This is a genomic window from Leisingera sp. NJS201 (assembly GCF_004535885.1).
GTDB lineage: Bacteria > Pseudomonadota > Alphaproteobacteria > Rhodobacterales > Rhodobacteraceae > Leisingera.
The window spans coordinates 1-57,375 of the sequence record NZ_CP038236.1 but is presented as its reverse complement, the minus strand read 5'-3'; the positions used below and the strand labels follow the sequence as shown (position 1 = coordinate 57,375).

At 62.7% G+C, this 57,375-nt stretch carries 49 protein-coding genes and 5 pseudogenes (1 of these 54 only partly in view); 37 read left to right on the top strand and 17 right to left on the bottom strand.

Annotated elements, in window-relative coordinates; genetic code table 11:
- Positions 1-1,208 carry the 3' portion of a PLP-dependent aminotransferase family protein gene (locus ETW23_RS22375; RefSeq protein WP_134831486.1) on the top strand. 172 nt of this gene lie to the left of the window's left edge, so the window shows 1,208 of its 1,380 coding nt (coding positions 173-1,380); its start codon lies beyond the left edge, outside the window; the stop codon is at positions 1,206-1,208.
- Positions 1,209-1,271: 63 nt separating this feature from the next.
- On the opposite strand, the gene ETW23_RS22370 is transcribed toward ETW23_RS22375, so the two are convergent.
- Positions 1,272-1,730, bottom strand: coding sequence for an Lrp/AsnC family transcriptional regulator (locus tag ETW23_RS22370; protein WP_129373138.1), 459 nt, complete (start codon positions 1,728-1,730; stop codon positions 1,272-1,274).
- Between the two features lie 114 nt (positions 1,731-1,844).
- On the opposite strand from ETW23_RS22370, the gene ETW23_RS22365 reads away from it, so the two are divergent.
- On the top strand, positions 1,845-3,047 hold the full coding sequence (locus ETW23_RS22365; RefSeq protein WP_129373137.1) for a methionine gamma-lyase: 1,203 nt from the start codon (positions 1,845-1,847) through the stop codon (positions 3,045-3,047).
- 10 nt (positions 3,048-3,057) lie between these two features.
- A complete protein-coding gene (locus ETW23_RS22360) occupies positions 3,058-5,445 on the top strand; it encodes a transketolase (RefSeq protein ID WP_129373136.1) in 2,388 nt (795 codons plus the stop codon).
- 39 nt (positions 5,446-5,484) lie between these two features.
- On the opposite strand, the gene ETW23_RS22355 is transcribed toward ETW23_RS22360, so the two are convergent.
- Genes ETW23_RS22355 through ETW23_RS22340 form a run of 4 tightly spaced genes read right to left on the bottom strand, consistent with a single transcriptional unit; the run spans position 5,485 to position 9,073 of the window.
- Positions 5,485-6,243 (bottom strand): ABC transporter ATP-binding protein, encoded by a 759-nt coding sequence (locus ETW23_RS22355; RefSeq protein ID WP_134831485.1) that lies wholly within the window; start codon positions 6,241-6,243, stop codon positions 5,485-5,487.
- Positions 6,240-7,184, bottom strand: a complete 945-nt coding sequence (locus ETW23_RS22350; RefSeq protein ID WP_134831484.1) for an iron chelate uptake ABC transporter family permease subunit — start codon at positions 7,182-7,184, stop codon at positions 6,240-6,242. The genes ETW23_RS22355 and ETW23_RS22350 overlap by 4 nt, the downstream gene beginning before the upstream one ends.
- Positions 7,177-8,109 carry an ABC transporter permease gene (locus ETW23_RS22345; RefSeq protein WP_134831493.1) on the bottom strand — a complete coding sequence of 311 codons (933 nt, stop codon included), beginning with the start codon at positions 8,107-8,109 and terminating at the stop codon, positions 7,177-7,179. Before ETW23_RS22345 ends, ETW23_RS22350 begins: the two co-directional genes overlap by 8 nt.
- Before the next feature lie 52 nt (positions 8,110-8,161).
- Positions 8,162-9,073 carry a siderophore ABC transporter substrate-binding protein gene (locus ETW23_RS22340; RefSeq protein ID WP_134831483.1) on the bottom strand — a complete coding sequence of 304 codons (912 nt, stop codon included), beginning with the start codon at positions 9,071-9,073 and terminating at the stop codon, positions 8,162-8,164.
- A 272-nt stretch (positions 9,074-9,345) separates the two neighbouring features.
- Between ETW23_RS22340 and ETW23_RS22335 the strand changes: the two genes are divergently transcribed.
- The 4 genes and pseudogenes from ETW23_RS22335 to ETW23_RS26405 all read left to right on the top strand — a co-directional run bounded on the left by ETW23_RS22335 (position 9,346) and on the right by ETW23_RS26405 (position 13,266).
- Positions 9,346-11,331, top strand: coding sequence for a TonB-dependent siderophore receptor (locus ETW23_RS22335; RefSeq protein ID WP_134831482.1), 1,986 nt, complete (start codon positions 9,346-9,348; stop codon positions 11,329-11,331).
- A gap of 489 nt (positions 11,332-11,820) precedes the next feature.
- Positions 11,821-12,087, top strand: a pseudogene (locus ETW23_RS26415) (IucA/IucC family protein); the annotation flags it as partial.
- A gap of 109 nt (positions 12,088-12,196) precedes the next feature.
- Complete coding sequence (locus ETW23_RS26410) at positions 12,197-12,646, top strand: IucA/IucC family protein (RefSeq protein ID WP_254695250.1); 450 nt, start codon at positions 12,197-12,199, stop codon at positions 12,644-12,646.
- Positions 12,595-13,266, top strand: coding sequence for an IucA/IucC family protein (locus ETW23_RS26405; RefSeq protein ID WP_247676904.1), 672 nt, complete (start codon positions 12,595-12,597; stop codon positions 13,264-13,266). The genes ETW23_RS26410 and ETW23_RS26405 overlap by 52 nt, the downstream gene beginning before the upstream one ends.
- Here the strand turns inward: ETW23_RS26405 and ETW23_RS26400 are convergent.
- Entirely contained in the window at positions 13,257-13,547 is a 291-nt protein-coding gene (locus tag ETW23_RS26400) for a hypothetical protein (RefSeq protein WP_247676905.1), read from the bottom strand. The genes ETW23_RS26405 and ETW23_RS26400 overlap by 10 nt on opposite strands.
- Here ETW23_RS26400 and ETW23_RS26395 point away from each other — a divergent pair.
- The 11 genes from ETW23_RS26395 (at position 13,515) to ETW23_RS22280 (ending at position 21,383) form a co-directional block, all read left to right on the top strand.
- On the top strand, positions 13,515-14,021 hold the full coding sequence (locus ETW23_RS26395) for a ferric iron reductase (protein ID WP_247676906.1): 507 nt from the start codon (positions 13,515-13,517) through the stop codon (positions 14,019-14,021). The two genes, ETW23_RS26400 and ETW23_RS26395, sit on opposite strands and share 33 nt — an antisense overlap.
- A 72-nt stretch (positions 14,022-14,093) precedes the next feature.
- A complete protein-coding gene (locus ETW23_RS22320; RefSeq protein ID WP_247676907.1) occupies positions 14,094-15,191 on the top strand; it encodes an AMP-binding protein in 1,098 nt (365 codons plus the stop codon).
- Positions 15,088-15,672: a DUF6005 family protein gene (locus ETW23_RS25465; RefSeq protein ID WP_254695241.1), complete on the top strand. Its 585-nt coding sequence runs from the start codon at positions 15,088-15,090 to the stop codon at positions 15,670-15,672. Before ETW23_RS22320 ends, ETW23_RS25465 begins: the two co-directional genes overlap by 104 nt.
- On the top strand, positions 15,578-15,814 hold the full coding sequence (locus ETW23_RS26390) for a DUF6005 family protein (RefSeq protein ID WP_254695240.1): 237 nt from the start codon (positions 15,578-15,580) through the stop codon (positions 15,812-15,814). The genes ETW23_RS25465 and ETW23_RS26390 overlap by 95 nt, the downstream gene beginning before the upstream one ends.
- 98 nt (positions 15,815-15,912) lie before the next feature.
- Positions 15,913-16,557, top strand: a complete 645-nt coding sequence (locus ETW23_RS26625; protein ID WP_368075908.1) for a DUF6005 family protein — start codon at positions 15,913-15,915, stop codon at positions 16,555-16,557.
- Between the two features lie 256 nt (positions 16,558-16,813).
- Positions 16,814-17,395, top strand: a complete 582-nt coding sequence (locus tag ETW23_RS22305; RefSeq protein ID WP_167738195.1) for a TetR/AcrR family transcriptional regulator — start codon at positions 16,814-16,816, stop codon at positions 17,393-17,395.
- Between the two features lie 132 nt (positions 17,396-17,527).
- Positions 17,528-18,421, top strand: coding sequence for an NAD(P)-dependent oxidoreductase (locus tag ETW23_RS22300; protein WP_134831480.1), 894 nt, complete (start codon positions 17,528-17,530; stop codon positions 18,419-18,421).
- Between the two features lie 63 nt (positions 18,422-18,484).
- On the top strand, positions 18,485-19,234 hold the full coding sequence (locus ETW23_RS22295; protein ID WP_134831479.1) for an arylmalonate decarboxylase: 750 nt from the start codon (positions 18,485-18,487) through the stop codon (positions 19,232-19,234).
- A gap of 130 nt (positions 19,235-19,364) precedes the next feature.
- Positions 19,365-20,447: an AMP-binding protein gene (locus tag ETW23_RS22290; protein WP_134831478.1), complete on the top strand. Its 1,083-nt coding sequence runs from the start codon at positions 19,365-19,367 to the stop codon at positions 20,445-20,447.
- Between the two features lie 103 nt (positions 20,448-20,550).
- Positions 20,551-21,012, top strand: a complete 462-nt coding sequence (locus ETW23_RS22285; protein ID WP_134831477.1) for a hypothetical protein — start codon at positions 20,551-20,553, stop codon at positions 21,010-21,012.
- Positions 21,009-21,383, top strand: a complete 375-nt coding sequence (locus tag ETW23_RS22280; RefSeq protein ID WP_134831476.1) for a GtrA family protein — start codon at positions 21,009-21,011, stop codon at positions 21,381-21,383. Before ETW23_RS22285 ends, ETW23_RS22280 begins: the two co-directional genes overlap by 4 nt.
- A gap of 185 nt (positions 21,384-21,568) precedes the next feature.
- Here the strand turns inward: ETW23_RS22280 and ETW23_RS22275 are convergent, their stop codons facing one another.
- Complete coding sequence (locus ETW23_RS22275) at positions 21,569-22,138, bottom strand: hypothetical protein (protein ID WP_167738194.1); 570 nt, start codon at positions 22,136-22,138, stop codon at positions 21,569-21,571.
- Between the two features lie 41 nt (positions 22,139-22,179).
- Between ETW23_RS22275 and ETW23_RS22270 the strand changes: the two are divergent.
- The 3 genes and pseudogenes from ETW23_RS22270 (at position 22,180) to ETW23_RS22260 (ending at position 24,214) form a co-directional block, all read left to right on the top strand.
- Positions 22,180-22,490, top strand: a pseudogene (locus ETW23_RS22270) (DUF2218 domain-containing protein).
- A 129-nt stretch (positions 22,491-22,619) separates the two neighbouring features.
- The gene (locus ETW23_RS22265; RefSeq protein ID WP_129373495.1) at positions 22,620-22,901 is read left to right on the top strand and encodes a helix-turn-helix domain-containing protein; all 282 of its coding nucleotides are present in this window, start codon (positions 22,620-22,622) and stop codon (positions 22,899-22,901) included.
- Entirely contained in the window at positions 22,898-24,214 is a 1,317-nt protein-coding gene (locus ETW23_RS22260) for a type II toxin-antitoxin system HipA family toxin (RefSeq protein ID WP_129373494.1), read from the top strand. The genes ETW23_RS22265 and ETW23_RS22260 overlap by 4 nt, the downstream gene beginning before the upstream one ends.
- Positions 24,215-24,250: 36 nt before the next feature.
- On the opposite strand, the gene ETW23_RS22255 is transcribed toward ETW23_RS22260, so the two are convergent.
- The gene (locus ETW23_RS22255; RefSeq protein WP_134831474.1) at positions 24,251-25,276 is read right to left on the bottom strand and encodes an AraC family transcriptional regulator; all 1,026 of its coding nucleotides are present in this window, start codon (positions 25,274-25,276) and stop codon (positions 24,251-24,253) included.
- Between the two features lie 160 nt (positions 25,277-25,436).
- On the opposite strand from ETW23_RS22255, the gene ETW23_RS22250 reads away from it, so the two are divergent.
- The 10 genes from ETW23_RS22250 to ETW23_RS22215 are packed head-to-tail and all read left to right on the top strand — an operon-like array spanning position 25,437 to position 34,989.
- A complete protein-coding gene (locus tag ETW23_RS22250) occupies positions 25,437-26,615 on the top strand; it encodes an NAD(P)/FAD-dependent oxidoreductase (protein ID WP_254695249.1) in 1,179 nt (392 codons plus the stop codon).
- Entirely contained in the window at positions 26,594-26,782 is a 189-nt protein-coding gene (locus tag ETW23_RS26375; protein WP_254695248.1) for a hypothetical protein, read from the top strand. Before ETW23_RS22250 ends, ETW23_RS26375 begins: the two co-directional genes overlap by 22 nt.
- Positions 26,773-28,296: a quinohemoprotein amine dehydrogenase subunit alpha gene (gene peaA / locus ETW23_RS22245; RefSeq protein WP_134831473.1), complete on the top strand. Its 1,524-nt coding sequence runs from the start codon at positions 26,773-26,775 to the stop codon at positions 28,294-28,296. The genes ETW23_RS26375 and peaA overlap by 10 nt, the downstream gene beginning before the upstream one ends.
- 18 nt (positions 28,297-28,314) lie before the next feature.
- Positions 28,315-29,739, top strand: a complete 1,425-nt coding sequence (peaB, locus tag ETW23_RS22240; protein WP_134831472.1) for a quinohemoprotein amine dehydrogenase maturation protein — start codon at positions 28,315-28,317, stop codon at positions 29,737-29,739.
- Positions 29,736-30,059 carry a quinohemoprotein amine dehydrogenase subunit gamma gene (gene qhpC, locus ETW23_RS22235; protein ID WP_134831471.1) on the top strand — a complete coding sequence of 108 codons (324 nt, stop codon included), beginning with the start codon at positions 29,736-29,738 and terminating at the stop codon, positions 30,057-30,059. The genes peaB and qhpC overlap by 4 nt, the downstream gene beginning before the upstream one ends.
- 13 nt (positions 30,060-30,072) lie before the next feature.
- Positions 30,073-31,152, top strand: a complete 1,080-nt coding sequence (gene peaD, locus ETW23_RS22230) for a quinohemoprotein amine dehydrogenase subunit beta (protein WP_134831470.1) — start codon at positions 30,073-30,075, stop codon at positions 31,150-31,152.
- The gene (locus ETW23_RS26370; RefSeq protein WP_254695247.1) at positions 31,149-32,249 is read left to right on the top strand and encodes an ABC transporter ATP-binding protein; all 1,101 of its coding nucleotides are present in this window, start codon (positions 31,149-31,151) and stop codon (positions 32,247-32,249) included. Before peaD ends, ETW23_RS26370 begins: the two co-directional genes overlap by 4 nt.
- A 5-nt stretch (positions 32,250-32,254) precedes the next feature.
- Positions 32,255-32,890 (top strand): ATP-binding cassette domain-containing protein, encoded by a 636-nt coding sequence (locus ETW23_RS26365; RefSeq protein WP_254695246.1) that lies wholly within the window; start codon positions 32,255-32,257, stop codon positions 32,888-32,890.
- Positions 32,887-33,570, top strand: coding sequence for a hypothetical protein (locus ETW23_RS22220; protein ID WP_134831469.1), 684 nt, complete (start codon positions 32,887-32,889; stop codon positions 33,568-33,570). Before ETW23_RS26365 ends, ETW23_RS22220 begins: the two co-directional genes overlap by 4 nt.
- A gap of 15 nt (positions 33,571-33,585) precedes the next feature.
- On the top strand, positions 33,586-34,989 hold the full coding sequence (locus tag ETW23_RS22215; RefSeq protein ID WP_134831468.1) for an aldehyde dehydrogenase family protein: 1,404 nt from the start codon (positions 33,586-33,588) through the stop codon (positions 34,987-34,989).
- A gap of 139 nt (positions 34,990-35,128) precedes the next feature.
- Here the strand turns inward: ETW23_RS22215 and ETW23_RS22210 are convergent, their stop codons facing one another.
- Together ETW23_RS22210 and ETW23_RS22205 are read right to left on the bottom strand one after the other, a co-directional pair.
- Complete coding sequence (locus ETW23_RS22210) at positions 35,129-35,794, bottom strand: CpXC domain-containing protein (RefSeq protein ID WP_254695245.1); 666 nt, start codon at positions 35,792-35,794, stop codon at positions 35,129-35,131.
- A gap of 73 nt (positions 35,795-35,867) precedes the next feature.
- Positions 35,868-41,414 (bottom strand): hypothetical protein, encoded by a 5,547-nt coding sequence (locus ETW23_RS22205; RefSeq protein WP_134831467.1) that lies wholly within the window; start codon positions 41,412-41,414, stop codon positions 35,868-35,870.
- A 309-nt stretch (positions 41,415-41,723) separates the two neighbouring features.
- Here ETW23_RS22205 and ETW23_RS22200 point away from each other — a divergent pair, with 309 nt between their 5' ends.
- Complete coding sequence (locus tag ETW23_RS22200; protein ID WP_167738193.1) at positions 41,724-42,074, top strand: META domain-containing protein; 351 nt, start codon at positions 41,724-41,726, stop codon at positions 42,072-42,074.
- A 132-nt stretch (positions 42,075-42,206) separates the two neighbouring features.
- Here the strand turns inward: ETW23_RS22200 and ETW23_RS22195 are convergent, their stop codons facing one another.
- Positions 42,207-43,301 (bottom strand): ParB/RepB/Spo0J family partition protein, encoded by a 1,095-nt coding sequence (locus ETW23_RS22195; RefSeq protein ID WP_134831465.1) that lies wholly within the window; start codon positions 43,299-43,301, stop codon positions 42,207-42,209.
- The gene (locus tag ETW23_RS22190; RefSeq protein ID WP_134831464.1) at positions 43,279-44,700 is read right to left on the bottom strand and encodes an AAA family ATPase; all 1,422 of its coding nucleotides are present in this window, start codon (positions 44,698-44,700) and stop codon (positions 43,279-43,281) included. Before ETW23_RS22190 ends, ETW23_RS22195 begins: the two co-directional genes overlap by 23 nt.
- A 590-nt stretch (positions 44,701-45,290) precedes the next feature.
- Between ETW23_RS22190 and ETW23_RS22185 the strand changes: the two genes are divergently transcribed.
- Positions 45,291-46,574, top strand: a complete 1,284-nt coding sequence (locus ETW23_RS22185; protein WP_134831463.1) for a replication initiation protein — start codon at positions 45,291-45,293, stop codon at positions 46,572-46,574.
- Between the two features lie 80 nt (positions 46,575-46,654).
- Here the strand turns inward: ETW23_RS22185 and ETW23_RS22180 are convergent, their stop codons facing one another.
- Complete coding sequence (locus ETW23_RS22180; RefSeq protein ID WP_134831462.1) at positions 46,655-49,696, bottom strand: efflux RND transporter permease subunit; 3,042 nt, start codon at positions 49,694-49,696, stop codon at positions 46,655-46,657.
- A gap of 10 nt (positions 49,697-49,706) precedes the next feature.
- Positions 49,707-50,747, bottom strand: coding sequence for an efflux RND transporter periplasmic adaptor subunit (locus ETW23_RS22175; protein WP_134831461.1), 1,041 nt, complete (start codon positions 50,745-50,747; stop codon positions 49,707-49,709).
- A 484-nt stretch (positions 50,748-51,231) separates the two neighbouring features.
- Here ETW23_RS22175 and ETW23_RS22170 point away from each other — a divergent pair.
- From ETW23_RS22170 to ETW23_RS22155, 4 genes and pseudogenes are all read left to right on the top strand, one after another.
- Positions 51,232-51,551, top strand: a pseudogene (locus tag ETW23_RS22170) (Tn3 family transposase); the annotation flags it as partial.
- 184 nt (positions 51,552-51,735) lie between these two features.
- Positions 51,736-52,376: pseudogene (locus ETW23_RS22165) on the top strand (IS5 family transposase); the annotation flags it as partial.
- 66 nt (positions 52,377-52,442) lie between these two features.
- Positions 52,443-53,529, top strand: a pseudogene (locus ETW23_RS22160) (IS5 family transposase).
- Positions 53,530-53,570: 41 nt separating this feature from the next.
- Positions 53,571-53,927 carry a hypothetical protein gene (locus ETW23_RS22155; protein ID WP_134831460.1) on the top strand — a complete coding sequence of 119 codons (357 nt, stop codon included), beginning with the start codon at positions 53,571-53,573 and terminating at the stop codon, positions 53,925-53,927.
- A gap of 144 nt (positions 53,928-54,071) precedes the next feature.
- On the opposite strand, the gene ETW23_RS22150 is transcribed toward ETW23_RS22155, so the two are convergent.
- Genes ETW23_RS22150 through ETW23_RS26355 form a run of 3 tightly spaced genes read right to left on the bottom strand, consistent with a single transcriptional unit; the run spans position 54,072 to position 56,929 of the window.
- Positions 54,072-54,353, bottom strand: a complete 282-nt coding sequence (locus tag ETW23_RS22150) for a hypothetical protein (protein WP_134831459.1) — start codon at positions 54,351-54,353, stop codon at positions 54,072-54,074.
- An 18-nt stretch (positions 54,354-54,371) separates the two neighbouring features.
- A complete protein-coding gene (locus tag ETW23_RS26360; RefSeq protein ID WP_254695244.1) occupies positions 54,372-55,955 on the bottom strand; it encodes an acyltransferase family protein in 1,584 nt (527 codons plus the stop codon).
- A gap of 20 nt (positions 55,956-55,975) precedes the next feature.
- The gene (locus tag ETW23_RS26355) at positions 55,976-56,929 is read right to left on the bottom strand and encodes an AMP-binding protein (protein WP_254695243.1); all 954 of its coding nucleotides are present in this window, start codon (positions 56,927-56,929) and stop codon (positions 55,976-55,978) included.
- Positions 56,930-57,375 lie beyond the last annotated feature (446 nt).

Genomic DNA, 57,375 nt, shown 5'->3' with positions numbered 1-57,375 from the left:
ATAGCTTGCGCAAGCAGAACCTGATTGACGCACAGGTTGGCCGGGGCAGCTATGTCAGCGGTCCCGAGCCAAACGCGGCTCCGCCAAGAACCGCTCTTGAAGAAGGGTTTGACTTCTCCACCTCCCGCCCCATCCGCAACCAAGAGCACAGCAGGCGGTTTCAGCTGTCATTGCAGAGGCTTACGGCAGAACTGAACCCCTCGGCCCTGCAGGATTGCGGTTTCAGCTCCGGGCATGATGGCCGCCGCGCGGCAGGGGCAAAGTGGCTGGCAGCCTGCGGTCTTGCTGCCGCTCCGGAACAGATTCTGGTGACAAACGGCGGCAGCCACGGAATGTCTGTTGCGCTGTCCGCACTGGCCCGTCCTGGCGACACCGTTTTGTCAGACAGCATCACCCATAATCTGCTCGTTTCCGGTTGTTCCTATTTGGGGTTGAAACTTTCGGGACTGAAAACGGACTCATCTGGCATTTTGCCGGATGCATTGGAGGAAGCCTGCCGGACGTCCGGCGCTAAAGTCCTGTGTTTGCTGCCATCATTGGCAAACCCGGTGCCGGTTATGATGCCCGAAGACCGGCGCAGGGAGCTGTCCCGGATTGCCGATGACCATGGTCTCTACATCATTGAAGATGATCCGCTTGGCCCTGTAGCAGAGGATCGCCCGCCGCCGGTGGCAGCGCTGGTGCCGGAACGTTCCGTCTATATGTCTGCCCTCAGCACATGCCTGATAACCGGGCTGCAGGCCGGATACATGGCTGCGCCAAGCCATTTGCTCCCTTCCCTGACGGGCCGCCTGCTGAATTTCGGGGGGGCGGGCACGCCCTTAATGCAGGAACTGGCCGGCTGCTGGGTATCGGACGGCACAGCGCTGGAGATTGCAGACTGGCAAAGGAAAGCATTGAAAAGCCGCTACCGCACGGTTTGCGGGGTATTAAATGGAATACCCTGGACAGGGCACCCTGCAGCACTGCATCTGTGGTTGCCGCTGCCTGACGGGTGGAGCTCCGTCGATTTTTCGCAATATGCGCGCCAGATGCACATAGCCGTTACGCCTGACGCGCCTTTTCTGCCCCCGGATACACGCTCACCGGGCGCAGTGCGGATTTCGCTGGGCGCGGTTCAGGATGAGACCCGTTTCAGCAAAGGCCTGGGGCTGATAGCAGCCCTTTTGAAGCTGAACCCGCACAGCTTGCCGCAGCTTGCGTTTTAGCGGTTGCCCCTAGGGCCAGGGCCCGTTGCTTTGCGCTTGGCGGCGGGAGTAAAAGGCCCGGGTTCATTCAGACAGGGGAAAGACAGCGGTGCGTTTTACGGTGCCGTAGACAAAACTGGTGTCGATCGATGCAATGCCGCCGATCGGGTGAATGCGGTGGCGGATGAAATTTTCATAGGCTTCCAGATCAGGCACCAGTACCCGCAATTGGTAGTCCATTGCGCCAGTCAGCACGTGGCACTCCAGCACCTCCTCGATCATCTGCATCCGCCGTTCGAAATTCTGGACGTCGGTTTCGTTATGCCGTTCCAGGCGGATGCGGACAAAGACGGTGATCGCCAGCCCGCAGGCGGCGGCATCCGCATCGGCGCTGTAACCGCGGATAATCCCCTTGGCTTCAAGGTTCCGGACCCGCCGCAGGCACGGCGACGGGGACAGGCTGACCGCGTCGGCAAGCTCCTGGTTGGTCATCCGCCCGTCCTGCTGCAGGGCGCGGATGATTTGTCTGTCTTTGTTGTCCATGCGGATCCCGGATTGGCAGTATCTGCCAATATTTATATCCTATGAGGCATAGTTCGCAATCAAATGCTGTGCATTTGGGTTCATTATGGCCGAAATCAGATTGAGGAGACAGCCATGACCGGTCCCAACGGCTTTGCCACCCGCGCCATCCACCACGCCTATGATCCGCAGGACCACGAAGGCGCTTTGACGCCGCCGCTGCACCTGACATCGACCTTTGCGTTTGAGACTGCCGAGGCCGGCGGCGAGATGTTTGCGGGGGAGCGCGCGGGCCATATTTACAGCCGCATCTCAAACCCGACCTGCGATCTGCTGGAACAGCGCATCGCCACGCTGGAGGGCGCAGAAGCCGGCCTGGCGCTGGCCAGCGGCATGGGGGCGGTGACCGCTGTGCTGTGGACGCTGCTGTCGCCGGGGGACGAAGTCATCGTCGACAAGACGCTTTATGGCTGCACCTTTGCCTTCATGCGCCACGGGCTGGCGAAATGGGGCGTCACCATCACCCATGTCGACATGAGCGACCTGGACAACCTGCGCAAAGCGGTCTCCGGCAAGACGCGGGTGGTCTACTTTGAGACGCCGGCCAACCCCAACATGCGGCTGGTGGATATCGAAGGCGCGGCCGAGATCGCCCATGCCTCTGGCGCCCAGCTGGTGGTCGACAACACCTATTCCACCCCGTATCTGACCCGCCCGATTGAACTGGGCGCCGATATTGTGCTGCATTCCGCCACCAAATACCTTGGCGGCCATGGCGATGTGGTGGCCGGGCTGGTTGCGGGCCGTGCCGAGCAGATCGCCGAAATCCGTCTGGTCGGCATGAAAGACATGACCGGAGCGGTGATGGCGCCGTTCAATGCCATGCTGATCCTGCGCGGTCTGAAGACGCTGAACCTGCGGATGGACCGCCACTGCGCCTCGGCCAGGGTGGTGGCAGACTTCCTCGCCGCCCATCCTGCGGTCCGCACAATGCACTTCCCAGGCCTCAAAAGCTTCCCGCAGCATGACGTGGCGGAACGCCAGATGGACCAGCCCGGCGCGATGATCGCGTTCGAGGTCGAGGGCGGGCTGGCCGGCGGCATCGCGCTGATGAACGGTCTGCAGATGATCCAGCGCGCGGTGTCTCTGGGTGATGCCGAGACCCTGATCCAGCACCCCGCCTCGATGACCCATTCGACCTATACGCCGGAAGAGCGCGCCGAACATGGCATCAGCGACGGGCTGATCCGCCTGTCCGTCGGCCTGGAGGAGGTCGAGGACATTCTGGCGGATCTGGAGCAGGCCCTGCCCGCCCCGGTGCAGCACGCCGCCGAATAAGGAGACAGCCATGCGCCCGGACCTGACCCATCTGAAGACCGTTGAGCAGCGGCTGTTGTGGCTGTCGCACTGGATGATCCACAACGCCAACCACATCCGCCCCAATCCGGACGGGATCAAGGTGGGCGGGCATCAGGCCTCCTCTGCCTCGATGGTGTCGATCATGACGGCGCTGTACTTCTCGGCGCTGCGGCCCGAGGACCGGGTGGCGGTGAAACCGCATGCCTCGCCCGTCTTCCACGCGATGCAATACCTGATGGGCAACCAAACCCGCGAAAAGATGGAGAATTTCCGCGGCTTTGGCGGGGTGCAAAGCTATCCCAGCCGCACCAAGGACATTGACGATGTGGATTTCTCCACCGGCTCGGTCGGGCTGGGTGTCGGCATCACCGCGCTGGCGTCCCTGGTGCAGGATTTCATCGCCGCCAAGGACTGGGGGACGGGAACCAGACTGGGGCGCATGGTGGCCCTGGTCGGTGATGCCGAACTGGATGAGGGCAACATCTACGAGGTACTGCAAGAGGGCTGGAAGAACGGCCTGCGCAACACCTGGTGGATCATCGACTACAACCGCCAGTCGCTGGATGGGATTGTGCGCGAAGGGCTGTTTGAGCGCATCGAGAAGATCTTTGATGCCTTTGGCTGGGATGTGGTGCGGGTGAAATACGGGGCGCTGCAGCGTGCGGCATTTGAAGAGCCGGGCGGGGAAGCCTTGCGCGCCTGGATCGATGCCTGCCCGAACCAGGAATATTCGGCGCTGACCTACATGGGCGGTGCGGTCTGGCGCCAGCGGCTGCTGGATGACTTGGGCGATCAGGGCGCGGTCACAGCGCTGATAGACCACCGCAATGATGCGGAGCTGGCGGCGCTGATGGAAAATCTCGGCGGCAACTGTGTGGAGACCATGGCGGATGCGTTTGCTGCCATCGGCCACGACCGCCCGGTCTGCTTCCTGGCCTATACGGTCAAGGGCTGGGGCACGCCGATTGCCGGCCACAAGGATAACCACGGCGGGCTGATGACCAAGGCCCAGATGGCGGATTGGCAATCACATATGGGGGTGCCCAAAGGCCAGGAATGGGATCCTTTTGCCACCGTTGCGGATGTGCCGGCGCTGCAGGCCTTCCTGGGCCAGGTGCCGTTTTTTGCCCAGGGCCCGCGCCGGTATGCCGAGGCGCCGCTGGCGGTGCCATCCGTGGCGTTGGATACATCCCGTGAAATCTCGACCCAGATGGCCTTTGGCAAAATCATGGATGCGCTGGCGCGCGGTGACAGCGAACTGGCGGCACGGATCCTGACCACCTCGCCGGATGTGACCGGCACCACCGGGCTGGGGCCATGGGTGAACCGGCGCAAACTGTTTGCCCGCGAGGCGCAGGCGGATGCGTTCATCGAACACCGCATTCCCTCCACCGCCAAGTGGAACTTTGCCCCCGAGGGCCAGCATCTGGAGCTGGGCATTGCCGAGATGAACCTGTTCCTGCTGCTGGGGGCAGCGGGGCTGGCGCACAGCCTGTGGGGCAAGCGGGTGATCCCGGTCGGCACGGTCTATGATCCCTTTGTCTGCCGCGGTCTCGATGCGCTGAACTATGCCTGTTACCAGGACGCGCGGTTCATGATTGCAGGCACCCCTTCCGGTGTGACACTGGCGCCCGAGGGCGGCGCGCATCAATCCATCAGCACCCCGCTGATCGGGATGAGCCAGGACGGGCTGGCGGCCTTTGAACCTGCCTTTGCCGATGAACTGGCGGTAATCATGGAATGGGCCTTTGGCTATTTGCAGAGGGATGGCAACGGCGACCCGGATGAGCGCACTTGGCTCAGGGATGAGACCGGCGGATCGGTCTATCTGCGGCTCAGCACAAAACCGCTGGAGCAGCCGGGCAAACGCGCCGATGAGGATTTCCGCCAAGGCGCCATCGACGGTGCCTACTGGCTGCGCAAGCCCGGCCCCAATTGTTCAGTTGTGATCGCCTATCAGGGCGCGGTCGCAGACGAGGCGATTGCCGCCGCCGGCATGATCGGTGGCGTGCGGCGGGATATCGGCGTGCTGGCTGTCACCTCGGCGGACCGTTTGAATGCAGGCTGGACCGCCGCCCAGCGGGAGCGCGCCCGCGGCAATCCGATCGCTTTGGCGCATATCGAACAGCTGCTGCGGGATCTGCCTGCGCATTGCACCTTGGTCACCGTGATCGACGGCCATCCCGCAACCCTCGCCTGGCTTGGCGCCGTTGCCGGGCACAGGACGATCCCGCATGGGGTGGAACATTTTGGCCAGACTGGAACAATCGGCGATCTCGCCCGCCATTTCCGGATCGACCGGCAGGCAATCGTTAATTCCATTGAAGGTCTGACGGCAGGCCGCAATGCCGCGCTGATGCCGGTCAATCCCGGCTGAACCCGTCCAACCGGCCCGCCGCATTGCCTGCATCCGCCGCTAGCGGTGGTATTGCGCAAACGGCAGGCCGCCGATCCGGGTCAGGGCCACCGGCGTCTGATACAGTGCCGTCAGGCTGGCGGCACTGGCGGCCTCATCCACCGGGCCTTGAAAAGCGATCCGCCCGTCTTTCAGCGCCACCACGTGATCGGACCAGCTGATGGCATAATTGAGGTCATGCACGACGATCACAATGCCCTTGCCGCGCTGTTCGGCCAGGCGGCGCAGCTGCGACATCAGGTTGCGGGCGTGGTGCAGGTCCAGATTGTTCAATGGCTCGTCCAGCAGCAGCCAGTCGGTGTCCTGGGCATAGGCCATGGCAATAAAGGCGCGCTGGCGCTGGCCGCCTGACAGCTCATCCAGGAACCGCTGCTGCAAGGTGGCAAGGCCGAACAGCTCAATCGCATCCCCGATGGCGGCCTGGTCCGCTGCCGTCAGCCGCCCCTGGCTGTGCGGCCAGCGGCCAAAGCCGATCAGGTCTTTGACCCGGATCCGGCTGGCTACGGTCAGGTTCTGGGCAACAACCGCCATCTTGCGGGCCAGCTGGCCCGGGGCGATCCGGGCCGTGTCCGTACCGTCCAGGCTGATGCAGCCGCGGCTGGGGGCCAGCTGCTGCGCGATCAGGTTCAACAGGGTCGATTTGCCTGCACCATTGGGGCCGATCAGGGCGGTGACCCGGCCTGCGGGGATTTCTGCATCAATCCCGTCAATTATGGGCTTTGCGCCGTGGCCATAGCTGAGGCCCTTTATTGTGATCACCGGATTTTCCCCTTTGCCAGCAGGAACATAAACAACAGGCCACCGCAAAATTCGATGACAACGGCCAGGGTGGATTGCAGCATCAGGATGCGTTCAAACACGGTCTGGCCAGCCACCAGAACAAGCGCGGAAATCAGCGCCGCGGCCGGCAGCAGCAGCGCATGGCGGTGGCTCTGCATCAGGCTGTGCGCCAGGCTGGTCACCAGCAGCCCCAAAAAGGCAATCGGCCCCGCCAGCGCCGTCGACACCGAAACAAGCAAGGCAATGATGCACAGCACTTTCAACTGCAGACGGTCATGACCCACGCCCAGGCTGCGTGCCGTGTCCCGGCCCAGGGCGGCCACATCCAGAACCGCGTGATTGCGCCAAATCCACACAAAGGCCAGCATCATCAGCCCCAGGGCCACCCCCAGCGCCTCGTGGTCGAAACTGCCGAACTGCGCGAACATCCTGGCCTGCACGATTGAAAATTCGGACGGATCCATCAGCCGCTGAACAAAGGCGGTGATTGTCCGGAACATCAGCCCCAGAACCACGCCGGTCAGCACCATCAGCTGGATGTCATGGCGTGTTCGGCGCAGCACGCTGGTGAACAACAGCAGCGCCGCGCCCATCATGACCGCGGCATCCAGCAGGAATCCGGCAAGGGCCGGGATCTGGCTGCTGCCGGCAATCCCCAAACCTGCAACCAGCCCGGTCTGCAGCAGCAGGAACAACGCATCGAACCCCATGAAGGCGGGCGTCAGAATGCGGTTGTGGCTGATCGTCTGCAACAGCACCGTTGCCACCCCGACCGCGGCTCCGACCGACAGCAGGCCCGCCAGTTTGACCAGCCGCAGCTCCAGGATATAGGCCACCGGCCCGCGCAAGCCCCAGAACAGAAACAGCGCCGCCGCCGCCGCCAGCAAGCAGCCAAGGCCCAGGATCCGCCGGTCAGCCATGCGCCCGCCGCCCCAGAAGCATATACAGAAACACCGCAGCGCCGAAGATGCCGAAAACGGTGCCGGCGGGGATCTCATACGGGTAACGCAGCAGCCGCCCCAGGATATCGCACAGCAGCAGCAGCCCGGCCCCGGTGCCGGCAACCACCGGCAGGCTGGCGCGCAGGTTGTCACCCATGATCCGAGAAACCAGATTGGGCACCACCAGCCCGATGAAGGGCAGCATCCCGACGGTCACAATCACCAGCGCCGACACCAGCGAAACGGTAACAATGCCGAAACCCAGCACCTGCCCGTAGCGCAGCCCAAGGTTCAGGCTGACATTCCGGCCCAGCCCCGCGATGGTGAACTGATCGGCAGCAAGATAGGACAGCATCGCCAGCCCGCCCGCCAGCCACAGCAGCTCATACCGCCCTGCCAGAACGCCGGAAAACTCGCCGCTCATCCAGACGCCAAGATATTGCAGCAGGTCGGTTTGAAATGCGATGAAGGTTGCGCAGGCCGTCAGCACCCCGCCGTAAACCAGCCCGGCCAGCGGGATCAGCAATGGCCGCTCCGGCGGGATGCGGCGGGCCAGCAGGATGAACAGGGCAGTGCCCGCCAGTGCGGAAGCCGAGGCTGCCAGCATTTTGCCGAACAAGGGCATCGAGGGCGTCAGCAGCGTCACCGCCAGCAGTCCCAGCATGGCGGCTTCATTGGTGCCAGTGGTGCCGGGCTCGACGAATTTATTGCGCACCAGCAGTTGCATGATGACACCCGCCACCGCCATCGACGCACCGGTCAGCAGCACCGCAACGGTGCGGGGAATGCGGCTGACCGCCAGCAGCTGCAACGCCTGCGGATCGCTCAGCAACGCTGCCGGGCTCAGCCGGTTGACGCCCACAAACAGGCTGGCCGCAGCGAGCATGCCCAACAGCATGCCCATCAGAACCAGAGTATTCCGGCCCTCCGCGACGCGACTGTTCAGAGCAGCAGGATCAGCCACCCGCCGCAAACCCGGCCAGAATTTCGTCCAGCGCCGCCGTCATCGACTGGATGCCGCCGCCTGCAATATAGACATTGGCCGCATTCAGATAGACCACCTGCTGCCGGCGCCAGGCCGTGGTGCCCGCCACCAGCGCATTGTCCAAGGTGACCGCCGCCGCCTGATTGCCCTGGCCAATCGCTGCGGCACGGTCGATGACAATCAGCCAGTCCGGGTTGGCCGCGGCGATGAACTCAAACGAAACCGCCTCGCCGTGGGTCTGTGCTGCGACGCTTTCGACCGCCTCCGGCAGTTTCAGCGCGGTATGCAGCCAGCCGAACCGCGACCCTGCGCCGTAGACGGATACTTTGGGGCCGTTGGTCATCAGGATCATCGCCGTGCCGCGGCCGGCAACGGCAGCGCGGGTGTGCTCCAGTTTGGCGGTGAAGGCCGCTTCCAGATCCGCCGCCCGCGCCTCCTGCCCGGTCAGGCGGCCATAGCTGCGCAGCCGCGCCAGCGATTGGGCAACGTGGTCTTCGCCCCATATCGTCATGTCGATGGCCGGGGCGATCCCGGCCAGCGCCGCAACCTGCGCCGAGGACCGCCCGCCCGCTACGATCAAATCAGGCGCCAGCATTGCAATGGCTTCAAAATCCGGTTCAAACAGGGTGCCTACTGGCACGGCCTTGTCCTGCAGATCCTGCAAGTAGCTGACATACAGTTTGGACGGGACACCGGCGATTGGTACCTGCAGGGCCTCCAATGTGTCCGCGGCTGCGGCATCCAGCACGACGATTTTCTGTGGAATTTCAGCCAGTTCGACCGCTCCGCGCGCGGTGTCGATGGCAATGCTTTGCGCCTGCGCCGCGCCGGCCAGGGCAACCGCAATGGATGCAGCCAGCTGCAAGATCTTCCGATGGGCCATTTTCTATCCTGTTAAGATGGAATTTGGCTGGCGGGATTGGCTTGCTCAAAATCGAGAGCGGCTTACCGGCCTGCGGTGAAAAAGTCCAGCCGCGCTGCTGTTGTGCCTGCCGCAGGCTCCAGGCTGCGCAAAAATGCAACATCAGCATATTAACGGAAAATCGCCCGGACAGGGGCTTGCAGCCGCAGGAATTGGTCCCTATCAGGCCCAAGCCTTTGCAAGGCCAGCCAGGATTTAACCCAAGCTAACAGCTCTTAGAACACGGGTTTATCATGGCACGAACTTCCAACATCCGCCTGTCAGGGCTGCTGTGCAGCACCGCTCTGGCTCTCATCTCCGCCCCAGCCGCCTTTGCCGAGGAAGACGAAGTGCTGTCGCTGGACCCGATCATCGTCAAACAGCGCGATCCCGCAGGCAACGCCGCTGATCGCGCAACATCAATCTATGTGGCCGACGCCGAGATTGAACGCGCTGCGATGGGCGATCTCAAGGACCTGTTTGCGGGCATCGCCTCGGTCTCGGTCGGCGGCGGCATTCCGATTGCGCAGAAAATCTTTGTCAACGGCGTCGACATGCTGAACCTTGCGGTGCAGGTGGACGGTGTCAGTCAGAACAACCGCACCTTCCACCACGTCAGCGCCAATGCATTCGATCCCGGCCTGATGAAATCGGTGCGCGTCGATCCCGGCGTTGCCCCTGCTGACGCAGGTCCCCGCGCGCTGGCGGGCCGGGTAGTTATGGAAACCATCGACGCCGAAGACATTATCGAAGACGGCGAAACCTCCGGCGGCCGGTCCCGCCTGTCCTATTCCAGCAACGGCAGCACCGCCCAGGGTTCGCTGACGCTGGCAGGCCGCAGCGGCGGTTTTGAAATCCTCGGCTACGCCAAACGCGCCACCGGCGACAATTACGAGGACGGTGACGGCAACGAGGTGACAGGTTCTGCTGCAAACCTGACTGCGGGCCTGTTGAAATTCGCCTATGAGGGTGATCAGGGCGACCGGATTGAGCTATCGCTGCAAGAGGCGCAGGATAACGAAATCCGCAACTTCCAGCCCAATTTCGGTTCCAGCACCCGCGGCTTCGCCCCCTATTTCACCAAACGCCGGATTGCCTCGCTGCGCTATGAAAGCGGTAATGAAACCGGCCTCTGGGACCCGTCTGCGACCTTTGGTTTTTCTGAAATCAACGTTGACCGCCCGTCGGACCCGTTCGGCGATTCAACATCCACCAGTTCCAGCACCTACGCGCTGACGCTGAAAAACGATTTCCACCTGTCGGACAGCAACACCATCACCGCCGGCGTGGATTATCAGGTCCGCGAAAGCACGGTGAACGCGACCTGGGTCAACGGGCTGACCGGCGAGGAAAGCAAGAACCTGGGCGTCTTTGCTCAGGCCCGGCTTGAACCCACCGATCGCCTCAGCGTCTCTGCCGGCCTGCGCTATGACTGGCAGGACTTCACCGGCCAGGACTTTGCCCAGACCGGCACCGCCTTCACCGGCTCAACGTCAGGCGCAAGCGGAAACCTGTCGCTGGTCTATGACCTGACCGATGCATTGTCGCTGCGGGCCGGTTACTCCAACGTCTTCGGCGGCTACGACCTCGAGGACAACTTCCTGTTCTACCAGGCCTGGGATTATTCTGCCCTGCAGTCCTCCCGCGCGAAAAACATCATCGTCGGCGCCGACTGGCAGCGCGGCAATTGGACCCTGGGCGGCGAGCTGTTCAAGACCAGCATCGGCAATCTCCGCGGTGTTACCCGGACCGGTGCTGTCATCGGCAACGACTTTGAAAGCAAAGGCTTCAATCTGGCCGCCACCTATGGCTGGGACAGCGGCTTTGCCCGCTTCACCATGAACAGCAGCGACATCGAATTCAACGATCAGCCGGCCGAGAGCTTCTTTGTCGTCGATTCGGGCACCCCGATCGGCAAGGTGCTGGCGTTTGAGGTGCAGCAGGAAATTCCAACCATGAACCTGCTGGTCGGCGGCAGCGTCGAGGCTGCCCTGTCAAACGACAATGGCGTCTATGAAACCTACACCCAAAAGCAGGAAAGCTATCAGGTTCTGAACCTCTTTGCTGAATACAGCCCGCCGTCGCTTGGCAACGTCACCATCCGGGCGGCCATCGACAACGTATTCGACACGCAATACGCCGACCGGGCCACCTATGGCACCGAATACACCGCCGCGTCGATCACTTCGATCAAGGAACCGGGCCGCAATATCTCGGTTGTTGCCACCCTTAAATTCTAAGCAACCGCGGGGGCGCCTGCCTTGGCGCCCCCATTTCGGATTTCCGTCATGCGGGATCTTCTGCCGGGTACCGTAAGCCCTTTGTATTTTTGGAAAATACCCGCTTCCCCGTCCACCGGAATCTGACTAATGAGAGCGGTGTGAATTCAACGTCACAACAGGTGCCCTGCCTTTTGCCGGGGCCGCTCAGCAGTCAGCCATCCCGCCAGTTCATGTCGAAACAGACCCGGTTGACCTGAATGCCCGGCCCCCGTCAGGCGTCAGCCCGCCGAGGCACGGCTACGGGAAAAACCCTGGACCATGCGACCTGCCTCTACTCTTGTCCCGCCTCTGCGGAGCGGCCTGCGATGAGCTTCCGGAAAGCACTCCAGCCCGGCCTCAGCGCCCAGGCGGCACCTCAGATCGCGTCCCAGGCTGCATCATTTCGGGGCGGCGCAGATCCGCTTTGCAGGCATCTCCGCCTGGCAAGCGGCCTCGCCGGTGCTGGTGATGACACTGATAGCGCAGGAATGCTGTGCACATCTGGACGCCCGCGATCCCGGCAAGCTGCCAGAGTTCCTGCGCGGCGTCTTGAACAGCAACGCTGAAATCGAAAAGATCCTGCGCCGCAAGGCCGGCACGCCCGACCCGGACAGCTTTCTGGCGGCAGAGCAGGCGCTTTCCTACGGCCACTGGCTGCACCCCACTCCCAAAAGCCGCGACGGTCTGATCAACTGGCAGCAGGCGGCATACACTCCCGAATACGCAGGCCGGTTCCCGCTCGCCTTCTTTGCTGCGGACAAAAGCATCGTCTCGCAAGGGTCTGCACACGGGTCTGCCGCGGAGTTGACCGGTCAGATTCCCGGCACACCCGCTGCAGGCGCAGATGCTGCGGCTGGATCCGGCGGTGCAGGCGCTGCTCGCCTCGGGCAAACTGCGCGACCTGGGCGCGGCGGGGGGCGATTTTTACGCCACCTCTTCGGTGCGCACGGCTTATGCTCCGGATTGCCCCTGGATGCTGAACTTCTCGATCCCGGTGCGGCTGACCAACTCGCTGCGCGTCACCCTGCGCAGCGAGTTGGAGGTGGGTGTGTCCATGGCCCGGTTGCAGAGGCTGGAATTCACCAAACTCAGCCCGCGCTTCCGGATCATCGACGACCCGGCCTATCTCACCCTGGACCTGCCGGGCCGCCGAGATGCAGATCCACCGCGACGAGACCGTCAGCTGGTGCCTGCGCCAAACCCATTTCCGCGCCCGCGGCCACCGCGGCGCCTTTGGCCGCGATGGAAATCCTGCGCGCCGACCTTAGCCACACCGAACACCTCAGCGATCTGACCGCCCGGCAGACGCCGGCAGCGGCGCGGCGGCACGGGCTGAGCATCTCTGCACTGGAAACCGCCCTGCACGAGGGCCACCCCTACCACCCCTGTTACAAGGCCCGCAGCGGGTTTTCGGACGCCGACCATCTCGCCTACGGGCCTGAGGGCGGCCAGCCCTTCCGGCCGGAAGGGCTCTTGATCCACCACACGCTGATACAGCAATCCCTGCCGCACGAGGGCTTCTGGGAACAGGAGCTGGGCACCGCTGAATGGCAGCACATCACCGCACTGGCGAAACAGCACAACGCACCGCCCGGCAATTACAACCTGCTGCCCCTGCATCCCTGGCAACATGTCAAACTGCAAGGCGACCCGCTTTTCAACACATGGCGCGACGCGGGCCAACTGGCAGAGATCGGCCCCATCGGCGCGCATTACCGTGCCACCCAGTTGGTCCGCACCCTGATGAACGCCGATGACCCCGCCCGCGCCCATGTGAAAACCGCGATGATGATGCGCAACACCTCCGCGCTGCGCACCCTGGCGCCGGAACCCGTCACTGTCGCCCCGGCGATCTCCCACTGGCTGGCGGATGTGCTGGACAGCGACCGCCTGTTCACCAGCCGCTACCGCTGATCCTCCTGCCCGAATACGCCGCCATCACCGTCGGCCGCGGCACCGCGCTGGACGGGCATCTGGCCGCGATCTGGCGCTGCAGCCCGCAGTCCCTCAGCCTGGCCCCGGACAGTATGATGCCGGTGAATGGCCTCGCGCTGAACGAACCCGACGGTACGCCCCTGATTGCCCCTTGGATCGAACAGCACGGACTGGACGCCTAGCTGGATCGGCTGGTCGAGGTTGCGGTGCTGCCAATCCGGCACCTCATGGCCGCGCACGGCATCGGGCTGGAGGCGCATGGCCAGAACCTGATCCTGCAGCATGATAACGGCTGGCCCACCGGCCTGATTGCGCGCGATTTCCACGAAAGCCTGGAATACGTGCTGGAGCTGCTGTCGCGCCCGGATCTCTGCCCGGACCATTCGCGTATAGATCCAGTCTACAAGGACGCGCCGCCGGACAAGTTTCACCGCATGTCCCGGCCAAAGGAACTGCGCTGGCTGGTGATGGACACGCTGTTTGTTTTCGACCTCTCCGGCCTCTCCGACCTGCTGCAGCGCCGCTACGGCCTGGCAGAGACCGCTTTCTGGCGCCGGGTCCGCACCCGGCTGGACCGCTATGCGTCCGAGCACGGGATGCAGGAGAGGCAGGCCGCCTTCGCGCCCTTCGCCCCGCAAATCCGCGCCGAAAGCCTGATTTCCGACAAGTTAGAGCCTGACAGGCCGCAGCACGGCCACCTGATCGCCAACGCTTTGGCAACCGACAAAGGATGACTGACATGTTTGTTCTGAACGACACCCCCATCGATCCCTCGGACCTCGCCGCGCGGCGGCGTGCTGGTGCAGATGAGCTCCGGAACCACAGGTGCGGCCAAGGTGATCACCCGCACATGGGATGAGATTGCGGCTGAGGTCGAAAGCTACGCCGCCTTTTTCACCGCCAGTGCCGCGATGACGCCGGTGATTGCCTGCCCCGTCACCCATTCCTACGGGCTGATTGCCGGCGTCTTTGTGGCGCTGCACCGCGGCTATGTGCCGGTGGTGCTCGACAGCCTGAACCCGAAATACATCCTGCGCCGCCTGCGCGAGACGGATCATCCGCTGCTCTACACGTCGCCGGCAATGCTGCACACGCTGGCGCGCCTCCTGCCCGACGGCCAGCGCCTCCATGCCGCCAACACCTCGGGCACCGTACTGCCAGAGACCTGGTTCCAGCTGATCCGCGGCCGGACCACCTATTTGTTCCAGCAGTACGGCTGTTCCGAGGCCGGCTGCGTTGCCATCAACCAGGATTTGCAAAACCCCTATGACGTCGGCCGCCCGCTGCCGCACGTCACCCTGACCGCAGGCCAAAACGGCACCCCGGATGCAGTGCATATCAACGTTGCCGAACGCGAAATCGACACCGGCGACCTCGGCCACCTGAATGATACCGGCATGCTGGTGTTTACCGCCCGCGCCGATGACATGATCAACGTCGCGGGCCTCAACGTCTATCCGCAGGACGTGGAACGGGCGGTGATGGCGCTGCATGGCATCAGTGGTGCCGTCGCCTTCCGCATCTCCGATCCGCATTCCGGCGCCCGCGCCGGGCTGCTCTATTCAGGCACCGAAACCGAAGAAACCATCCGCCAGGCCTGCCGCGCGGCACTTGCCGGCTACCAGCAGCCCACCTTGATCAAACAGCTGCCCGCCCCTCCCTGCCCCGCCAGGCGAACGGCAAGATCAGCCGCCGCGAAATCTCGGCCCGATACACACAAAAGGCGGTTCCCGCATGACCTACGACACCATACTAGAGGCCATGCGCCAGACACTGGCCGGGCCGCTCGCCAACCCGCATATGCAGAACTTCTCCGCGCAGGCGGTGCTGAACGACGACCTGCACATCGACTCGGTGATCCTGATCAACCTGATGCTGCATCTGGAAACGGACCACGGCATTGAGATGCCCGAACGCGAGCTGTCCAAAGACGATTTCGCCACCGTCGGCGGGCTGATCCGCATGCTGCTGGGCGAGACCCCCAAGCTGCAAGCGGACACCGACCCCAGTGAAATCACCGTGCATTGCTTTGTCAGCTGCCTTTGCGCCGCGATCCGCCGTCACGAGCACTTGAATTTCCGCCCGTTCTATTTCGGCACCTGGGACAGCAGCTTTGCCGTCACCCCCGCGATGCAGCTCGCCTACCACAGCGAGGAGATCACCCAGGATCTGTACGCGGGCTGGGTCGAACGGCTCTACAATATCCCGGTGCGCGAATGGTACGACCACAGCCTGACAAAGGAGCAGAACCTGATCCGCTTCGAACAGCTCTTGTCGACCAAATCAGACGATGAGCAGCTGGTGGTTTTCCTCGACATGTTCCACCTGCGCGGAGCGCGAGAACAAGTACAACCAGAACCCCTTCCCGCACTACGTCATCATTGAGCTGACAAACGATCCGGACCTCTGGCACCTCTATGGCCCGAACTACCGATGGCGCGGCGACCTGCCGCGCGAAACCATCCTGAACGCGATGGCGCAGCCCACCGTCGCGGGCGGCTACACCCTGCACCGCGGCCATGCGTAGGCGCCGCAGCCCGCCGATTTGGCCGCCTATTTCGCCGAGACCTTCCGCGCGGATGACAACCTGCTGACCTCCGCCCTGCGGCAGATTTTCGACTACCACTGCGACCCCGCCCGCTGGCGCTGGCGGACCTGGGCCGCGCGGTGCGGAAAATGCCGGTGCTCTCTTTGCGCAAATACGCCTATGAGCTCGCCTTTGCCTTCTTTTGGCAGGAGCTGGACACCGCGTTTGAACTCTTCGACGCCGAATGCGACCGGGTTGAGGCCCTGTGCGAGGGCTTCCGCAGCCTGCACTTTCTGGCCGCCCGCATCGCCCATACCAGCGACCGCGCACTGATCCCCGGCCAGCATTCAGCCGCAGGAGGAACCGGCATGAAGATCTCGCTTTGCACCATCTCGTTCCGCCATCAGCTGATCGGTCTCAAGGACATCGCCTACTGGGCCCGCGACAACGGTTTTAAGGGCATCGAACTATGGGCCATTCACGCGCGTAACCAATCACCGCTGGCCATTCACAATGCCCAGTGGATGGCGGCGCAGGGGCTGTCGGTGCCGCTGTTCGAAGGCGCATATGATTACAGCGAATTTCTGGCCGCTCTGGCACAGGAACCCGGCTGCGAAGCCTCGCTGGAATGGTTCGGAGATACGGTTTTTCAGACCCTGCAAAGCGATATCGCGCAAGTTAGGGCCAGAACCCGCACAGAAATCCCCGAAGCCGCCGGGGCGACCGGCGCATTGGTGATGTAATGCGGCCCAGAATGTCGCGGCGCCGGTCCCGGCCTTCAGATCAACCAGGGGTCTGCTCCGGTAAGGGGCCGAATAGTACGATAGGATCCAATTTTTCATGAGTGATAACCGAAGCAAGTTGCAGCCAGCCACATATCGTTTGGCTGCTGCATCGCGGCTTTCCCCGGCTACGCGCGATCACCTGCACAACAATGTTGCATGGATCTCTCTTCTGGCATAGTTCTGAAACATTCGGTACAGAATGGTTGAGAGCACTATGAGGCCAAGAGAATTTGATGAAGGCGCGGTGATTGACGCAGTCATGCGCACATTCTGGCACAATGGCTATGCTGCGACCTCCATGAATGATCTGGTAGAAGCAACCGGCCTGTCCCGCAGCACGATATACAATTCCTTTGGGGGCAAGAAAACGCTTTTTGCGCTTGCCCTTAAAGAATACCGGAGGGTCACCACCGAGAATGTCGCGCTGATCTCCCGGCCTGGTGATGTAAGAAGCAACCTCCGGGCACTGTTGCTGTCCATCGTTGACAACGAGCTGAGCGACCATGAGGGTTTTGGCTGTTTTGCCGCCAACAGCAGCCTGGAGGTTTCCGGCCGGGATCCGGAACTCAGCGCGCTGGTCGCGCAGCATTTCGAGCGGCTGGAGAGCGGATTGCTGCGCCTGCTAAAGCGCGGCCAAAAGGCCGGAGAAATTTCGCCTGATCAGGATTGCCAAATGCTGTCCCGGTACTTTGTTGCTGTAATACAAGGCATTAGAGTTGTCAGCAAAGGGCTCCCAGCGGCCTGCCGCCAGCCCTATTTGCACAGTATCGTCGAAGCCTCCATCGAAACGGTGTAACATTAGCATGAAGTTCTCCTATTGGTTGTTGACTGTTATGGAATGATTGTTCCATAAGCGGTTTTAAATGCGACCACCCCGGTGGGGCCAACACCACAGCGGTCGCTGGAACCCAAGAAACAGAGGTTAAACATGACAACGGACGCAATTTCGCCGCCACCCCGTTCCGCCCTGTGCGTGGCAGTTCTGGGAACCGGGCTGATGGGGGCCCCGATGGCACGCAATATCGCTGCGGCTGGCTGCCAGGTCAGTGTATGGAACCGCTCCGCTGGTAAAGCTTTAGCCTTGGCGGCGCCTAATATCACAGTAGCTGCGGATCCCGCTGAGGCGATTCAGAACGCCAGAGTCATTGTGACCATGCTGAAAGACGCAAGGGCCATCGCAGAAGTCATGTCGGCGCTGCCGGACGCTGAGGCCATGCCGGAGACATCTGTCTGCTGGCTGCAGATGAGCACAGTCGGGCCGGCCGACATGTCCGGGCTGCAGACGCTGGCGGACAGCAAGGGGCTCACCCTGATCGATGCACCAGTGCTTGGAACCCGCCAGCCCGCAGAGGCCGGGCAGCTTCTAGTGCTGGCTGCCGGTCCGGACAGCACTAAGGAAACTGTGCAGCCGGTACTGGATGCTGTTGGTAAAGCCACCCGCTGGCTGGACACCGCCCCTGGAATGGCAACCCGGCTGAAGCTGGCGTTGAACAGCTGGGTTTTCGCACTGACCCATGGAGCGGCAGAGAGCCTGGCCCTGGCTCGCGGCCTGGGACTGGATCCGGAACTGGTGGCGGACACTCTGCGTGGCGGGCCACTGGATGCCCCCTTTTTCCAAATGAAAGCCCAGGCCATGGCATCGGGAGATTTCACTCCGGCTTTCACCATAGACAACGCCGTCAAGGACAGTGGGCTGATCCTTGACGCCGCTCGGGAGGCAGGCGTGCGGGCGGATTTGGCCGAGGCAGGCCTGAACCGCTACCGGCGGGTGCAGGCGCAAGGCCGGGGCGATGCCGATATGGCAGCCTCGATCCTTGCCTGAAGTCCGCAGCGGCGGCCATTGGGCCGCTGCTCTCAAGAATTTATATATTTACAGGATCTGACTATGAGCAATTTTCTCGGCAAGCGGCTGCGTATTGGCGTTGCCATCCCGTCAACCAACACCTCAGCGCAGCCTGAAATGGAGGACATGCGCCCCTTTGGCGTCACCAATCACATCGGCAGGATGCTCATTGATGACGATTCCCTGACCCATACGGATGGTTTTAACCGGGTGATTGAAAACATCCGCAGCTCCACCCCGGACGCCATCCGCAGCCTGCGCCATTGCGGCACCGGGGCGATCATTGCTGCGGTATCGCCAGATGGCTATTGGGAAGGCCACGCTGCGCATGAGGCATTGCATGGCCGTCTCGCGGAAGCAGCAGGTGGTGTAAAGATCATTATGAGTGCAGATGCAATCCTGGCAGCGTTGAAGGCACTTGGCGGAATCCGGCGAATTGGCCTTATTTCGCCCTATCTGGAATTGGGCGATGAACCGGTTTCGCGGTTCTTCACCGACAGCGGGATCGAGGTTGCGGCCACGCATGGGCTTGGTGGGCGGACGCCGTCAAATATCTCGGACGTTTCCCCGGCAAACCTGCGTGACGCGGTGCTGGACGTTGACGGACCGGATGTGGAAGCCATTGTCCAAGTGGGAACCAATGTTCCCATGGCGGATTTTGCCGCTGCCGCGGAAACCTGGATTGGAAAACCGGTGCTGTCGAATAATGCGGTTCTTTACTGGCACGCTTTGCGCAGCTGCGGCGTGACCGACCCGATCTCCGGCCGAGGTTATCTCTACGAAAACCACTGACTCGTTCCGTAGCAGGCGTACCTGCTGCTGGCATCTAATCCGAATAGCAGCATTCTCACTGCCGGCCTGCCTCGGCGGTGAGTGGCCACCAGTTTTGTAACGAACATTCCAATACTTGACAGGACATACCATGAGCACCCCCAACTCGCTCCTCTCCAGACCCGTTACCGCCCGCCCGCAGCAGACCGATATCACCCGTGCGCTGCTGCGCACTGCGTCGGAACGCACCTCACTGATTGATATGCTGATGCTGCAGGTGCGCTGCCGCGGTGAAGAAATCGCGGTTTGCGATGATACCAGCGCACTGCGCTATAGCGATCTGGCTGAATATGCTGCCCGCCTGGCCGCCCGACTTAAACGCACAGGTGTCGGCGCGGGAAGCCGGGTGGGGCTGTTCGCGGACTCCTCGGCCGAGATGATGGCCGGCCTCTGGGGTATTCTGTTCTCAGGCGGCGCCTATCTGCCACTGGGCACTGATTACCCGGTGGACCGGCTGAGCTATATGATCCGCGATGCGGGTATTGACGTGATTGTCACCCAGGCCAAGCTGCGCGGCCGCCTGGCCGAGATGATCCTGCCGGGAGTTACCGTGATCACCTTGGATGCGCTGGATGCGGTCCCTGGCCGGGAAGACAGCGATTGTTTGTGCGGCCCTGCGCTGCTGGCGGATGATCTGGCCTATATGATCTACACCTCCGGCACCACCGGTGCCCCTAAGGGTGTTGGCATTTCCCATGCGGCGATCCTCAACCAGCTGTCCTGGCTGCAGACTGAGCAGAAGCTGCGTGTAGGCGAAGTCATCCTGCAGAAAACCCCCGTCAGCTTTGACGCTGCCCAGTGGGAGCTGTTGGCAGTCTGCTGCGGCGTTCAGGTGGTGATGGGCCGCCCCGGCGTTTACCGCGACCCGGAAGCGCTGATTGAGCAGGTCAAACAGCATGGGGTTACTATGCTGCAGGGGGTTCCGACCTTGCTGCAGGCATTGGTTGACCTGCCGGAATTCGAAACTTGCACCAGCCTGACCAGCCTGTTCAGCGGCGGTGAAGCCTTGACCCGCAAACTGGCCGCCCGGATCTTTGAGTCCCGCCCCGGCTGCCGTCTGGTGAATCTTTACGGCCTTCTCACCATGGCTCTGCTTGGTTCCGGGTTTCTTTCTCATCTCCACTCTTTGGCGGTTACGATGAGCCAAAAACCTTCTCTTATCAAATCGACCTAAACTGTCCCATTGGTGCTGACGTCAGACAACCCGGTGGCTTTACAAGCTGCTGACCATGGGCAGCGAATGCCCAATATCTGCAAATACCCGGGACTACAGGCTCATGGACCGGAAAGTTGTCGAGGCGCTGCTGTCGCTGCCCGAGCGCAACAAGTTCATGAAAGGTCTATTTAGCTGGGTTGGCTTTCGCTCATGCGCGGTGCCGATTGAACTGAAACCGAGACATTCCGGCAAAGGCAAGTTCGGCTTCCGCCGCCTGTTCAGGTTGGCGCTGACCGGATTTACGTCCTTTACAGACTGGCCGCCAAGGATCTGGACTGGGGTCGGCCTGGGGATTTCCAGCCTGTTCATAGCGTTTAGTTTCTGGATCGTGTTGAAGACCATGATCTGGGGGGTCGACGTACCTGGCTTTGCGACCATCACAACCGCCGTCTTCTTCCAGGGAGGGCTGCAGATCATGTCCATTGGCGTGATTGGCGAGTATCTCTCCCGGGAATTTTCAGAGGTGAAGCAGCGCCCGGGCTTTATCATCGCCGAAGAACTCCAGACGGGGGATGCTTCATGACGCTGCCCTCCCAATTGCTTCGTTACAGTTCAGTAGGTGTTCTGGCCACCCTGGCCCACTACGGAGCCGGATCGGCGGGGCTGCTGGCCGGGTTTCCACCTCTGTCATCGAACCTGCTTGGGTTTGCTTGTGGGTTTACGGTGGGTTTCGCAGGACACCATCGTTTCACCTTCCGGAAAAAAACAGCGGGCACCTTGAGACCCCTGTTCAGATACGCGGCAGTTTCTTGCGGCAGTTTCGCAGGCGGCCAAGCACTTCTGAGTGCCTTTGCGGCCTCTTCTGGGCCACCTGCATTTGCTGAACTCCTTCTGGCCTTGGTATTCGCCGCAGCCATAAACCTCCTGCTCAGCAGTCAGTGGGCCTTCACCTGACTTTCTTTGCCACGACATGCGAACTAAAAAAGCCACGCGCTGAAAACACCCTGCGCATTGGCCGCCAAGGTATATCCCGCAACCCAGTTCCTAATCATCGACTTTGCTTTGATCGGCCAAAGCAACCAGATCTGCTGCAGTTGAAGTGGTCCCGGCAATCGGACAGTAAGCAGCAACTGTATTGTTCAGACGGTCTGAGCGGCCCGTTTCCGGCGGGATTTTGAGAGTGTACTGACGATTGATACGAGCTTGCGGGCGACCGCAATAATGATGAATTTGTGCGATTTTCCTGCCTTCCGCAGCCGGTCTGCGAAGGGTTTCAGGACCGGATTGTGATGCGCCGCGACGAGTGCGGCCTGAAACATCACGTGCCGCAACAGCCGCCGCCCACCTTCACCTCCTCCGGCATCATTCCGTCCAGCATCACCACCTCCTTTCATCAGGTGGCGCCAGTATCGCAAACCCCTTATTTTTTTGAAACAGGGGGTCTTTGCACCGCTTAAGTCCATTCGCCCGGCGAAACCCTGGATGGCGCAGGATATCAAAGCGGCGACGGCGGGCAGCATCAGATTGCAGATCGTATAGATGAACACTGCTGCCCAACTGTTCCTCGACAAACTGGATGCGGTCGTCAGCGATTTCTTTGGCGCGCCTGGAAAAAACCGTGACTGCGAAAGTGAACCAACTGAAGCGCGCGCATCGCACGCCGGTAGCCGGAGCCTGTGTTTACGGGTTGCGGCGCCGCGGCGATTCACTACATTGCTCTTAGCTTAGTAAAACAGTAAGGAATTTGGGAATGCTCACCGACACCGGCCGCTTTGACACCCCGAACGGGGCAAAATACCTGCAGCAGCTTTGCAAGCATTTCTCCCATAAGGTCGAGGTGCAGTTCGACACCGCCGATGAAACCGGCCAGGGCACCGTGGCGCTGGGAATGGGGCCCGCAACCCTGCATGCAACCGGTCAGGATCTGACCGCCAAAGTCACCGCCCCGACCCCGAGGAGCTCGATCATGCGCGGCAGATCATCGACAATCACCTCGCCCGTTTTGCCTTTCGTGAAGAGTTCAAAAACATGACCTGGCAATCCGCGACAGCCCCGGCCTGATCTTTACCGTATTCGGTAAATTTCTTAAGGGTCCCCGTTCGCAATCGAAATTTATCGAAAAAGGTAAAATCTGTTGATTCAGCTTCGGCGACAGGGTATATTTACCGTATTCGATAAACCGGAGCCCGCATGACAGATCAGAAGCAGCCAGAGCTGATCGGCCTCGGCCAGTCCATCCGCAGCATCCGCAAGACCAAGGGGCTCAGCCTGACCCAGCTTGCGCAATTGACCGGGGCCAGTGTTTCGGCGCTCTCCACCATCGAAACCGGCACCCGCGACGCGCGGGCGTCGACCCTGTACCGCATCGCCAAGGCCCTGCGCGTGCCGGTGGCCGAGCTGTTCGGAACGCCCCATGACGCGGCGCCGCACGGCGGCACCGCCAGCGGATACGACCTTGGAGACCTGGAATGACCCTTCAGGTTCCGGTTTTTTATGCACAGTTTCTGGTTGGCAGCGTCGCGGTGCATGACGACGGCAGCACAGGGTTTGCCTATACGCCGGAATGGATAAACACCCCCCGCGCCTTCCCCATCTCGGTGCTGATGCCGCTGCAGCCTGATCCGTTTCCGAACCGGATCGTGGCCCCCTGGCTGGCAAACCTGCTGCCCGAAGAACAGCAGCTGGAAACCCTCAGCCGGTCCCTTGGCCTGTCGAAAACAGATGCGGTTGCCCTGCTGCGCGAAATCGGCGGCGACACTGCCGGGGCGCTGTCCTTTGACAGCCCCTCCCTGCCGGACCAGTGGGACTATGTCCTGCTGACAGATTACTACCGCACCTCTTGCCCCGAAGACGCGCTGCAGGCGCATTTCAACGACCTGGCCCAGCGGCCTTTCCTGGCCGGTGCCGATGGCGTCCGCCTGTCGCTGGCCGGCGGGCAGCAGAAATCCGCCCTCGCCGTTCTGGACGCCGGCGGCCGCCCGGTGCTGCAGCTGCCAGAAGACGGCAGCAGGCTGGCCATTCCCAGAAACGGCGCCCCCTCCACCGTCATCCTCAAGCCGGACAATCCGCGGTTGCCGGGCATCGTTGAAAATGAGCTTTACTGCCTGACCCTTGCGCAAAAAACCGGCATCCCCGCCGCGCAGGCGGCCTCCCTCGCCCTGGGGGCCCGCTCGGCCATTTGCGTCCTGCGCTATGACAGGCATTTGTCCGCCGCCGGACATATCCAGCGCCTGCATCAGGAGGATTTTGCCCAGGCCACCGCCACGCCGCCGGGGCGCAAGTATGAGGCCGGATCGGTGCCGGGTTTCACCCTTGCCGATCTGTTCACCGCCGCCGGGCATCTTGAACCACAGGACGTTCTCACCCTGTTTGACCAGTTTGCCTTCAACATCCTGGTGGCCAACACCGACGCCCACGCCAAGAATTATTCCATGCTGCACCGGCTTGGCCCGTCGGTTGAACTTGCCCCGCTTTACGATGTCTCAACGGTTCTGCCTTGGCCTGCCGTAAACCAGTATTTCGCCCAGAAAATCGGCGGCCGCAAACGCAAGCCCGCGGACGTGACACCGGATCACTTTGCCCGCATCGCAACCGAGCTGGGCTTCCGCCCCGCCGAAGTTCTGAACCGGATCACCCGGCTGGTGGATCTGATGGTGGAACACCGGCCCGCGGCGGAGCAGCATGTGGCCCGCCTGCCCGGCACCGCGCCGGGCTATGTGGAGCAAGCCGCCCGCTGCGCCGAACAGAACGCCCTCAGGATCCTGGGCCGGATCCCAAGGAGCTGATTCCATCGCGCCGCTCAGCAGGCCTGCTGCGGCGGTTCAGCCGCCGGAACCGCAGGCGGAGGCTTGCTTGCGGTACTGGCTCGGTGTCGCCCCCTCCCGCTGCCGGAAAGCACGTTCAAAGGCCGAGACTTCAGAATAGCCCAGCCGCTCTGAGATTTCATGAAGCTGCGCCCCTGGCGCCAGCAGCATGCGCTTGGCAATCTCCATCCGGCAGCCCGCCAGCAGCCGCGAAAACTTCTGCCCCTCCTCCTCCAGCTTGCGCCGCAAGGTCCGGCGCGACATGCCCAGGGCGGTGGCGATAGCGGTCTGCTCGAAACTTTCGCGGCCAATCCGCATCAGCAGCTCGCGGCGCACCCGTACCGCAACCGGCGCTTCACGCTCGCTTTGCCGGGCGCTGCGGACCATCGACTGCGAGGCGGCCTTGAACGCCGGGCTTTCGCTGTCCGCCAGCGGCAGATCCAGCATTGCCGCGGGAAACACCAGCGTGTTGGACGCGGCGGCAAACTGCACCGGGCAGCGCGGCCCGGCACTGCTGCGGCTTTGCAAGGCGCTTGATTCGTGCTCCAGCGACAACAGATCAGGCCGCCAGTCCGGACCGGCGGCGGACTTCACCAGGTTATGGAACACCGACAGCGTCAGCTCCGCATCCTGCTGCCGCGGCCAGATGCGTGCATCCAGGATCCGGTAAGTCAGCAGCGCTTTGTCCGCCTCAATCGCCAGCCGCATTTCCGAGTCGCTTTGCACCATTGGAAAGGCATTGCGGAACAGCGACAGCGCCGCTCCCAGCGTCGGCGCCTGCTTGATGAATTCTCCAAGCGTGCCAAGATTTTGCAGATCAAACACCGATCCCACCCGCCAGCCGAAATCGGGCAGCCCCAGCTGGTCCGATGCATGCTCGCAGAAGTCCACGAATTTCTTCAGGCCGATCTCACCGTCCAGGTCTTCGGGGCTGATCCCGGCAGTGCGGAAAATCCTGCCAGGATCGCCGTTCATGAACTCAACAGCCCGCAGCGGGTCGTTCAAGGTCGTGGCCGAAATCCGGGGCTGATAGTTGTGTGGCATCGCGCAATTCCTCAGGATTGCGCCAGAATACCGTAAAAACCGGCCATTCCAGAAAAATCACTGCAGACAGGGCCGCATCCGCCGATTCTGTCCGGAAATGTCGGCTTGTTGTCCGGATGCGTCCGCCACAAGCACCGCCGCCACAGTGCAGCTTATGTAAATGGCACCTCAAATTGGCACCTTTGACATTGCAATCGCAGGCGGCGGCCCGGCCGGGTCGGTGGCCGCGATCCTGCTGGCGCGGGCCGGATACAGCGTGGCGCTGGCCACCCAGCCGCTGCGCGCCGCCCGGTTTGAGGGCATGTCCGCCCGCGTCGCCGCAATTCTGCAAAAACACTGCCTGCCGCTGGCGGGCATCGGTCCGGCCACCCAGCGCCATGTCCGCTGGGGGTCTTTTCAAGGCGGCCAGAACAGCGAGCATCTGGCCGACCGCAACCAATTCGACACCGGCCTGCTGCACGCCGCCGGGGCTGAGGGCGTCGCAGTGTTCTACAAAGCGGTGGCCAGTGTCAGCCCGGATGCGGGCGCAATCCGCCTGTCTGACGGGCAAAGCCTCACCGCCAGCCTGCTGTTTGAGGCCCGCGGCCGCCGCGCCCCGCGCCAGCCCGCGGCACAAAACCGGGCGGACCTTATCGGGCCGGACACGATCTCGGTTGCCGGTTTTGTGCCGCCGCAAGCCGGATATATGGACACCCCGCGGATCGAAGCCCGGCCCGGCGGCTGGATCTGGTCTGCTCCAGTAGGACAGGGTCAGCTGTGGCTGCAGGCGGTGGGTGACACAGGTGCGCTGGATAAACGGACTGGCGGCAAGGCGGCTGTGGTGGCGCTGTGGCAAACGGTGGCGGCGGACACCCCCCTGCCCCGCTCCCCTGCCATTCATGCCATCGCACCGCGGCTGACCGCGCCGGAACTGGACCCGCGCTGCCCGCGGCTGGGCGATGCGGCGGTGGCACTTGATCCTTTGTCCGGGCACGGCATGTTCTGGGCTGTGTCTTCGGCACTGATGGCGGTGCCCATCGCACGGGCCTTGCTGAACGGCGACACCGGACTGGCCCGCGATTTCTACCGCAACCGGGTGGCCGGGACCTTTTGGCGGCAGGCCCGTGTGGGCCGCGATTTCTACCGCGAGGCGGAATTTGCAACACCGTTCTGGCAGCAGCGTACCGCCTGGCCCGATGATATCCCCGCCCATGATACCAACATCCCCCCGCACATCGCCCGCCGGGTAATCGTGCAAAACGGCCACCTGGCGCGGCGCGAGGTGCTGATCACCCGCGATGCCCCGGCGGTGCCGCCTTTGCCGCCGGGCAGGAGATCGTGCCGCTGCTGCGCCGCCTGAACGGCCAGCCGCTGCCGGGCGCGGACGGCTTTCACAGCGCAGTTCTGCCCGAAGCCCCGCCGCAGGCCGCCCGCGCCATCCACCAATGGCTTTTGTCGCAAGGCTTTACCGAGGGGGCGCAGATCCCCTGGGACACACCAAACAGGGAGACTAACCCATGCAACTAAGACCCCGCGGCCTGACGGCTGCACTCCTGATATCAGCCGCCAGCGCGGCTCCTGCGCTGGCCAGCGAGGAGCTGGTGCAAAACATCTGCTCCAGCTGCCACACCGCAGAAGACGGCAGATTGAGCCGCATCAGCGGCCAGCGCAAGACGCCTGAAGGCTGGATGATGACCATCGTCCGGATGCAGCAGGCGCATGGGCTGGAGATCAGCCCTGAGGACCGCCGCGCCATCGTGCAGCATCTGTCCGACAGCCAGGGTCTGGCGCCGTCCGAGACCGCCCCTTTCCGCTATGCGCTTGAGAAAGATCCGAACGCGCAGGAAAGCTTTGACGAACCCTTTGCCTCGATGTGCGCGCGCTGCCATACCGGCGCGCGGGGGCTGCTGCAGAACCGCACGGCCGAGGAGTGGGAGCTGCACATGGATTTCCATGTCGGCCATTTCCCCACCATCGAATACCAGGCGCTTGGCCGCGACCGCGAATGGTACCAGATCGCCCGGACCGAAATCGCCAGCTATCTGGCCGAACAGAACCCGCTGGAGACCGCCGCCTGGACGGACTGGCAGGCGGCGGACAAGCAGCCGGTGGCAGGCGATTGGGTGGTCATCACAGACCTGCCCGGCATCGGCGAGGCCTACGGGCGGCTGACGGTGACCGGCGAGGCCTCTCCCTATCAGGTCTCGGGCGAATTTGTGACCGCCGACGGCAGCACGCATCCCGCGTCGGGCCAGATGAACCTTTACACCGGCTATGAATGGCGCGCCAATCTGGACATCGGCGGCACCGCTTACCGTCAGGTTCTGGCGCTGTCCGAGGATGGCAACGCCCTGCAGGGCCGCCAGTTCGACCGCAGCAACGACGCCCTTGGCGCACCGCTGACCGGCGCCCGCGCGGGTGCAAGCAGCGTTATCCTGGGCACCGTTCCCTCTGCCGTTCCGGCGGGTGAGGCACAGGTGCAAGTGGTCGGCACCGGGCTCGACAGGCTGGCCAGTTCACACGGCGATGCAACGGCAAACAGCTTTGGCGCGGCGCTGATGCTGGCGGCTGAGGGCAATGGCGTGGTCACCTTCAACGCAGGCAGCGCCGAGGGGCAGATCGCCCATTACACCTCGGTCGACAGCCTCCGGGTGGAGCCGGAATTCACCATCGCCCGCGTTGGCGGCGGCAGCGATGCTGGGCCGCCCCCGGTGCCCGCCTATTTCAATGCCATCGGCATGTGGAACGGCCCCGACGGCAAAGCGGGAACCGAAGACGATGTGCGCATCGGCCAGATCGCGGCACAGTGGACTGTTGCCAATGCGCATGATCACGCAGCCCACATGAAGGACACCGAGTTTGCAGGCGAAATGCAGCCAAGTGGCATTTTTGCACCTGCCATTGCCGGCCCCAACCCCGACCGCCCCTTCAGCGCCAACAACGCAGGCGAGCTGAAAGTCCAGGCCAAGGCGATGGGCCAGCAGGCTGAGGCGATGCTGATCGTCACCGTGCAGCGCTTCATTGATCCGCCGATCCGCTGAAGCACAGGGAGAAAACCCATGAAAGACTTTCACTATCAGCCCGCCAATGCGCATCGGGTATCGGTCGAAGGGCGCGAGGTTCTGTTCCACGTCCCCACCACCTCGATCTTCGAGATGGACACCGCCGACCGCGATATCCTTGACTATGCGGCGCAGGCGCAGGCCTTCACCATGGATGAATTCGAGACCCGGTTTGCGGCCGCCGACGCAGCCGACCGGCTCGACGGTCTGGTGCGGCTGGACATCGTCAACGACGGCCGCCCGCTGCAGCCCGAACGCCCGCCGATCGAGATCGAAAACTTCCCGCTGACAACCATCGTCCTGAACGTCAACACCGGCTGCAATCTGGCCTGTTCCTACTGCTACAAGGAGGATCTGGCGGTGCCCTCCAAGGGCCAGAAGATGGCTTTTGACACCGCGCGCAAGTCGGTCGAGATGCTGATGGCCGAGAACCCGGACCGCGACAGCTATAACGTGGTGTTCTTCGGCGGCGAGCCGCTGTCGAACCAGCCGCTGATCCGGCAGGTGGTGGACTGGGCCGAACCGCATTTCGCCGCCCTTGGCAAGGCGGTGAACTTCAGCCTGACCACCAATGCAACCCTGCTGACGGAACCGCTGATCGACTGGCTTGACCAGCATAAATTCGGCCTCACGGTGTCCATCGACGGCCCCAAGGCGCAGCACGACCTGAACCGCAAGACGGTCGGCGGCAAGGGCACTTATGATGCGGTCGCCGCCAAGGCCCGGCTGCTGCTGTCGCGCTACACATCGAAACCGGTCGGCGCCCGCGTCACCCTGACCGCCGGCGTCACCAACATTCATGAAATCTGGGACCATCTGATCAACGATATCGGCTTTGCCGAGGTCGGGTTTTCGCCGGTCACCTCGGGCGACATGGATGCCTTCAACCTCAACGGCGCCGAACTGCTGGAGGTGTTCGAGGGCATGAAATCCCTTGGCAGGCTCTATGTCGAGGAAGCGCTGAAGGGCCGCAACATCGGCTTTTCCAACATGCATCAGATGATGAACGACCTTTACGAGGGCCGCTCCAAGGCGCTGCCCTGCGGTGCCGGGGTGGGCATGCTGGCGGTCAATCACGACGGCGCGCTGAACCTGTGCCACCGCTTCACCGGATCGGACATGGACCAGTTCGGCACCGTCGATGAGGGCATCAAGCGCAAGGAGTTGTCGGGCTTCATCAAGGCACGCTCCGACCGGACTGAGAAGGGCTGCGCCACCTGCCGGATCCGCAACCTGTGCGCGGGCGGCTGCTATCACGAAAGCTATGCCCATTTCAGCGACCCGATGATGCCGACCTATCACTACTGCGACCTGATGCGCGACTGGATCGATTTCGGCGTCGCCGCCTATGCCGAACTGATCGCCAAGGCACCGCAGTTTTTCCACCACCACGTTGCACCAAGGAGGGCGTTTGGAAAATGAAACCGCTCAATCAGAAAGCCGAACGCGTCCAGCAGGCCGCAACCGAAAGCCAAATGGAAGAGGTCCGCGCGATGCAGACCGTAACCGCCGGCTGCGCCACCACCTTCGATCCCGGCTGGGAGGTCGATCCTTTCGGCGGCCTTGCCGCCTTGTGCCAGCCGATGGAGGCGGACCTCTATGGCTGCTCCGACCCCTGCTGGTGGCCCGCGCAGGTGCCCGACATCATGGTCAACCACCAGAACTGGGACGAAGGCGCGCCCAACGCTGCCAAGGACTGGCGCGCGCTTGGCGCCACCTACCCCACCGACGCCGAAACATAAGGAGACCCGCATCATGAAATCCGCGTTTTTTGCTGCTGCCGCGTTCTGCGCCTCCGCCCTGCCGCTGGCTGCCGGCGACCTTCTGGTGACGGTGGCCCGGCCCTCGAACCTCTATGTCTTTGACGCTGAGACCCGCTCGGTCAAAGCCGACTGCGATTTGGGCGCCAATGTGACGCCGGGCGTCATTGCCATGTCGCCGGACAACCGCATCGCCTATGTGCTGCTGAACCATTGGCAGGATGTGGTCGGCGTTGATATCGGGACCTGCGAGAAAGTGTTCCACGCCGCCCAGTCCAACGGCGACATAAGCCGCCGCTCGCTGGCCTCGCTCGCCGTCTCCAAGGACGGCAGCCAGATCTACACGGTGCGCAATCCGGTGCGCAAACTGACCGACCGTTACGAGGTGATGCAGCCGGAATTCGCCGTCTATGACGCAAGCGCCGGGCTGGAGGCTGAACCCGCCGCTGTTTTCGAAGCCCCGCGCCGCTCCACCCTGATGGCCAGCGACCGCAACGGCCAGGTCTATGTTGCGGGACATGACATCTACCGGGTTGATCCGGCCACCGGCAAAACCGAGGTGGCGATTGCCAACGCCAGCTGGGACCGCCCGGCCTATAGCCCGCCGGATGTGCTGGCCTTCTGGCCCACCGGCAGCCAGAACGACGAAATGCTGCTGATGTACACGGCGGCGGTGTTTACCGACGAAACCCAGCAAGAGATGGCGGATTTTGTCTGGGGCTACCAGTCGGTTGACCTGACAAGCGGCGAGACCGAGATCGCCGATTTCGCCTCTTTCGAGGTGCTGATGTTCTCAGCCGCCCGCAGTGCCACAGACCCCAAGCACCTGTACGGCGTCTATACCCAGCTGTCCAAGCACAACCTGGAAACCCGCGAGCTGGTCAAGCGCGTGGACCTGCCGCACACCTATTACGTCATCAACGTCTCCAGCGATGGACGTGAGATTTACGTCGGCGGCACCAATGACGACATCGGCATCTATGACAGCGAAACGCTGGAACGCCTGGGCGAGATCCGGGTGCCCTCCGGCGGTGACATGTCGGTTTCGACCCTGCACGTTGTGCCGCAGGGATGACCGGGCCTGCCGCCAAACTCTCCCCCCAGCCGGGCGGCCCTGCGGCTGCCCGCCCCTGGCCGCGCCTGCAATCCCGCGCAGGTGCGGCGCTTTTCACATCCTCCACTGCGGCCTGGCTGCTGCCGCTGCTGCGCCCGCACCGCCGCCGGCTGGCCCTGCTGCTGCTGATCAGCTTTGCCGCCGCCGCGATCGGCTTGCTGCCGCCCTATATCAGCAAGCTGGTGATCGACCGCGGCCTGATGGCGGGTGATGCCGCGCAGCTGGTCACATGGTCGCTGGCGCTGTTTGCCATCGGCCTGCTGGCCACCGCCACCGGCGCCCTCAGCAATATCCTGCACATGCGCGCCTCGGTCCGGATGCTGGCGCAACTGCGGCGGCGGCTGCTGTCCCGGCTGGCCGCCAAACCCTCCGGCTGGTTCGCCTCTCAGCGCGCGGGCGAGCTGCTGGCCCGGATCGACGGCGATGCGGCAGAGGTTCAGAAATTCGCCTTCAACGCAGTGCTTGGCGGCTCCTCCTCGCTGATCCGGCTGATTGGCGGCTCCGCGATGCTGATGCTGCTGGACTGGCGGCTGGGGTTGCTGACCGCATTGCTGGCCCCGGCTGAGCTGCTGTTCCTGCTCTGGGCCCGCCCCCGTACCGAACGCCACGCCGCCGCCGTGCGCGGGATGCAGGGGCGCTACGCCGCCGGCCTGTCGGAAACCCTGTTCGGCCTGCCTGCGCTGCAGGCCGCCCGCGGCACCCATTGGGCGGAACGGCGCAGCCTGCGCGACCACGCCGGGCTGAACCGCCGCCTGATCGCGCAGAACCTGTGGGGCGAATTCACCCGCGCAGTGCCGGTGCTCTTGTCGGCGCTGACCCGCGCGGCGATCTTTCTGGCGGGCGGGCTGATGGTGATCCGCGGCGACTGGCCGCTGGGATCGCTGATTGCCTTCATCGCCTATATGGGTTTCATGACCGGCCCGATGCAATCGCTGCTGGGCCTGTGGCACGCACAGGCGCGGGTCAAGGTTGCGGTGGCGCGCCTTGATACGGTGATGCAGCCCGCCGCCCCCGGCCCGCCGCGCCCTTTGCCCCCGCAGGCCATGCCCTGCAACTGAACAATGTGACCGTCTCCCGTGGTCAGGCAGCACCGCTTGGCCCGCTGACCCTCACCATCCCCCAAGGCACCAAACTGGCCCTGAAAGGCGCCAGCGGCGCCGGAAAAACCTCTTTGATCGCGGTGCTTTGCGGACGGGCGCAGCCCCTGTCCGGGCGCATCACACTTGGCGGCGCGGACCTGGGCCAGCTTGGCGGCGCCACTCTGCCCGATCGTGTGGCCTATGCCGGCCAGCGCCCGCTGACCCTGCACGCCAGCCTGCGCGATAACCTGTTTCAATCCCGCGCCTTCTGGGCCAGCCCCGGCAGTGAACCCCATGTCTGGCAAATGCTGGATCTGTTCGGCCTGGCCGAACGCTTCCGCAGTGCAGACGGTCTTGACACGATGCTGGGCGAAAGCGGGTTGACGCTGTCGGGCGGCGAACGCCAGCGCCTTTGCCTGCTGCGCGCCCTGCTCACGCCCTTTGATATCCTGATCCTGGACGAGGCCCTGTCCGAGGTCGACCCCGCCGCCGCCGCCCGGATCCTCACCCATATCGACAAGAGTTTCCCGCATTCCACCCGCATCATCACCGCCCATGGCGGCGCCGCGGCTGGCGGGAAATTCGACATGGAGATCACTCTGGACGAGGCCGACCCATGACCCCTGCCCCGCTGATTGCCCTGATCGACGGCCCGCTGGCTGCAGACACCCCTGGCCTCGCCGCCCGTACAGATTTCTGCGAACTTCATCCCCGCGCCGCCGAAAGCCCGGCAGCGCAACACGCCGGTTACATGGCCGCCGCCATCCGCGCCAATGCACCCGCAGTGCAAATCCTCAACCTCACCATCTTTCCCGGCCGCCTCGCCACGTCCCTCGCCACCGTGGCCAAGGCCCTGCACCACGCCGCCTGTTCCAAGGCGCAGATCGTCCACTGCTCCTTTGGCCATGCCAGTGCCAGCCCAGAGCTGGTTGAGGCTGTGGCGGCGGTGCTGCAGGCAGGCAAGCTGCTGGTCGCCTCCGCCCCGGCCCGCGGCGCGCCGGTCTACCCCGCCGCCTGCATCGGCGTTCATTCGGTGCAGGGCGACGCCCGCTGCGCCCCCGGCCAATGGTCGCAGCTCGACCTGCCCGGCGCGCGCTACGGCGCCTGTCCCGGCGGCCCCGGCACGCCGGTACGCGGCGCCAGCCTCGCGGCAGCGCATTTCACCGGCCTGCTGGCCCGCGCCGGAACCGGCGGCAGGGGCAAGGCATTGCTGCAAACCCCGGCCTTCACCGGCCGCGAACGCGTCACCCTGCCGCCGGGCGATGCTTCTCTATTTCAATCCAACAACGCAGACACATAAACAGGGAGAACACCAATGGACTACCGCATGCTCATCAACGGCGAACAGGTTTCGTCGGAACAGATGATCGAGGTTATCAACCCGGCAACCGAAGCGGTCTTTGCCCGCGTGCCGCATGCTTCCGAGGCGCAGCTGAACCAGGCCGTTTCCGCCGCCAAAACCGCCCAGCAGGCATGGGCAGACACCCCGATGGCCGAACGCCGCGCCAAGGTGGAAGCACTGGCCGCCGCCATCGGCGAGGAGGCAGACGAACTGGCCCGGCTGATCACACTGGAGCAGGGCAAACCGCTGCCCGAGGCCCAGGGCGAGGTTGCCTGGTCGCAGGGCTATCTGGGCCATACCGCCACGCTGGAGCTGCCCGACCGCATAATCCAGGACGACGCCGAATTCCGGATTGAGACCCGCCACAAACCGCTCGGCGTGGTGGCGGGGATCATCGCCTGGAACTTTCCGCTGCTGCTGTGCTGCTGGAAAATCGGGCCGGCGCTGATGGCCGGCAATGCCATCGTGCTGAAGCCCGCGCCGACCACCCCGGTCACGGCGCTGAAGCTGGGCGAGATCTGCGCCCGTATCCTGCCGCCCGGACTGGTCAACATCATCACCGACGCCAACGACCTTGGCCCCAAGCTGACCGCGCATCCGGATGTGGCCAAAATCGGCTTTACCGGCTCGTCGGAAACCGGCAAGCGGATCATGGCCAGCGCTGCGGACACCATGAAACGGGTGACGCTGGAAATGGGCGGCAACGATCCCGCCATCGTGCTGCCCGACGTGGATGTGAAGGCCGCTGCCGAAAAGGTCTATGGCGGTGCCTTTCTTAATGCCGGGCAGGTCTGCCTGGCGGTGAAACGCGCCTATGTGCACAGCGACATTTACGAGGCGTTCTGCACCGAACTGGCCGCCCTTGCCGAACAGGCAGTGGTCGATGACGGCATGAAACAGGGCACAACCATCGGCCCGATCCAGAACAAAGCCCAGTTCGACAAGATCAAGGGCTTTCTGGAGGACGCCCGCGCCAGCGGCCAAATCATTGCCGGCGGCAGCCCCAAGGACGGCCCCGGCTATTTCGTGCATCCCACAATCGTGCGCGATGTGACAGACGGACAGAAAATCGTCGACGAGGAGCAGTTCGGCCCGATCCTGCCGGTGATCCGCTTTGACAACATTGATGATGTGGTCGCCCGCGCCAATGCCTCGGACTACGGGCTGGGCGGCTCGGTGCATTCGGGCGATACCGCCAAGGCGGTTGACGTCGCCACCCGCATTGAATCCGGCACCATCTGGGTGAACCAGCAGCTGAATATCGGCCCGCATATCCCGATGGCCGGCTTCAAAGGCTCCGGCCTTGGGGTGGAACAATCCGTCGAGGGGCTGGCGGAATACACCCAGATGCAGGTGATCAACGTCGCCCGCGGCTGACACCGCGCTGAACCGGTGACTGGCGGGTGCATTCCCAGAGGCCCGCCATTTGCCCAGCCTTCAAGGCAGATTTACGCCGCTGGAGCAGGCGGGTATTAAAGCAGGCTGACATTAAACCGGTGCGCCGCGCGCGGAAAACCTATTCCGCCGGGCGCCCCTCCCCCATGTACAGCTTCTGCATATCCACGAAATGCCCGGTATCAAGCCGCTTGCGGATAGCCTCCCAGCCCTCCGGGTTGCCCTCGATCACCCTGTACAGCTCCGCCGGCACGGTCATGTATTCGATGTATTTCTCCGATGCGGTCTCCAGCCAGGCAAAGACATAGCCATCGCTGTCTTCGTCCGTATTCACCAGACGCAGCTCTATGCCCTCGGCCATCGGCACCGATTCAACACTGCGCAGGATGTGCAGCTTCATCATTTCGACAATCACGTCGTCCAGCCCCAGCTGCCTGACCAGCAGCTTTTCCCGCACCGCCGGCCAGCCGAAAGTCAGCCGCACCGCCAGCCCGCTGCCCACATCCCGCGCCGCCGCCGGAGCGTTTGCGCCATAACTGGTGTCAAACAGCGCCCCGGCCTCATCCTCAATCTCCAGATGATCCCGCAGGCGGCTGGCAGGCATCGCCGCGATCCACTGGCCGCGGCCGGCATCGAGATAGTTGAACTGCGGCTGCAGCCGGAAGCTCTCGCCGCAGGCATCGCAGGTCACATCCTGAAACCGGTCTTCCAGTATTTCGTCCCGCAGATCGGGGCGGCGGTCGGCGTTCACACTGCCCACGGCCATCATGGTTACCGGGCCTCGCATTGCGGGCACACCAGATTGACGGGGTGAAAAAGCGACATCGGTCAACAGCCTTTCAATGGATCAGATCAACGGATCAAAGTTTGGCCAGCCAGCCAACCGCCGGGTGGTTCGGCTTCAGCTTGCCGGAATGATAGGCGGCATACAGCTCCGAGAACCATTCCCCCGGCGCGCGGAACTGATAGCCGGTGATCCCCTTGGCCCGCTCGCCCAGCAGATAGGAATTCCAGGTGTTCGGATAGCTTTCCTGATACACGACACCACCGATTTCGATCTTCTTGGCAATTGCCATGCTGGACCAGGGCTGGGCCGGTTCGGACGCCATGTCGATATGCGCCTGCATCTTGATGCGGCGGCTTTCCCATTCCTCGTCCGTGCAGGTCTCATCGGCCGGCTTGTCCGGCACATGCGCGCCTTTGTTATGCGCCATATATTCGGTGGCATAGGCCTTGTCATAGCTGAATTTGGCGGCAATTTTCTCAGCGATGGCAGCGATGTCCATGCCGTGTTCGGTCCAGCCGCCGTATTCCTTTTTGCCGCCGTTGCTTTTCATGAAGCTTTGTTTGTCGTCAACCGCATGGCCGACCTCATGCAGGGTGTTCCAGTTGAAAAACGTGACAGGCTCCTCGTTCGCCGGTTTGCATTTTTCCAGCTCGGCGCGTTCTTCCGGGGTGGCGGCATCATCCAGGCTGCCCACCGCATCCTCGCTGCCAAAGGCATAATTGGACGACGTGCCCGCATCGCCTTCATGCATCACAATCCGCTTTTCATTGCCCTGATACATTGAGCCGCCTTTCGCAGCTTCATTGACCGCGAACTTCTGCAGCGAGTCATTGTTCAGCGTGTGATCCAGCGGCAGATCCTGCATCGCCTTGTAGAAGGCGACAATATTCGGCCCCTTCAGATTGGCATCGGCTATTTCCGTGGCCGGCGCCAGATTCTCATTGTTGAAGTTCTTGATATCGCAGCCAAAACGCGCCTTGAAGGCCACTTTGACCACTGCCCGCTGCGCCTCGGGCTCCAGGTTGTCGATCATCGCGTCCAGCTCGTCTGTGCCATTGGGGCGCGACAGGATTTCCTTGATGTCTTTGTCCGTGGGCGGCGTGTTGGCCCGCATTTCCGCCATCACAAAGGCGCTGGTGCCGATGGCACGCGCCTCTTCCAGAAGCTTGATGGCATCGCCCGGTTTCTTGCCGGCCACTGCCGCAGCGGCATCCGCCAGTTTCTTGCGCATGGTGTCGATGCTGGGCTTGATCGCATAGCGGTGCTCATGCCCTTCCAGCACAGCCAGCCGCGGCTCCACCTCCGGTTTGGCGCGCAGGTCCTTGTATGCCTTGTGCTGTTCCGCCATCTCCAGCGCAGCTTTGGTCTGGGCAATCGCCGCCTCGATGCCCGTACTGACCTTGGCATAATTCTGCCCGCCCTTGGCGGCGGCCTCGGCATCAGCCAGCAGTTTTTCAACCGCGTCGGTCTCATCCTTCACATAAGCCGCTTCGCCGTGACCGGTGACCGGAACCAACGCGGCGCGGGCGCGGGTGATTTCCTGTTCGATGAACCCGTATTGCGAGATCACCTCATCCGCCGTGTTGCAGGCCTCCAAGGCGGCCAGCAAATGGCCCTTGGCGGTTTTGGCGTCCAGCCCGTCCTTGCCGCAGTTTTCAATCTCGGCATTGGCGGTATCCAGATGCGGCTTGGCCACGGCGGCGTTTTCACGGCTGCCGACCACCTTGATCGACAGTTTCGCCGCCTGCACCTGCGGCCACCAGGGGGCGCTGTCCTCATCGCCGCCAATGGCCGAATTCACCGCCTCCAGTATGCTATGGGTATTGGCCGAGCTGATCGCCTCCTCAGCCGAGGCTGTCACCTCTTCGGCCATGGTCTTGGCGGTTGCGTAATCGCTTGGCGCCAGCTTGACCAGATTATCGTATTTTGCAGTCAGCCGGGTCAGCTGTGCCGCGATCGCATCGGCGTGCTTATGCCCCTTTGCCTCGGCCAGCTTGGCCTCAGCCGCGGCCCGCGCGGGTTCATAGGCGGACGAGCCTTGGATTGCGGTGAGCAGCGCCTTGGCGTCATCGGTGATCTGCTTCAGCAGCTTGATTGCCTGGGAATAATCATTCTCGCCCAGATCGGTCCTGGTTGTATCCAGCTTGGCCGCGGTCAGCCGGTCCGCCACTGCCTTGATCCGGTCCTTGGTGGCATCGTTGCGTTCCGGTGCCAGCGCATCCACCGCCGCCTGCGCATCAATGACAGCCTGGTTGTACGGGGCCGCCGCCGCAATCAGGCGCTGGCACGCGGTGATTTTCTGATAGGCCTTCTCGAACATGCCTTTGGCAGCCGAATAGGTATGCGCCGCCTTTGCCGCCTCGTATTTGGCGAAATCCGCATCCGCCCGCGCGATCTGATGCACACCGGCCTCGTTGCCCGGCCCGATCAGCGCCGCGCGGGGCACAACGAAATACTGGTTCTCCCAGCCAAGTACCGTCTTCAGCGTCTTCAGATCCTCATCCGTGGCTTTTTCCCAGCCCGCAGCGGCCTTGGCCTTGTCCGCTGCCCCTTGGAAGTCCCGCGCGGTCTGCTTGGTGGTGCTTTCATCCAGCAAGTCCTGGATCTCGGTCTTGCGATGGGTCAGCTGGGTTTCAACCGCGCCGCCTTCGGTGGTGATCTTGCCGATCACTGCGGTGGCCTTGGCCCGGTCCGCCTTGATGGTCTTGTACAGCTCGCCGTCGGCGCGGGCCTGCTCTGCCATCTTGCGCGCCGCCGCGATTTTGGCCTCCGCCCCCTTGTAATCATAACCCTCCGGCTTGATCAGATCATCCGCCTCCCCGGTCAGCCGGGTGATGTCATCCAGATGCGGCTGCAGGCAGGCGGCATCGTTCAGCGGCGCCAAAGCAGCGGCCTGTGCCGCCAGCGAGGTCTTCAGCTCGCCATAGGCGCGATGCTGATGAACCAGCACCATGGCCATCTTCAGATTTGCAATGGCACTGTCCAGATGCGCCCTGGCATCGTCGTATTTCTTAGCTTTCTTGGCCGTTTCCGCCTCCGCCGCAGGCAGTTGCGCCTTGGCGATCAGCGCGGTGAAATCATTGCCCGCATCCGCCGCAACAACCTTGTCGCGGATATCGGTAAAGACTTTGAACGCCGGGTCCCATTTCTTTTTCAAATCATCAAGCGCTGCCGTATCGGTCATCCCGTCCAGCTCGACCGAGGCTTCCGCCGCCGCCTTGGCGCTGTCCACCCGTTTTTCCGCGTCTGCCACACAGGTGTTTGCCGTGGTGAAATCCAGCTTCAGCGCTGCTGCCGCCGCCTCAGCCATCAGCGCCTTGGCATCCTCCAGCATCGGGGCCGCCTGGGCCACATTCTTCAGCGGGTCGATCTTGCCCTGAACCGCCACCCGTTTGTCCTTATAGGCCTTGCAGGCATCCGCCTGCGCCGTGGCTGCGGGCCAATCGCCCTGGGTGGCATCCAGCAAAGCCAGCGCGGTAGAGTATTTGTGCAGGACGGCTTCAGATTTGGCCGAAGCAAGATCCGCCTCCATTTTCAGAATGATGACCTGAATGCCCGAGGCACCGTCGTGGTCCTTGAAGTCCTTCAGCTTGGCCTCAAAGGCGGTCAGCTTGGGCGCATATTGCTGAACAACCGGGATTTCGGTTTCCAAGAACGCGCGCAGCGACCAGAACTTCCCGAGTTTCTTGAGGGATTCTGCGTAATCCTTGGTCGTGGCAACATCTGAATCCGTATAGAAATCACCCAGCTCGGTCAGTTTCGCCGTCAGCAGGGCTTTGACCGCTGCGGCCAGCCCGGCCCAGTGATCAACCCATTGTTTTGCTTTCGGGCGCCCGTCGTCATAGGATTTCCGCAGCGCCCGGACCTTGGCAGTCCTGGCATAAGCAACTGCAATTTCATCCAGTTTCTTGACGCCGTCCTTGAACTTCTTCGCGGCCTTGTCCACCTGCGCCGCGTCATACAGACGCTCCATTTCGCGCGCCGCGTCATCTATCGCCGGATCGCCGACCGAGACACCGCGGGCCGCATCAGCCAGCGCCTTGCGGTCCGGGTCAAGCGCCATGAAATGCGCAAAATCATCGGCCAGAACCTCGGCCTTGGCAATTTCGGTCTCGGCGGCGGCCAGATCATCTGTGGCGGTTTTCAGATCATGGGCCTTGGCCTTGTCAACCGCGGCAGTGCGCAGCCCGTCAATCCGGGTGATTTCCGGCGCAATCTCGGGCGCCGCAGCCTTGGGGTGGCTGGTCAACGGCACCAGCCGCAGATCGAAAATCTCCAACGCTTTCTGAAAAGCGGTCTTGGCGCCGGTGTCGGCGGCAACCGCCTTTTCCAACGCATCCAGTGCCTTTTCCCCGGCATCCAGTTTGGCGCCATTGGCGTCTTCGGGTTTTGCCTTGGCCTGCGCGGCCAGTGCTTCGACCTTATCAAGCGCGGCTTTCCACTTGTCAGGGGTCTGGCTGACGGCCTCGGGCACCAGGGTGTTGTAGGTCTTGACCGGCCCGTCGCGCAGCGTCTTCAGTGCCGCCTCGATTCGGGCGATCTGGTTGGCCAGATCAGCGTCCGCTGTATCACCGCCGGCGTCATCCGACGGCGGTGCAGCCTGTTCCGGCGTCTTGGCCGGGGCGTCGGGTTTGGCGGCGGTGACGGTATCCCCCTCCCCTGCCGATGCCGCTTCGGCACTGGCCGGTGCCGCGTCGTCTCCGGCAGTTTCGGCCGCGGCTTTACGGGCCTTGGAAATGGCCTGGGCCAACGGCCCGACCGCCTTAAGCGCGCCCTCATAATCCGGCGGCGTGGCCGCCACCCGGGCCTTGATCTGGGTCCAGACGTTTTCGATTTTTGCCGACTGCGGCGTGTTGAGCGCCAGCACCTCGGTGATCAGCGGCTCCAGTTTGCCCGCGGCCTGCTGCCATTTGCCTTCCAGCAGGGTTTGCCGTTTGGCCCCGGCTGCTGCCTCCTGGGCTGCGGTTTTCATTTCGGCGGACAGCTTCGCGACATGCTCCAGCGCCGCCGCATAACCGCTGCCCTCCGCTTTGGCCTGAATCGCCGTCCACAGCGCGTCAGCCTTGGACAGATCAATGCCGGCAATATCCCGGAGCTTGGCCAGATTGGCCTCAACCTTGGCGGAGGTGGTTTTCCATTTGGCTTCCGCCGGATCCGGTTCAGCCGAAGGCGCTGCCGGCGCATCTGCCGGATCCTCGGTGACGGTATCGCCGCTGGCCGCCGGAGCCGCCTGCGGGCCGTCGTCCGCGGCCTCCCCGTCGTCGTCATCCTCCTCTGACTCGACGACATTTCCGCTGGGGTCCAGAATGAGGATCTTGTATTTCAGCCCCACCACCATAAACATCTTCTTGGCCTTGCGCGCCATGCCCGGCACGATCTTGCCCTCGACTGACAGCGACAGTTCCTTGCCGTCCAGCGTCAGCGTCCCAAAGGTGAACTGCGGCGTCTCGCCGTCGGACTTGGCCTGCTTGCCCAGAACCTTGGCGGCCTTGGTCTTATGGGTGAGAAAGATCGAGTTTTCGATTTTCTTGCCAAAGCACAATCCGAAGGACAGCGCGCGTTTCTTCGCAATCGCCATCTGTTGCTTGATTTCTTTTGCGGCAGATCCATCAAGAGGCATGGGCAGCTCCTGAGTTAAAAAACTGTTTAAAACTAGAGCGTTAGCTCCTATTGCCTTCAAGCGTCGCATGGAACCCGGATTCCAGCAAGATTTTTTTCTTGTCAATTGCCTCCGGCTGCGCACACTCGGTCGGTACATGCATCAAGGTGGGACGCTGATGACTTTCCAGCCAACCGATTCAGCCGAATGACGGGATTGCGCCCGGCGCGGGCCGCAATGCTTGCGGTGCTTGCAGGCCTGTGCGGCGGCGGGCTGGCGGTGTGTTCATTTGCCTCTGACACCGCGACCGGACACAACGGAGAAATTTCAATGGCTTCCACCACAGCAGAAAGCTTTGACGGCGCCTGGATTGTGCAAAAAGTCCAGGACGTCGATCTGACGGAATTCGAAGACCTGCGGTTTGATTTCGACGGCGGCACGCTTTACGGCTCCAGCCCCTGCAGAAGTTTCACCACAACCTTCGGGCCGGACCTGCAGAACATCATGTTTTCGCCGCTTCAGATCGGCGGCGGGCTGTGCGGCGAAACAGCGATGATCGCCGAGCGGGATTTCCTGCAACAGGTCGGCCTGGTCAACCGGATGGAGCTGACCGGGGACGGGCAGCTGGTGATGTATAATTTTGAAACGCCTCTGCTGTGGGCTAAACGGCTGGCCGGCTGATACGGCATAGGTTTCGCTGCGAAACCTGTGGAATTATCGCACTGCCGGCATGGCAAAAGGCATAGCGGAAATGGAAAACCCCGGCCCAGCCAGGCCGGGGTTTCGCAGCGAAACCGGGATCTGCGCCCGGCCCTATCCGCCGTGCTCCAGCAGGTGGCGCACATTGTCCATGACTGCATCAACCAGTTCAGCCGTCACTTCGCCGCCGGAGAACCGGATAGCATAGCCGCCGGGCCCGTATTCGCGTTCGATTGTAATGCCGCTGGCGACGCGGGTCTTGCGGGTGCGCTCCACCTTTTGCGCGGTTTTGGGACGTCCGCCGCGGCTGGGGTCCTGCGGGGCGCCTTCAGCGTCCTCAACCATCGGCAGCATGGCCTCCCATTCCTCAGCCGCCGAGCGCCCCTCGGCCCGCTCCAGCGCGGTCCGCAACCGGTCAGCCCAGCCGCTCCGCAAGGCGGCAGCCAGACGCAGGCATTGGCGTTCATTGAGGCCGGTTGCATAGGACAGCATATCGCCCAGTTCCTCGTGGATCAGGGCAAAGGAGCGGATCTTGGAGCGTTTGGCCTTGGAGGCATTCTGAAACAGCACCGCGACCGCCTCGTCCACCGTCGGGAACACCCCGTCATGCACCGCCGAGGCCGCCGCCCTGCCCCGTTCGTACTGGCTGAGGCCCGAGCGGATTTCGTTTTCCTCGATCATTGAAACCAGCGCATTTGCAAGGCTGCCGGGCTCGCGGATAAACGCCGGGATGGTCTGGAACCGTTCGCCGCCGCTCAGCCCGTTCAGGCGGCGCAGGGCAGTCAGGCGGCGATAGCCGGAGACCAGCGCGTATTTGCCTGCGTCTTCGGGGTTGAGCGGCTCGAACACCTCGATCGGCAGGCGCAGCCCATTGACCGAAACCGAGGTCATCAGCTCTTGCATTTCTTCCTCGTCCAGCACGATCCGGTCGCGGTTCAGGGCGTCTGCAGTGATCTCTTCCAGCGGGATTTCCACCGCCACCAGCCCTTTGCTGGTCGCGTCGCGCAGGCGTTCGGCGTCTGCCTTGTCACGGGCTGCTGCCTCGCGGTCGGCCTGCGGCATCGGGTCCGCGTGGCGGGCGGCATCGGCCACAACATCGGCAATCGGAGGCCGCAGGCCGGGGCCGCGCGACAGGTCGCGGTCAATGCCTGCTTCGATCTCCTTCAATGCCTCGGGCGAGGGGGTCTCAAGCTGTCTGCGTCTGGCCATCTTCGCTCTCCTCAGTGTGTGCTTCTGCCTGCTGCATCTGCTGATCGCGCCACCAGCTGCCGATCAGCAGTTCCTTGAATTCCGCATAGGTGCGGTCGAACACCTCGCGGCCGCGCACATAAGTATCGCGGTTGAAGTTGCGGTAATCCGCCTCGTAAATACCCGACACGCTTTCGCCGGCCTGGCCGACCATGGCGGTGTAATCCTGCCGGTAGGCGTTCATCATATCGCCGAAATAGGCCTGGATCACATTGGCCAGATCGGTCTGCTGGCTGGCGTCGAACCGGGTGATCAGGGCGCGCACCACGTCCCATTCGAACTTCATCTCCGGCAGGCCCGCGCGGCGGCGGCCGGCGTTTTCGCCGTCCTCGATCGAGGCGAATGTGGAATAGAGCATGTCGAAGAACCGGCCGGTCGAGTCGAACTCAAGAAACGAAGCGCCAAGCGGCACCATCAGGATGTCGGCGGCGGCCAGGGCGTTGATGGTCAGGTAGCCGAGGGCAGGGGGGGTATCCAGCAGCACGATGTCATAGTCGTCGAGCGCGCCGCCCTGATCCAGCGCATTGGTCAGCGCGTCCCACAGTGCCCAGTTGCGCAACCCCATGCGCCAGACCGGGATCTGGAATTCGGCCCAGTAGAGGTTCAGCTGGGCGCCGATCAGGTCGATGTTGGGCCAGTGGGTTTTCTGCACCACGTTTCGCAGCGAAACCTCCCGCGCTTCGGTCAGGGTTTCGTCCAACGGAATGGGGTCAAGGCCGGAGGCGGCGCGGACCTTGTTTTCAGCCTCCACCGCCTCGGCGTAGTCGCGGGCCAGAAGCGGGAAAACGGTCTGCCATTCATCCGCCACCTGGCCGCCCATGATCGAGGTCATCGAGCCCTGGCTGTCCAGATCGACCACCAGCACCTTGTAGCCGTCAAGGGCTGCCGACATCGCCAGATGCGCCGCGGTCGAAGTTTTGCCGACGCCGCCCTTGAAGTTGGCCACGGCCACCACCTTGGCGGGCAGGCCTTCGGGGCGGTAGGGGCGGTATTCCTTGGTGCTGATGCCTTCTTCGGCGAAATGGTCGCGCAGCTTCAGCACGTCTTCCAGGGTGAACCAGCGCGAGCCGCTGGCGCCCTCGCCCTGGGGCAGGTCCGGGTTTTTGTTCAGCACCCGGCGCAGGTGGGCGGGGGCGACCGGGATCAGATAGCGGCAGACCTCCCATGTGGAAAAGCTACGCAAGCGTTTGCGCCCGTCGGGGGCATAGCCGCGTTTTGCCAAGTCGTCGCGTCCGCGGCCTGCGAAAGCTGCCGCCTTGGCAAATCTTGCGGTATCGACAAGCTCGCCGAGCTTGGCCGCCGCCGCTTCCGGATCCAGGTTGAAATAGGGGGGCAGGGGGGTGTCAGGTTTTTTTGCCATGTGACGGGTGCCTCGGGTATATCGCCTGTTTGGCGTGTTATCACCGCTTTTGTGGCACATCCAGGGAAGAGTGTGAATCATATTCTGGCAACGCATCTGTTTTCCGCTGCCGTCCGTATCCCGCGGATATATGTAAGCTTTTCCCCAAATCTACTATGGCACAAACAAGTTGAAATGTTGTGAATCTTTGATTCAGTTTAGAATCTTTGGGTTCAAAATACCGAAATATTTCAATCTCTTATGTATCTTTGGGGACCTGTATTCAGTATCAATGGAACCCGTTTGCAGGAGCATTGGTACCCGTCTGCGGGAGCAAGGGCCCCGATTCGCAGGAAGACAGGCACCCGCGACTCGCATGCCGTAAATCAGGCGGTTTCCGGATCCATAATAGCCGGAAAACGGTGGAAACCAGCGTAGAATGGCGCCTGAAACCGGGATGTTCTCAGAAAGGTACCCGTTTGCGGGACGAGACTTTCCCGTAAATGGGTCCCCAATGCAGGATTGAGCGCGGGTTCCTTTTAAGTCATAGTACCGCCAAAGCAGGCCCCGCAGAGTCGCAAAGACCGGCAAGGGGGCAGGAGGGCAGGGCGATGGACGCCAAAGACATCCCGCACAACAAGCTGACAGGCCCGCTGCGCCGGGGGTCGGTGAAGAAGAACGTGGCGGCCATTCATGTGTCCGGCAAGCTGACGCTGCTGCAGCGCAAGCTGTCGAATGTGCTGCTGCTGAATGCCTATGACACGCTGATCACCAAGCCCAAGCACCAGATCGATGCGCAGACGCTGTGCATGATGGTGGGCTATAACTCCAATGATATGGAGACGCTGAAGCAGTCGCTGCGCAGCCTGGCAGAGACAGTGGCGGAATGGGACATGCTGGATGAGCAGGGGCGGCAGGAATGGGGGGTCAGTTCGCTGTTGTCCTATGCCAAGCTGGCGGGGGGCGTGTGCGAATATGCCTATTCTCCGGCGCTGGCGGAGAAGCTGCATGACCCCAAGGTCTTTGCGCTGATCAATCTGAATATTCAGCGCCGGTTCACCTCCGGCCATGCGCTGGCGCTGTATGAAAACTGCTATCGCTTTGTGCGCACCGGCTCGACCGGCTGGTGGGACATTGCGCTGTTCCGCCGCCTGATGGGGGTGGATGGCAGCGCCTATTACGAAAGCTTCAAGCATCTGAATGCCAAGATCATCAAGCCGGCGGTGGCGGAGGTGAACAAGACCTCGAACATCCTGTTGACGCCGGAATTCAAAAAAATGGGCCGGCAGGTGGCCGAGGTGCGGTTTCTGATCAAGGAGAACCCGCAGCTGGCGATGCTGGACATTGATGACGGGGCAGGGGTGCGGCAGGGGGCTGTTTACACCCAGCTGATCGGCCTCGGCGTCAGCGACCGGCTGGCGCGGCAGTGGATTGCCGAGCACGGCGAGGATTACGTGGCCGAGAAGGTCGGCTATCTGAAAAGTAAAAAGGGCGTGGACAGCCCGGTGCGCTATCTGAGCGCGGCGCTGCGCGATGATTACAAGGATACGCCCGCGGAGACCGCAAAGGCGCTGCCGCCCGAGGTGCTGGCGGCGGCAGAGGCGCGCCGTGCGGCAGACGCCGAGGCGGCCCGGCTTGCGGCGGCAGAGGATGCAGTCAAGGCGCGGGAGCGATCATTGCGGGCGCAGCGGCTGGAGCGGATTCGGGACCTGGCCGCCGGGCGCTCACCGACCCAGCGGGATGCCGACAAACGGCTGTTCCTGAGCCGCCTGGAAACAGAGATCGACCGCGAGGAATTCCGCAACCGGGGCTGGGCTGCGGCGCTGCTGGCCGGTGAGATGGCAGAATTCTGGGAAGAACTGATCCCCGGCGCGCTGGAGGATCTGGCAGGGTAGGGCGGGCCGCTTATAGTAAGCGGCCCAGCAGGATCAGGCGGCGGGCCTGACCCTGGCCCCGGTTTGCAGATGGCGGAGGGTTAAACCCCCGCCATTTCCTGTTTCTCCACCCCGCGGAAGAAGATCAGGTAGAACACCGGCGCGGCCACCAGGGTAAGCACGGTGGCAAAGGCCAGGCCGCCCATGATGGTGATCGCCATCGACACAAAGAAGGCATCGGTCAGGAGCGGCGCCATGCCAAGGATCGTGGTCACCGCCGCCAGCATTACGGGGCGCAGACGCGATACCGAAGCCTCGACGATGGCTTCGCGCAGGGGCAGGCCGGTTTCGCGCACCAGGTCGATTTCCTCGACCAGAACAATGCCGTTTTTGATCAGCATCCCCGACAGGCTGAGCAGCCCCAGGAGGGCGGTGAAGGTGAAGGGGAAGCCGGTGCCCAGAAGCCCGATCACCACGCCGTTCACGGACATCGGCACCAACAGCCAGATGATCACCGGCTGACGGATCGCGTTGAACAAAAGCACCGAGATCAGCACCATGATCAGCAGCGTCACCGGCAGCTGTTTGCCCAGGGATTCGTTGGCATCGCCCGAGCTTTCATGCTCGCCGCCCCATTCCATCAGGTAGCCCAGCGGGATGTCCATTGCCTCGATGGTGTCCTGCACTTCGGCAAAAACGGTGGCGGCGGTCTGATCCGGCGGGATATCGGCGCCGACGGTCAGGGTCGGCAGCCGGTCGCGGCGGTGCACCAGGGTGTTTTCCATGATCACATCAACGCCGTCGATCATCTGTTCCAGCGGCACGAACTTGCCGGCCGAGGAGGAGAAAACCACCTGATCATAGATATTGTAGGGCTCCTGCGGTGCGAGGCGCACGATGATCGGGATCAGCCGGTCGCGTTCGCGGACCACCCCCACTTGCAGCCCGTCGGTGGAAAACTGCAGCGCGTCGGCGATGCCCTCGCGGGTGACGCCGGCGGTTTGCGCCCGGTCGTTGGCATAGGCCGGTTTCAGCACGGGTTCCTGTTCGCGCCAGTCGTGGCGCGGGATCAGGATATTGGCCGAGGCCGCTTCCAGCCGCTGAATGGCTTCCTCGCCCAGCCGGCGCAGCACGCGCGGGTCGGGGCCGGAAAAACGCACCTGGATCGGATCGCCGCCGCCGGGGCCGAACACCAGTCGCTTGGTGCGGAATTCGCCCTCGGGGAACTGCGCCTGGCCGAACGCTTCGAGTTCGGCCTGCAGCGGCGGGATCGCATCCAGGGTTTCGGTGCGGATGATCAGATGCCCGTAGCTGGGATTCGGTTTTTCGGCCGAGTAGGTCAGCATGAAACGGGTGGCACCCTGGCCGGAGAAAGAGGCGGTGGAGACCACATCATCGCGTTCGGCGAGCCAGTCCTCGAACACCTTCAGGTGCTGGGACGTTGTCTGGATCGAGGTGCCCTGCGGCAGCTTGTAGTGGACAAAGAACAGCGGTGTGTTTGAGTCCGGGAAGAACTGCTGTTTCACCTGACCAAAGCCGATGAAACAAACCACGGTGATGCCCGCCAGCCCGGCCACCACCAGCCAGCGCAGTTTCAGCGCCGACGCCAGGATCTTGCCATAGGTGCGGAACAGAAGGCCGCTGTAGGCATCGCTGCCGCCGTCCTTGCCCTGTTTGAAGAAATAATGCCCCAGCAGCGGCGTTGCGGTCAGCGCCAGGAGCCAGCTGAGCAGCAGTGAAATCGCGATGACTGCAAACAGCGAGAACAGGAATTCGCCCGTTGAATCAGGGCTGAGGCCGATGCCGGCGAAAGCCATGATGCCGATGACAGTAGCACCCAGCAGAGGGATCTGGGTTTTTGATGCAGCGTCATGCGCGGCCTCGCGCGAGGTTTTGCCGCGCTGCATCGAGATCTGCATCCCCTCGGCAACCACAATGGCATTGTCCACCAGCATCCCCATGGCGATGATCAGCGCGCCGAGTGAAATGCGCTCCATCTCGATTGAGAACATGTTCATGAAAAACAGCGTGCCGACCACGGTCAGCAGCAGGGTGGACCCGACAACAACAGCGGCGCGCCAGCCCATGAACAGGGCCAGGACCACCACCACGATGCTGACCGACATCGCCAGGTTGACCAGGAAGTCGTTTGAGGCCTGATCGACCACCACATGCTGCTGGTAAATCGGTTTCAGATCCACGCCATAGGGGATCCGGCTGTCCAATGCGGCCAGTTTGGCGTCGACGTTCCGGCCCACTTCGACGATGTTTTCGGTGGCAAGGCCGGCAATGCCCAGGGTAAAGGCCTCAACCCCGTCGAAGCGGATCAGCAGGTCCGGGTCGCTGATGCGGCCGCGGTGAACGTCGGCCATGTCGATCACATTGACCACTTCGCCCTGCGAACCGATGGTGAGGCCCGCAATTTCCGTGACCGAGTCCGAGCCTTCCGGGGCGCTGAACCGGGTGTCCGCCGACCCGGCATCAAGACTGCCGGCCGGGCGGACCGAATTGGCATTGGCCAAGGCGCTGCCGATGGCGTCAAACGGGATGTTCTGGTTGACCGCAACGGCCATTTTGGGTTCGACAAAGACGGCCTCGGGCGGCAGGCCAGTGATTTCCACATCGGCCACTCCGTCGACCGTCAGCAGCTCGCGCCGCAGGTAGGTGGCCAGCTCGTGTTTTTCGGCGTCGGTGAAGCCCTCGGCGGTGACCGCGTAGAACAGGCCGAACACATCGCCAAAGCCGTCATTGACGTAAGGCTGGCTGACGCCATCGGGCAGGGCGCGGGCCGCATCGCGGACCTCGGCGCGCAGTTTGGTCCATATCGCAGGCAGTTCGGTGCCGTCGTAAGTGTCCTGCATCTCCACTTCGATCAGCGAAGAGCCGGGCCGGTTCACTGAGGTGATCAGTTTCACCTCGCCCATTTTCTGGATCGCGGATTCCAGTGGTTCCGAGACTTCCAGCGCCACCTGGGCACTGCTGGCGCCGGGGTACTGGGTCGCGATGACTGCGGATTTGATGGTAAAGGCCGGATCTTCCAGGCGGCCCAGGTTCAAAAAGCCCCAGATCCCGCCAAGCAATGCCGCCAGCATGATGAGCCAGGTGTAAAGCGGCCGGTTGATCGACCCGCGTGCAATGTCCATGCGCCCGCCCTCAGTTGCCGAAGCCGGTGAAGCGGCTGACCTGCTGGCCGTCTTTCAGCGCGGTGCCGCCGGTCAGCACGATCTCTTCGCCGCCGCTGAGGCCGTCCGCAATCCGGAAGTCGCCGTTCTGGGTCGCTTCAACCTTCACCGGGGTCCAGGTGACGGTGCCGTCCACGGCGCCTGCCGGGGCAAACACCATCACCCCGGTGCTGCCATCGGCAGCGGCGACCAGCGCGGTGCCGGGCACCCGGATCGCCGCATCGCCGGTGTCAACGCGCACATTCACCGTGGCCGAAGCGCCGGGCAGGATCTGGCGGTCGTCGGGCGGGGTCAGGCGGAAGGTCACCCGGTAGGTCTGGCCGACGCTGCTGGCCTCAGCGTCGAATTCCAGAATTTCCAGCGGATAGTCTGTGTCCTGGCCGGGGAATTTGGCCACAATCGTCAGCACATCGCTTTGATCGGCCTGCTGGAACAGAACCTCGGGCACGTCCACCTTGATGTGCAGTTCGGACATGTCGTGCAGCCGCACAATCGGGGTGCCGGCGCTGACGGTAGTGAATTGTTCCACCTCGCGGCTGGAGACCAGCGCATCAAACGGGGCATTTAGGGTTGCATGGCCAAGCGCATAGTCGGCATCCCGCAGGGCGACACGGGCCAGGCCTGCCTCGGTCTCGGCGTCGTCAATCGAGACCTGGCTGACGGTGCCGCTCAGCTTTTCCAGCCGCACCACGGTGCGGTCGGCCTGTTCCTTGCGCAGCTGCGCCTGTTCCAGCTGCAGTTCGAACGGCTCAAGATCCAGTTCGGCAATCAGCCCGCCCTGCGCGACAGAGCCGCCTTCGGTGACCGGGAATTTCAGGATCTGCCCGCTGACCTGGAAGGCCAGATCAACCGTCTGTTTGGCGGCAACCTGGCCGAAAAACTGCCGCTCCAGCAGCAGGGAGTCCGATGAGGTTTGCAGCAGTTTCACGGGCTTCAGCGGTTCCTGTGCCGCGGCGGCCGCGGATAGGGCGGCAATACCGCCCGCAAGGGCAAGGGATCTGCTCCAACGCATTCTAGTCACTCCTTCCGGGCGGTTTTGCCGCCTGTCCGCATCATTGTTTTGTTCGCTGCCACGCCCGGCCGCGCAATCAGCCAATACCCGCTCTGCCGGGGAATTTGCGGCCTATATCCCAGTTGCAGGAACTTTCCTGTGAACGAGTTCACAATGCAACGGTTTCCAAAGGGCATGCGGTTTTCCTGCCGCACAATAGCGCAGTCAGCGAGGGGGGAAGGGCCCGTGCTGCCAGTGCAGGACCGCCTGCATTGGTCAGGGCGCACGGCTTGCGCTGGTTTTGTGGCGAGTGATTTACAGTTCCAAAAAGGGAGAGGAAATTTTACATATTGAACTCAGAAACCGGGCTATCTGCCGATTTTGCGCAACATGTATAACCGCCCCTTGCGCAAGAGGTCCTTCCTATCTCCGGAGCGGCCAAGTTGAAGGCCATCATAGACGTTCATCGTGCCAAAGGTACATTGGATGTTTGGGTTCAAACCGTGATGCGGGAACAGCCTGTGCGGCGGATTCCGCCAAGTTCGGAACCTGATGACCGAACGGCATGCCCGCAATGGTGGGCGCGGTGCTATGATTTACTGGCATGCCGAACGCTAGGCGGCCTGTGTTTATTCTCAACTGAAGCGCTGCTCTTCATCTGGGGCGGCGGCAATGATTGACGGTGTTCTGCGGCATTGCACCGATATGGAAATCCAACGCCAGTATGTGGACAGTCATGGTCAGAGCGCGGTTGGATTTGCTTGCTGCCATCTGCTCGGTTTTGATCATGCTCCCCGCCTAAAAGCCATCGCGCGACAGAAACTGGCGCTGCAAAGTTCCGGGATGAGAGGGCAGTTGCCAAACCTGCTGCCGATCCTGTCCGGAAGGCTTTGTTGCACAAATCGGGTCAGGGGTTCACTGTGTGAATCCAGCGTGACAGCTGGGTGGCATGAGCAGTTGATCCCCCACGAGGTACAAGACCACGAACTGGTCGACTTACAATGGCGCGTTGAAGCAACGTGGATCGTTGTCGATCTGGTTTGATCCCAAGATGACTTGAACACCGCCGCCGACCGGCAGGCGCGGCCGCCAGTGCCAGTTCAGCGATGCCGCGATCCAGACCTGTCTATCCATGAAAGTTCTTTTCGGTATGCCACTGAGGCAGACAACTGGGTTCGCCGAGAGTCTATTGCGCCTGGCCGGATGGGACTGGCCCGCACCCGGTTTCAGCACATTGAGCCGCCGTCAAAAAACGTTGAACGTGAGCTTGCCCTATCTCGGCGGCAGCGGCCCGCTGAACTTGCTGACCGATAGCACAGGCATCAAGGCAGAGGGCGAATGGAACGCCCGCAAGCCCCCTGTCGCACCTGCTATGCATGTGCTGCCGGGCAGCGGGCGGCTCGAAGCGCCGTATCTGGCGCAAGATACACATCCCTTGCCTGGCAGTCGTTTGCGGCGCAAACGATGAGAAGGGGGATCGATGCGGAAACGCTGGAGGTCCGCGCCGTTGAAGTCACGGCCAGCGATACCGGCGATGCGCCCATGCTGCCGGAACTACTCGACCAAATCCCGCCTGATCAGGACATCGGATCAGGGACCGCAAACGGGGCCTGTGATACGCGCAAATGCCACGGCGTGATTGCCGCTCGCAAGGGCCTTGTTGCAAAAATCGGGCGAGGGATTCACTGCGTGAAACCAGCATGCTAGCTGTGAGCCATGAGCAGTTGGGCCGCTAGGAAGTACAAGACCACGAACCGGCCGGCTTACAATGAGGCACTAAGGCGGCGCGGTTCGCTGACGGTGTGGTTTGATCCCGACATGGTGTGGAGGCCTGCGCCGACGGGACGGCAGCCGAGCTTCAGCGATGCCGCAATCCAGACCTGCCTGACGATGAAGGTGCTGTTCGCGATGCCGTTGCGACAGACGGCTGGGTTCGCCGAAAGCCTCCTGCGGCTGGTCGGGCTGGACTGGCCGGTCCCGGACTTCAGCCCCTTGTGCCGTCGCCGACGGAAGCTGAACGTGGCTATCCCCTACCGTGGAGGGAAAGGCCCGCTGAACCTGTTGATCCCCTCTCGTGACATCACTGCGTGATGCACTGCCGGGCAGCGGACAGCACCGGGATCAAGGCCGAGGGCGAAGGTGAGTGGAATGCCCGAAAGCCCCCCTCTCGCACATGCCATGCATGTGCTGCCGGGCAGCGGGTGGCTCCAAGCGGCGCATCTGGCGCAAGATACACATCCCTTGCCGTCAGGGTCATGCACAGCATGATCCCGAGAGGGGAATTGATGAGGAAACGCTGGAAGTTCGGGCGGTTGATGTCACCAGTAGCAATATCGGCGACGCCCCCATACTACCGGAACTGCTGGACCAGACCGGAGCGGATCAGGACATCGCGCCGGTCACAGCCGGCGGGGCCTGCGGCACAAGAAATTGCCACGAGGCAATCGCTGCCCGAAATGCTGCCGCTGTCATACCGCCACGCAAGAACGCAAAGCCTTGGAAACCAACGGGTCCCGGCGCCGTCGCCCGCAACGAAGCGCTGCGAGCCTCGAAGTACTTGGGCCGTGCCGTCTGGCGACGGTGAAGCGGCTGCCACCGCCGGAGCCGTGTCGAGATATGAGGAGGATCAGAAAAGGATCCGGGGGATCCTTTTCCCGGCGATTGGATGAATTGCATCAAACTCCTTGGCCAATCCTTGATGGCACGAGACTTCGAACGCCAAGTCGCCGAGCTGCAGGTCCGTATCGCCGTGCTGAACGGCTGCACTGCGCTTGGCATACCTGTTACGCGGCCCGTGGGGTAAGTCCGTCCGGGGAAAGAGAAACTACGGTCAAACCCCGATTTGTGCAACAAGGCCCCTGGACGAAGAACATTGAGATCTTTGGCGTAAGTCAGGAAGCTGACACCGTCGACCTTTCCAGCGCGGACCGCGGTTTTACGGTCTATACGCATTGGGCGGACCTCGACGCGTTCCATGAGACCAACAAAGTGGATGGTGCCGACACCGTAACCGGTTCAGTCTATAAGGATCACTTTGATGCCGGTCAGGGCGATGATTGGGTCGATGCGGGGAATGGAGACAACTATATGGACGGCGGATGGGGCGACAATACAGTTGTTTCCGGATCGGGAGACGACACAACCCTCCGGTTGCCGATCCAACGGCCCCGGTCATCCATTCACCGTCCGGCAGGCGGATGATTGCCATGAACCGCAGGTTCCCGGCGCTCCCGCCTTTGGGCGTGTGATACAGGTTCGAACAGGCCGGCGACAGCATCTGACACTGACGGCGAACGCTGATCTTCGGATGATCCTTTTCAATGCACATCTGCCTGCGATCCTTGCTTAACGATCCCGGGCGCGTTTCAAAAAACCGCGTTCAGCCACAAGCTGGCCGGTCTTGGAATGCAGTTTGCCGATCTCAGCCCCGTTGGATTTGGCCGCAGCGCCGGTTCTCTTGGAAAAGGCTTGGGCCATGTTCTTAACCGCAGCCCGTTTCCAGCCGCTGATCATGTTCGGATGCGCGCCGTACGTCTTCGGTAACTCTGCCAGTACCTTCTCCTCGCGGATCGCCTCAAGCGCAACTTGGGCTTTGAATGCGGGAGAAGGGTTCTTGCGTTTCGTCATATTGGATCGTCACTTTCATCATGCGATCCACCTTGGCAACTGGTCTGAATTCCCGTGGCCACCTCTGTTCCGGGCATTGGTCCAAGCCTGTATCAGCTGGCGCTGCGCGGCGGCAGCGGCAAGACCCAGGGCGAGGCCGCCAATAATTGCCAGCGCATCGTTCAGCGGGCTGCGGGCCTCGAGCCCGATCATCGGCATCAGCAGTTCCGGCACAAACCGGTGCAGCAGGTAGATCGGGAAGGCGGCTTGGGCCAGCCGCATCAACGGGCGGGCGGCAAACCGCGGCATCGGCAGGCGGGTGACGAACAGCAGCCCGGCGACCAAGGCAAGCAGCCACATGTATTTGATCCAGCCGCCGTACCAGTTGCCGCCCAGATAGGCCGCCGCGGGCATGATCAGGCAGGCCGCCCCCAGCACCAGAAGCCGTTGCCGCAGCGTGCTGGCGGCGGTGATGCACCAGCCCAAGGCAAACAGGTAGAAAACCCACGGCACGGTGAACTGCGCGCGTCCGCCGATTTGCCAGACTTCCGGCACGATCAGCCGCAGCGCCACGGCAAACGCCAGAAAACACAGGCCGGTACGGAAAGCACCCTGGCTTGCAAGCCAACGGCGCAGGGGCGGCACGGCAAAGGGCAACGCCACCAGCAGCGTCATCTGCAGATAAGCTTCGATGAACCAGTACAAATACGGCAGCATCAAGTGGGTTTCCGGGATTGTCACGGCAAAATTGCCGGCCAGAAAGACCGAGACCCAGGGCACCTGCTCCCACACCGCAGCATAGCCTGCAAGGATCAGGTAATAGGGGATCAGCACCGCAGCCACCGGTTTAAAGAAGCTGCGCATGTCGCCGGACTTCAGCGCCTCCCAGCGGAAGCCTGCAACGCTCATTCCCATCAGGATCACCATCGCAGCTGCCCCGCCGAACACCGGCCAAAGGGTCTGGTGGGCCACCACCACTGCGAGGATGGCAGCCACACGGGCCACCAGATCGAAAGGCAGGCTGGCGCCGGGCGCCGGGGCGGCCTGCTCAAGAGTGCTGATCGGCATGTTTTCCCAGCCCGCCGGGGCGCCGCCAAGGGCTTCGTCCAGAGCCAGGGACAGCTCTACATGACGCAGGGAATCTCCGCCGAGCGCGGCAAAGCTATCGTTTCGGCCCACGCTCTGCGGCGCAAAGGCGGCCTGAAAGGCTGCCAGCACATTCCTGGCAGGTTTGCGCTGCGCTGATTGCGCCTTCAGGGCCGGATAGTCGATCTTGCCATTGGCGCGCCGCGGCAGGGACTTGCGCGGATGGATGGTGAAATGCTGCTGGCCGATGCCGGTCAGCTGGGCGGCCATCGCAGCGATGCCATCCTCCGCCCCGCAGATTGCAATCGAAATGCGGCTGTCATCACCCCAAACCGCGGCCTCATGCCCCTGGGCGGCCAAGGCACGTTCGATGGCGTCATGGCCGATACGCAGGCCGGCAATCTTGGACATCCGCGATAGCCGCCCGGTGATGTGGTAGAGCCCGTTTGCATCGCGGCGGGCCAGATCGCCGGTCGCCAGCTCGCTGAGTTCGGCGCCTCTGGCCAGATCGGCATGGCTTTCGGCATAGCCCATCATCACGTTCGGGCCCTGATAGATCAGCTCGCCTTCGCCCTCGGGGTGGTGATTTCTGCGCCCGAAGCCGAGCGCAGCAGCAGACGCCCGCCGGGAATGGCGCGGCCTGCGGCACCGGGATTGTCCAAGGCCTGCTCCGGCGGCAGGTAGCTGATCCGCGCGGTGGCCTCGGTCTGGCCGTACATCACAAAGAAGCGGCCTGCGCGGGCTTGCGTCCGGGCAGACCACGCGCGGACCTGTTCTGGCTCCATGGCGCCGCCGGCAACGGTCAGGGTCTTGATGTTTTCCGGCAACGCGTGGGAAAGGCCGGCGCTGTCCAGCAGGCGGAAATGATGCGGCACGCCGGCCAGGCTGGTGGCGCCGGAGGCCTCCAGCGCTGTGGCAAAACCGGGGTCCAGCACCGAGCCGGGCGCAAGCCAGAGGCTGGCACCGGCGGCAAGATGCGAGTGCAGTACCGACAAGCCGTAGGAATAATGCAGCGGCAGGATCAGTGCGGCGCGATCTGTGGGCTGGATCTCAAGATACTGGGCTATAGCGCTGGCGTTGGTGTCCATAGCCGTGCCGGACAGGCGTACGCCGCGGCCGTGGCCGGTGCTGCCGGAGGTCTGCAGCAGCAGTGTCAGCTCCGGGTTGATTTCAGCGGGTTCATGCGCGTGCGCCAGCAATTGCCAGGTTCCGCCCATGCGCCGGAAGCTGGCAGCCGGACGGAACCGTTCCTCCAGGCGGGCAGCGGTGACGGGGTCCGCGGCCGGCAGCGGCATAACTGCGTGGCCGGCAGCCAGGGCGCCCGCATAGGCGATAATGGCTTCGGGATCGGAAGCGGCTTCGACCGCAATCAGCCGCCGTTCTTGCGGCAGCGATCTGCCGAACTCTGCGGCGGCGTCTGCCAGCGCAGCATAAGTCAGCTCAGCCCCGTCCGCCGCAATCAGGCAAGGATTGGCGGCAAACGCACGCAATTTGGCCAGGTCGTAGAACATCCGCAACTCCTTTGAGCGCGGCGGGTAATTTAATTTACTAATTTTGTCAATTATTAGCCGGCGGCCCGTTGCCGGATCGGGACCGGTTGCGAAACTGGAGTGAACATTGACTGCGGCAGATGAGGCGCGCGCGTCCTTGCAGATGCGGTTTGCTGTCTTCACCAATTCCAGGATCCGTTCACGGCGAACGTCAAATTCCACCCCTGCGATCGGTCATTTTTCCGCCGCAAGATGGGCGCGCTTGCGGCCTGAAAAGCCACATTCCTGCAAGGGCCGCAAAGTTCCTGCCATATTTTTGCCGCAATCGGCCGGGCGCCGGGTCGTTGGGGCCGGGGCATTAACTATGATTTCAATCTCTTACGGGAAACGGGCAGAATCTTGCCCATGCTGGCAAAAGGCTTGGAATGCCTAATTCCGGTCACGATAGACTCAGGCTTGAGCAGTAT

Coding starts and splice junctions, on each gene's coding strand:
- ETW23_RS22370 (WP_129373138.1), bottom strand. CDS start 1,730: ATGGACAACAAAGACAGACAAATCATCCGCGCCCTGCAGCAGGACGGG.
- ETW23_RS22365 (WP_129373137.1), top strand. CDS start 1,845: ATGACCGGTCCCAACGGCTTTGCCACCCGCGCCATCCACCACGCCTAT.
- ETW23_RS22360 (WP_129373136.1), top strand. CDS start 3,058: ATGCGCCCGGACCTGACCCATCTGAAGACCGTTGAGCAGCGGCTGTTG.
- ETW23_RS22350 (WP_134831484.1), bottom strand. CDS start 7,184: ATGGCTGACCGGCGGATCCTGGGCCTTGGCTGCTTGCTGGCGGCGGCG.
- ETW23_RS22345 (WP_134831493.1), bottom strand. CDS start 8,109: ATGGGCATGCTGTTGGGCATGCTCGCTGCGGCCAGCCTGTTTGTGGGC.
- ETW23_RS22340 (WP_134831483.1), bottom strand. CDS start 9,073: ATGGCCCATCGGAAGATCTTGCAGCTGGCTGCATCCATTGCGGTTGCC.
- ETW23_RS22335 (WP_134831482.1), top strand. CDS start 9,346: ATGGCACGAACTTCCAACATCCGCCTGTCAGGGCTGCTGTGCAGCACC.
- ETW23_RS26410 (WP_254695250.1), top strand. CDS start 12,197: ATGCTGCGGCTGGATCCGGCGGTGCAGGCGCTGCTCGCCTCGGGCAAA.
- ETW23_RS26405 (WP_247676904.1), top strand. CDS start 12,595: ATGGAAATCCTGCGCGCCGACCTTAGCCACACCGAACACCTCAGCGAT.
- ETW23_RS26395 (WP_247676906.1), top strand. CDS start 13,515: ATGGCCGCGCACGGCATCGGGCTGGAGGCGCATGGCCAGAACCTGATC.
- ETW23_RS26400 (WP_247676905.1), bottom strand. CDS start 13,547: ATGCGCCTCCAGCCCGATGCCGTGCGCGGCCATGAGGTGCCGGATTGG.
- ETW23_RS22320 (WP_247676907.1), top strand. CDS start 14,094: ATGAGCTCCGGAACCACAGGTGCGGCCAAGGTGATCACCCGCACATGG.
- ETW23_RS25465 (WP_254695241.1), top strand. CDS start 15,088: ATGCAGAACTTCTCCGCGCAGGCGGTGCTGAACGACGACCTGCACATC.
- ETW23_RS26390 (WP_254695240.1), top strand. CDS start 15,578: ATGAGCAGCTGGTGGTTTTCCTCGACATGTTCCACCTGCGCGGAGCGC.
- ETW23_RS22305 (WP_167738195.1), top strand. CDS start 16,814: ATGAGGCCAAGAGAATTTGATGAAGGCGCGGTGATTGACGCAGTCATG.
- ETW23_RS22300 (WP_134831480.1), top strand. CDS start 17,528: ATGACAACGGACGCAATTTCGCCGCCACCCCGTTCCGCCCTGTGCGTG.
- ETW23_RS22295 (WP_134831479.1), top strand. CDS start 18,485: ATGAGCAATTTTCTCGGCAAGCGGCTGCGTATTGGCGTTGCCATCCCG.
- ETW23_RS22290 (WP_134831478.1), top strand. CDS start 19,365: ATGAGCACCCCCAACTCGCTCCTCTCCAGACCCGTTACCGCCCGCCCG.
- ETW23_RS22285 (WP_134831477.1), top strand. CDS start 20,551: ATGGACCGGAAAGTTGTCGAGGCGCTGCTGTCGCTGCCCGAGCGCAAC.
- ETW23_RS22280 (WP_134831476.1), top strand. CDS start 21,009: ATGACGCTGCCCTCCCAATTGCTTCGTTACAGTTCAGTAGGTGTTCTG.
- ETW23_RS22265 (WP_129373495.1), top strand. CDS start 22,620: ATGACAGATCAGAAGCAGCCAGAGCTGATCGGCCTCGGCCAGTCCATC.
- ETW23_RS22260 (WP_129373494.1), top strand. CDS start 22,898: ATGACCCTTCAGGTTCCGGTTTTTTATGCACAGTTTCTGGTTGGCAGC.
- ETW23_RS22255 (WP_134831474.1), bottom strand. CDS start 25,276: ATGCCACACAACTATCAGCCCCGGATTTCGGCCACGACCTTGAACGAC.
- ETW23_RS22250 (WP_254695249.1), top strand. CDS start 25,437: ATGGCACCTCAAATTGGCACCTTTGACATTGCAATCGCAGGCGGCGGC.
- peaA (WP_134831473.1), top strand. CDS start 26,773: ATGCAACTAAGACCCCGCGGCCTGACGGCTGCACTCCTGATATCAGCC.
- peaB (WP_134831472.1), top strand. CDS start 28,315: ATGAAAGACTTTCACTATCAGCCCGCCAATGCGCATCGGGTATCGGTC.
- qhpC (WP_134831471.1), top strand. CDS start 29,736: ATGAAACCGCTCAATCAGAAAGCCGAACGCGTCCAGCAGGCCGCAACC.
- peaD (WP_134831470.1), top strand. CDS start 30,073: ATGAAATCCGCGTTTTTTGCTGCTGCCGCGTTCTGCGCCTCCGCCCTG.
- ETW23_RS26370 (WP_254695247.1), top strand. CDS start 31,149: ATGACCGGGCCTGCCGCCAAACTCTCCCCCCAGCCGGGCGGCCCTGCG.
- ETW23_RS22220 (WP_134831469.1), top strand. CDS start 32,887: ATGACCCCTGCCCCGCTGATTGCCCTGATCGACGGCCCGCTGGCTGCA.
- ETW23_RS22215 (WP_134831468.1), top strand. CDS start 33,586: ATGGACTACCGCATGCTCATCAACGGCGAACAGGTTTCGTCGGAACAG.
- ETW23_RS22210 (WP_254695245.1), bottom strand. CDS start 35,794: ATGCGAGGCCCGGTAACCATGATGGCCGTGGGCAGTGTGAACGCCGAC.
- ETW23_RS22205 (WP_134831467.1), bottom strand. CDS start 41,414: ATGCCTCTTGATGGATCTGCCGCAAAAGAAATCAAGCAACAGATGGCG.
- ETW23_RS22200 (WP_167738193.1), top strand. CDS start 41,724: ATGGCTTCCACCACAGCAGAAAGCTTTGACGGCGCCTGGATTGTGCAA.
- ETW23_RS22195 (WP_134831465.1), bottom strand. CDS start 43,301: ATGGCCAGACGCAGACAGCTTGAGACCCCCTCGCCCGAGGCATTGAAG.
- ETW23_RS22190 (WP_134831464.1), bottom strand. CDS start 44,700: ATGGCAAAAAAACCTGACACCCCCCTGCCCCCCTATTTCAACCTGGAT.
- ETW23_RS22185 (WP_134831463.1), top strand. CDS start 45,291: ATGGACGCCAAAGACATCCCGCACAACAAGCTGACAGGCCCGCTGCGC.
- ETW23_RS22180 (WP_134831462.1), bottom strand. CDS start 49,696: ATGGACATTGCACGCGGGTCGATCAACCGGCCGCTTTACACCTGGCTC.
- ETW23_RS22175 (WP_134831461.1), bottom strand. CDS start 50,747: ATGCGTTGGAGCAGATCCCTTGCCCTTGCGGGCGGTATTGCCGCCCTA.
- ETW23_RS22150 (WP_134831459.1), bottom strand. CDS start 54,353: ATGACGAAACGCAAGAACCCTTCTCCCGCATTCAAAGCCCAAGTTGCG.
- ETW23_RS26360 (WP_254695244.1), bottom strand. CDS start 55,955: ATGATGGGCTATGCCGAAAGCCATGCCGATCTGGCCAGAGGCGCCGAA.
- ETW23_RS26355 (WP_254695243.1), bottom strand. CDS start 56,929: ATGTTCTACGACCTGGCCAAATTGCGTGCGTTTGCCGCCAATCCTTGC.